The sequence below is a fragment of the Pseudomonas sp. Irchel 3H7 genome, from assembly GCF_900187605.1.
GTDB lineage: Bacteria > Pseudomonadota > Gammaproteobacteria > Pseudomonadales > Pseudomonadaceae > Aquipseudomonas.
In genome coordinates, this window is sequence record NZ_FYEA01000005.1 from 342224 (window position 1) to 398535 (window position 56312).

General features: G+C 60.1%; 54 protein-coding genes and 1 other RNA gene (2 of these 55 running past the window's edge). 24 read left to right on the forward strand and 31 right to left on the reverse strand.

Features of this window, described 5'->3' with window-relative positions; translation table 11 throughout:
- Positions 1 to 275, reverse strand: the beginning of a protein-coding gene (locus tag CKW38_RS11995) for an OprD family porin (protein WP_007913829.1). It extends 1069 nt beyond the left edge of the window; 275 of the gene's 1344 nt are visible here — the first part of the coding sequence; the start codon lies at positions 273 to 275; its stop codon lies beyond the left edge, outside the window.
- A gap of 364 nt (positions 276 to 639) precedes the next feature.
- Between CKW38_RS11995 and tauA the strand changes: the two genes are divergently transcribed.
- Complete coding sequence (gene tauA / locus CKW38_RS12000; RefSeq protein WP_007913826.1) at positions 640 to 1629, forward strand: taurine ABC transporter substrate-binding protein; 990 nt, start codon at positions 640 to 642, stop codon at positions 1627 to 1629.
- 129 nt (positions 1630 to 1758) lie between these two features.
- Here tauA and argA read toward each other — a convergent pair whose 3' ends face one another.
- Together argA and argE are read right to left on the reverse strand one after the other, a co-directional pair.
- A complete protein-coding gene (gene argA, locus CKW38_RS12005) occupies positions 1759 to 3057 on the reverse strand; it encodes an amino-acid N-acetyltransferase (protein WP_007913824.1) in 1299 nt (432 codons plus the stop codon).
- 263 nt (positions 3058 to 3320) lie between these two features.
- Positions 3321 to 4490 carry an acetylornithine deacetylase gene (gene argE / locus CKW38_RS12010; RefSeq protein WP_007913821.1) on the reverse strand — a complete coding sequence of 390 codons (1170 nt, stop codon included), beginning with the start codon at positions 4488 to 4490 and terminating at the stop codon, positions 3321 to 3323.
- Positions 4491 to 4645: 155 nt separating this feature from the next.
- On the opposite strand from argE, the gene CKW38_RS12015 reads away from it, so the two are divergent.
- On the forward strand, positions 4646 to 6016 hold the full coding sequence (locus CKW38_RS12015; protein ID WP_007913820.1) for an inorganic triphosphatase: 1371 nt from the start codon (positions 4646 to 4648) through the stop codon (positions 6014 to 6016).
- Positions 6017 to 6104: 88 nt separating this feature from the next.
- Here the strand turns inward: CKW38_RS12015 and CKW38_RS12020 are convergent, their stop codons facing one another.
- Entirely contained in the window at positions 6105 to 6575 is a 471-nt protein-coding gene (locus CKW38_RS12020; RefSeq protein WP_007913818.1) for an Lrp/AsnC family transcriptional regulator, read from the reverse strand.
- 126 nt (positions 6576 to 6701) lie between these two features.
- Between CKW38_RS12020 and CKW38_RS12025 the strand changes: the two genes are divergently transcribed.
- From CKW38_RS12025 to CKW38_RS12035, 3 genes are all read left to right on the forward strand, one after another.
- The gene (locus tag CKW38_RS12025; protein WP_095112835.1) at positions 6702 to 7040 is read left to right on the forward strand and encodes a hypothetical protein; all 339 of its coding nucleotides are present in this window, start codon (positions 6702 to 6704) and stop codon (positions 7038 to 7040) included.
- Between the two features lie 92 nt (positions 7041 to 7132).
- On the forward strand, positions 7133 to 8917 hold the full coding sequence (locus tag CKW38_RS12030; protein WP_095112836.1) for a GspE/PulE family protein: 1785 nt from the start codon (positions 7133 to 7135) through the stop codon (positions 8915 to 8917).
- A gap of 66 nt (positions 8918 to 8983) precedes the next feature.
- Positions 8984 to 9304, forward strand: coding sequence for a DUF2388 domain-containing protein (locus CKW38_RS12035; RefSeq protein ID WP_174245147.1), 321 nt, complete (start codon positions 8984 to 8986; stop codon positions 9302 to 9304).
- A 176-nt stretch (positions 9305 to 9480) separates the two neighbouring features.
- Here CKW38_RS12035 and gcvP read toward each other — a convergent pair whose 3' ends face one another.
- From gcvP to CKW38_RS12085, 10 genes are all read right to left on the reverse strand, one after another.
- Positions 9481 to 12354 carry an aminomethyl-transferring glycine dehydrogenase gene (gene gcvP / locus CKW38_RS12040; protein WP_095112837.1) on the reverse strand — a complete coding sequence of 958 codons (2874 nt, stop codon included), beginning with the start codon at positions 12352 to 12354 and terminating at the stop codon, positions 9481 to 9483.
- Between the two features lie 205 nt (positions 12355 to 12559).
- Positions 12560 to 12943, reverse strand: coding sequence for a glycine cleavage system protein GcvH (gcvH, locus tag CKW38_RS12045; protein WP_095112838.1), 384 nt, complete (start codon positions 12941 to 12943; stop codon positions 12560 to 12562).
- A 47-nt stretch (positions 12944 to 12990) separates the two neighbouring features.
- A complete protein-coding gene (gene gcvT, locus CKW38_RS12050) occupies positions 12991 to 14073 on the reverse strand; it encodes a glycine cleavage system aminomethyltransferase GcvT (protein WP_007911214.1) in 1083 nt (360 codons plus the stop codon).
- Between the two features lie 155 nt (positions 14074 to 14228).
- Positions 14229 to 15845: an iron ABC transporter permease gene (locus tag CKW38_RS12055; RefSeq protein WP_095112839.1), complete on the reverse strand. Its 1617-nt coding sequence runs from the start codon at positions 15843 to 15845 to the stop codon at positions 14229 to 14231.
- 243 nt (positions 15846 to 16088) lie between these two features.
- The gene (locus tag CKW38_RS12060; protein WP_016772637.1) at positions 16089 to 17093 is read right to left on the reverse strand and encodes an extracellular solute-binding protein; all 1005 of its coding nucleotides are present in this window, start codon (positions 17091 to 17093) and stop codon (positions 16089 to 16091) included.
- A 164-nt stretch (positions 17094 to 17257) separates the two neighbouring features.
- Positions 17258 to 18475: a 2-octaprenyl-3-methyl-6-methoxy-1,4-benzoquinol hydroxylase gene (locus CKW38_RS12065; protein ID WP_162835966.1), complete on the reverse strand. Its 1218-nt coding sequence runs from the start codon at positions 18473 to 18475 to the stop codon at positions 17258 to 17260.
- A gap of 9 nt (positions 18476 to 18484) precedes the next feature.
- Entirely contained in the window at positions 18485 to 18970 is a 486-nt protein-coding gene (locus tag CKW38_RS12070; RefSeq protein ID WP_007911204.1) for a DUF4442 domain-containing protein, read from the reverse strand.
- Positions 18963 to 20150, reverse strand: coding sequence for a 2-octaprenyl-6-methoxyphenyl hydroxylase (gene ubiH / locus CKW38_RS12075; protein ID WP_095112840.1), 1188 nt, complete (start codon positions 20148 to 20150; stop codon positions 18963 to 18965). Before ubiH ends, CKW38_RS12070 begins: the two co-directional genes overlap by 8 nt.
- The gene (gene pepP, locus CKW38_RS12080) at positions 20147 to 21481 is read right to left on the reverse strand and encodes a Xaa-Pro aminopeptidase (protein WP_095112841.1); all 1335 of its coding nucleotides are present in this window, start codon (positions 21479 to 21481) and stop codon (positions 20147 to 20149) included. The genes ubiH and pepP overlap by 4 nt, the downstream gene beginning before the upstream one ends.
- A 27-nt stretch (positions 21482 to 21508) precedes the next feature.
- Positions 21509 to 22069, reverse strand: a complete 561-nt coding sequence (locus CKW38_RS12085; RefSeq protein ID WP_007911199.1) for a YecA family protein — start codon at positions 22067 to 22069, stop codon at positions 21509 to 21511.
- A gap of 130 nt (positions 22070 to 22199) precedes the next feature.
- On the opposite strand from CKW38_RS12085, the gene CKW38_RS12090 reads away from it, so the two are divergent.
- From CKW38_RS12090 to CKW38_RS12105, 4 genes are all read left to right on the forward strand, one after another.
- The gene (locus tag CKW38_RS12090) at positions 22200 to 22409 is read left to right on the forward strand and encodes a TIGR02449 family protein (RefSeq protein ID WP_007911197.1); all 210 of its coding nucleotides are present in this window, start codon (positions 22200 to 22202) and stop codon (positions 22407 to 22409) included.
- Complete coding sequence (locus CKW38_RS12095; RefSeq protein ID WP_007911195.1) at positions 22406 to 22723, forward strand: cell division protein ZapA; 318 nt, start codon at positions 22406 to 22408, stop codon at positions 22721 to 22723. Before CKW38_RS12090 ends, CKW38_RS12095 begins: the two co-directional genes overlap by 4 nt.
- 30 nt (positions 22724 to 22753) lie before the next feature.
- Positions 22754 to 22932, forward strand: a non-coding RNA gene (gene ssrS, locus CKW38_RS12100) — 6S RNA.
- Positions 22933 to 23013: 81 nt separating this feature from the next.
- Positions 23014 to 23619 (forward strand): 5-formyltetrahydrofolate cyclo-ligase, encoded by a 606-nt coding sequence (locus tag CKW38_RS12105; RefSeq protein ID WP_095112863.1) that lies wholly within the window; start codon positions 23014 to 23016, stop codon positions 23617 to 23619.
- 36 nt (positions 23620 to 23655) lie between these two features.
- Here CKW38_RS12105 and CKW38_RS30180 read toward each other — a convergent pair whose 3' ends face one another.
- Positions 23656 to 23811: a hypothetical protein gene (locus tag CKW38_RS30180; RefSeq protein WP_007911192.1), complete on the reverse strand. Its 156-nt coding sequence runs from the start codon at positions 23809 to 23811 to the stop codon at positions 23656 to 23658.
- Between the two features lie 198 nt (positions 23812 to 24009).
- On the opposite strand from CKW38_RS30180, the gene CKW38_RS12115 reads away from it, so the two are divergent.
- A complete protein-coding gene (locus tag CKW38_RS12115; protein WP_095112842.1) occupies positions 24010 to 24462 on the forward strand; it encodes an EVE domain-containing protein in 453 nt (150 codons plus the stop codon).
- Between the two features lie 139 nt (positions 24463 to 24601).
- On the opposite strand, the gene CKW38_RS12120 is transcribed toward CKW38_RS12115, so the two are convergent.
- A complete protein-coding gene (locus CKW38_RS12120) occupies positions 24602 to 25009 on the reverse strand; it encodes a flagellar basal body-associated protein FliL (RefSeq protein ID WP_027610485.1) in 408 nt (135 codons plus the stop codon).
- Positions 25010 to 25159: 150 nt separating this feature from the next.
- Here CKW38_RS12120 and CKW38_RS12125 point away from each other — a divergent pair, with 150 nt between their 5' ends.
- Positions 25160 to 26137, forward strand: a complete 978-nt coding sequence (locus tag CKW38_RS12125) for an NADPH:quinone oxidoreductase family protein (protein ID WP_095112843.1) — start codon at positions 25160 to 25162, stop codon at positions 26135 to 26137.
- Between the two features lie 54 nt (positions 26138 to 26191).
- On the opposite strand, the gene CKW38_RS12130 is transcribed toward CKW38_RS12125, so the two are convergent.
- Both CKW38_RS12130 and CKW38_RS12135 read right to left on the reverse strand, forming a co-directional pair.
- On the reverse strand, positions 26192 to 26806 hold the full coding sequence (locus tag CKW38_RS12130) for an energy transducer TonB (protein ID WP_007911182.1): 615 nt from the start codon (positions 26804 to 26806) through the stop codon (positions 26192 to 26194).
- A 187-nt stretch (positions 26807 to 26993) separates the two neighbouring features.
- A complete protein-coding gene (locus tag CKW38_RS12135; RefSeq protein ID WP_095112844.1) occupies positions 26994 to 27611 on the reverse strand; it encodes a flagellar basal body-associated protein FliL in 618 nt (205 codons plus the stop codon).
- A 224-nt stretch (positions 27612 to 27835) separates the two neighbouring features.
- Here CKW38_RS12135 and glpT point away from each other — a divergent pair, with 224 nt between their 5' ends.
- Positions 27836 to 29185: a glycerol-3-phosphate transporter gene (glpT, locus tag CKW38_RS12140; RefSeq protein ID WP_007911178.1), complete on the forward strand. Its 1350-nt coding sequence runs from the start codon at positions 27836 to 27838 to the stop codon at positions 29183 to 29185.
- On the opposite strand, the gene CKW38_RS12145 is transcribed toward glpT, so the two are convergent.
- The 7 genes from CKW38_RS12145 to CKW38_RS12175 form a co-directional block, all read right to left on the reverse strand.
- Entirely contained in the window at positions 29161 to 29829 is a 669-nt protein-coding gene (locus tag CKW38_RS12145) for a gamma-glutamylcyclotransferase (RefSeq protein WP_095112845.1), read from the reverse strand. The two genes, glpT and CKW38_RS12145, sit on opposite strands and share 25 nt — an antisense overlap.
- Before the next feature lie 222 nt (positions 29830 to 30051).
- Positions 30052 to 31020, reverse strand: a complete 969-nt coding sequence (locus tag CKW38_RS12150) for a CDP-6-deoxy-delta-3,4-glucoseen reductase (protein WP_016985911.1) — start codon at positions 31018 to 31020, stop codon at positions 30052 to 30054.
- Positions 31020 to 32486 (reverse strand): 4-hydroxy-3-polyprenylbenzoate decarboxylase, encoded by a 1467-nt coding sequence (ubiD, locus tag CKW38_RS12155; protein ID WP_095112846.1) that lies wholly within the window; start codon positions 32484 to 32486, stop codon positions 31020 to 31022. The genes CKW38_RS12150 and ubiD overlap by 1 nt, the downstream gene beginning before the upstream one ends.
- A gap of 80 nt (positions 32487 to 32566) precedes the next feature.
- Positions 32567 to 34528: an acyltransferase family protein gene (locus CKW38_RS12160; RefSeq protein WP_007911171.1), complete on the reverse strand. Its 1962-nt coding sequence runs from the start codon at positions 34526 to 34528 to the stop codon at positions 32567 to 32569.
- A gap of 138 nt (positions 34529 to 34666) precedes the next feature.
- The gene (rho, locus tag CKW38_RS12165; RefSeq protein ID WP_003229334.1) at positions 34667 to 35926 is read right to left on the reverse strand and encodes a transcription termination factor Rho; all 1260 of its coding nucleotides are present in this window, start codon (positions 35924 to 35926) and stop codon (positions 34667 to 34669) included.
- Positions 35927 to 36176: 250 nt separating this feature from the next.
- Positions 36177 to 36506 (reverse strand): thioredoxin TrxA, encoded by a 330-nt coding sequence (gene trxA / locus CKW38_RS12170; protein ID WP_003206727.1) that lies wholly within the window; start codon positions 36504 to 36506, stop codon positions 36177 to 36179.
- Positions 36507 to 36626: 120 nt separating this feature from the next.
- The gene (locus tag CKW38_RS12175; protein WP_007911167.1) at positions 36627 to 37334 is read right to left on the reverse strand and encodes a FadR/GntR family transcriptional regulator; all 708 of its coding nucleotides are present in this window, start codon (positions 37332 to 37334) and stop codon (positions 36627 to 36629) included.
- A gap of 256 nt (positions 37335 to 37590) precedes the next feature.
- Here CKW38_RS12175 and CKW38_RS12180 point away from each other — a divergent pair, with 256 nt between their 5' ends.
- The 5 genes from CKW38_RS12180 (at position 37591) to ppx (ending at position 42160) form a co-directional block, all read left to right on the forward strand.
- Positions 37591 to 38376 (forward strand): transporter substrate-binding domain-containing protein, encoded by a 786-nt coding sequence (locus CKW38_RS12180; RefSeq protein WP_007911166.1) that lies wholly within the window; start codon positions 37591 to 37593, stop codon positions 38374 to 38376.
- Between the two features lie 21 nt (positions 38377 to 38397).
- Positions 38398 to 39066 (forward strand): amino acid ABC transporter permease, encoded by a 669-nt coding sequence (locus CKW38_RS12185; protein WP_007911165.1) that lies wholly within the window; start codon positions 38398 to 38400, stop codon positions 39064 to 39066.
- A complete protein-coding gene (locus CKW38_RS12190) occupies positions 39063 to 39713 on the forward strand; it encodes an amino acid ABC transporter permease (protein ID WP_007911158.1) in 651 nt (216 codons plus the stop codon). Before CKW38_RS12185 ends, CKW38_RS12190 begins: the two co-directional genes overlap by 4 nt.
- Positions 39700 to 40437, forward strand: a complete 738-nt coding sequence (locus CKW38_RS12195; RefSeq protein WP_007911148.1) for an amino acid ABC transporter ATP-binding protein — start codon at positions 39700 to 39702, stop codon at positions 40435 to 40437. Before CKW38_RS12190 ends, CKW38_RS12195 begins: the two co-directional genes overlap by 14 nt.
- A 220-nt stretch (positions 40438 to 40657) precedes the next feature.
- Positions 40658 to 42160 carry an exopolyphosphatase gene (gene ppx / locus CKW38_RS12200; RefSeq protein WP_007911145.1) on the forward strand — a complete coding sequence of 501 codons (1503 nt, stop codon included), beginning with the start codon at positions 40658 to 40660 and terminating at the stop codon, positions 42158 to 42160.
- A 254-nt stretch (positions 42161 to 42414) separates the two neighbouring features.
- On the opposite strand, the gene ppk1 is transcribed toward ppx, so the two are convergent.
- Together ppk1 and hemB are read right to left on the reverse strand one after the other, a co-directional pair.
- Positions 42415 to 44640 carry a polyphosphate kinase 1 gene (ppk1, locus tag CKW38_RS12205; protein WP_034152005.1) on the reverse strand — a complete coding sequence of 742 codons (2226 nt, stop codon included), beginning with the start codon at positions 44638 to 44640 and terminating at the stop codon, positions 42415 to 42417.
- Positions 44641 to 44658: 18 nt separating this feature from the next.
- Positions 44659 to 45672 (reverse strand): porphobilinogen synthase, encoded by a 1014-nt coding sequence (gene hemB, locus CKW38_RS12210; RefSeq protein ID WP_007950076.1) that lies wholly within the window; start codon positions 45670 to 45672, stop codon positions 44659 to 44661.
- 207 nt (positions 45673 to 45879) lie between these two features.
- On the opposite strand from hemB, the gene CKW38_RS12215 reads away from it, so the two are divergent.
- Entirely contained in the window at positions 45880 to 46530 is a 651-nt protein-coding gene (locus CKW38_RS12215; RefSeq protein ID WP_095112847.1) for a DedA family protein, read from the forward strand.
- A gap of 280 nt (positions 46531 to 46810) precedes the next feature.
- Positions 46811 to 47479, forward strand: a complete 669-nt coding sequence (gene elbB / locus CKW38_RS12220; RefSeq protein WP_007911139.1) for an isoprenoid biosynthesis glyoxalase ElbB — start codon at positions 46811 to 46813, stop codon at positions 47477 to 47479.
- Between the two features lie 153 nt (positions 47480 to 47632).
- Here elbB and CKW38_RS12225 read toward each other — a convergent pair whose 3' ends face one another.
- From CKW38_RS12225 to CKW38_RS12235, 3 genes are all read right to left on the reverse strand, one after another.
- On the reverse strand, positions 47633 to 48088 hold the full coding sequence (locus CKW38_RS12225; protein ID WP_007911138.1) for a YaiI/YqxD family protein: 456 nt from the start codon (positions 48086 to 48088) through the stop codon (positions 47633 to 47635).
- Between the two features lie 134 nt (positions 48089 to 48222).
- A complete protein-coding gene (locus tag CKW38_RS12230) occupies positions 48223 to 50121 on the reverse strand; it encodes an FTR1 family protein (protein WP_095112848.1) in 1899 nt (632 codons plus the stop codon).
- A 76-nt stretch (positions 50122 to 50197) separates the two neighbouring features.
- Positions 50198 to 51097 carry a LysR family transcriptional regulator gene (locus CKW38_RS12235; protein ID WP_007911136.1) on the reverse strand — a complete coding sequence of 300 codons (900 nt, stop codon included), beginning with the start codon at positions 51095 to 51097 and terminating at the stop codon, positions 50198 to 50200.
- A 128-nt stretch (positions 51098 to 51225) separates the two neighbouring features.
- Between CKW38_RS12235 and CKW38_RS12240 the strand changes: the two genes are divergently transcribed.
- The 5 genes from CKW38_RS12240 to CKW38_RS12260 all read left to right on the forward strand — a co-directional run bounded on the left by CKW38_RS12240 (position 51226) and on the right by CKW38_RS12260 (position 55989).
- Complete coding sequence (locus CKW38_RS12240) at positions 51226 to 52626, forward strand: COG3014 family protein (protein WP_095112849.1); 1401 nt, start codon at positions 51226 to 51228, stop codon at positions 52624 to 52626.
- Positions 52627 to 52833: 207 nt separating this feature from the next.
- Entirely contained in the window at positions 52834 to 54228 is a 1395-nt protein-coding gene (locus CKW38_RS12245; RefSeq protein WP_007911132.1) for a COG3014 family protein, read from the forward strand.
- A 15-nt stretch (positions 54229 to 54243) separates the two neighbouring features.
- Positions 54244 to 54618 (forward strand): YcfL family protein, encoded by a 375-nt coding sequence (locus CKW38_RS12250; protein WP_007911131.1) that lies wholly within the window; start codon positions 54244 to 54246, stop codon positions 54616 to 54618.
- A gap of 36 nt (positions 54619 to 54654) precedes the next feature.
- Positions 54655 to 55242, forward strand: a complete 588-nt coding sequence (gene lpoB / locus CKW38_RS12255) for a penicillin-binding protein activator LpoB (RefSeq protein ID WP_007911129.1) — start codon at positions 54655 to 54657, stop codon at positions 55240 to 55242.
- Positions 55243 to 55245: 3 nt separating this feature from the next.
- Positions 55246 to 55989, forward strand: a complete 744-nt coding sequence (locus CKW38_RS12260) for a hypothetical protein (RefSeq protein WP_007911127.1) — start codon at positions 55246 to 55248, stop codon at positions 55987 to 55989.
- A 115-nt stretch (positions 55990 to 56104) separates the two neighbouring features.
- On the opposite strand, the gene rhtB is transcribed toward CKW38_RS12260, so the two are convergent.
- Positions 56105 to 56312, reverse strand: partial view of a homoserine/homoserine lactone efflux protein gene (gene rhtB / locus CKW38_RS12265; RefSeq protein ID WP_038359113.1) — the final stretch only. 425 nt of this gene lie beyond the right edge of the window; only the last 208 of its 633 coding nucleotides appear in the window; the start codon falls outside the window, past its right edge; it ends in the stop codon at positions 56105 to 56107.

Genomic DNA, 56312 nt, shown 5'->3' on the forward strand with positions numbered 1-56312 from the left:
GTGCCGCCGCCCGAATCCAGACGTACGCCCAGCAGGCCGATGGCATCGATACCGAAACCTACGGTGCCTTGGGTATAACCGGAGATGAAACGCAGATCGAAGCCTTGGCCCCACTCTTCGTTCTTGTTGGCGCCAGCGCCATCACGGTTATCGGTGTTGATGTAGAAGTTACGCAGCCCCAAGGTAGCTTTGCTGTCTTCGATGAAACCGGCGGCGCCTGCCTGCTGCGCCATAACCCCTACGGCCACAGCCAGGGCCAAGGTGGACTTGTTCATGTAAAGCTCCTCTCGTTTCTAATTCTTGTGTTCCTGGCCCGGGGTCTGATGCCCTGGATCCTAAGATGCGCGATTAGCGCCAGACCGTGACCGACAAGTCAATCGTAACCTTGTGTGTCTACGACCAAGGTCTAATCGCAGTGATTTGGTCCGTGCAGAGTAAAGATTTCCTGATAAACCCAAAAAGAATTTATTCATTCTTTTTCATATCATTTCGGAATATGGCCAGTATCTTGCCACCTCCGCCGGGAAACAGCGTATCGGCGACTAAGCTCATTCCTAAATGGTATTTGTTAGCCTTTTTTTATATCGATTAGCTTTGGCGTAACCCCGAATCGTCAAACCCTATCGAAAAGGCGACGCCATGATGGCCAAACGCGCACTATCTAGTCAATTTGTTACAGTTTGTGTGTCAGCGCTGATTTCTTTTTCCGCGCATGCCGCCAACCTCACAGTGGGGTATCAAACCGGTATCGACCCGAGCAAAGTCCCCCAGGCCGACGGCGTCTACGAGAAAACCATTGGCGAGAAAATCGACTGGCGTCGCTTCAACAGCGGCCCGGAAGTTGTGACAGCCATTGCTTCGGGTGACGTGCAGATCGGCAACCTCGGTTCCAGCCCGTTGGCCGCGGCGGCTTCGCGCAATCTGCCGATTGTGGCGTTCATCGTTTCGGCGCAGATCAATGCCGCCGAAGCGCTAGTGGTGCGCAATGGCAGCGGTATCAACACCCCCCAGGACCTGGTCGGCAAAACCATCGCCACACCTTTCGTTTCGACCTCACACTACAGCCTGCTCGGCGCCCTCAAGCATTGGGGCCTGGACGCCTCGAAAGTCAAAGTGGTGAACCTGCAACCAGCAGAGATCGCAGCGGCGTGGAAGCGTGGCGATATCGATGGCGCATTTGTCTGGTCGCCGGCGCTGGGGGAAATCCGCAAGACCGGCAAGACCCTGACCGATGCCGCGCAGGTCGGCCAGTGGGGCGCGCCGACCTTCGAGGTCTGGGTCGCGCGCAAGGATTTTGCCGAGAAGCATCCTGAGGTTGTCGCAAAGTTCGCCAAGGTCACGCTCGACTCATTCGCCGATTACGCCGCACACAAAGACCGCTGGACGGCTGACTCGGTGCCGGTACAGAAAATCGCCAAACTGACCGGTGCCAATGCCGCTGATGTGCCGGAATTGCTGGCAGGTTCAGCGTTCCCGGACGCAAAGGCGCAGCAAACCACGGCGCTGCTGGATGGCGGCACGGCGAAAGCGATTGGCGAGACGGCGAAGTTTTTGAAGGAACAGGGCAAGGTTGAAACGGTGCTGCCGGATTATTCACCCTACGTCAGCGCCAAATTCATCACCGAGTAATTGATCGTTCCCGCGCTCTGCGTGGGAATGCAGCCCGGGACGCTCCGCGTCCCATCAAAAGCCGAACGCGGAGCGTCCGTTGAGGCATTCCCACGCAGAGCGTGGGAACGATCGAATGGACCAACTCGGTTAAAGGGTTTTTTCGAAGATCTTCGAATTACGCTGAAAGTTGTACAGCGAAGCCCGCGCCGCCGGCAGGCGCTCAACGCTGCTCGGCTCGAAACCACGCTCACGGAACCAGTGCGCGGTGCGCGTGGTGAGGACGAACAAGGTCTTCAAACCCTGCGCCCGTGCTCGGGTTTCGATGCGCTCCAGCAATTCATCACCGCGACCGCCATGGCGGTACTCCGGGTTCACTGCCAGGCACGCCAGTTCACCGGCATCCGAATCGGCAATCTGATACAGCGCCGCACAGGCGATGATCATGCCTTCACGCTCGACCACGCTGAACTGCTCGATCTCGCGCTCCAGCACTTCGCGCGAACGACGCACCAGAATCCCCTGCTCTTCCAGCGGACTGATCAAGTCGAGCAAGCCGCCGACGTCTTCAATCGCCGCCTCGCGGACCAGTTCGAATTGCTCCTGCGCGACCAGCGTGCCGCCACCGTCACGGGTGAACAGCTCGGTCAGCAGCGCGCCGTCTTCGGCGTAGCTGACGATATGGCTGCGCGCCACGCCGCCACGGCAAGCCTCGGCGGCAGCATCGAGCAGTTCTGCCTGATAGTTGCTGCCCAAACGCTGCAAGTGTGCCGGCACTTGCTGTGGACGCAGCTCGCGCACGAGTTTGCCGTTCTCGTCGATCAGACCGAGGTCAGCACCGAACAGCAGCAACTTGTCCGCGCCCAGGTCGATGGCGGCGCGGGTCGCGACGTCTTCGCAGGCGAGGTTGAAGATTTCACCGGTCGGCGAGTAGCCCAACGGCGACAGCAACACGATCGAGCGCTCATCGAGTAGACGGTTGATGCCTTTGCGGTCGACCCGGCGCACTTCGCCGGTGTGGTGATAGTCGACGCCTTCCAGCACGCCGATCGGCCGCGCGGTAACAAGGTTGCCGCTAGCCACGCGCAAACGCGAGCCCTGCATCGGCGACGAAGCCATGTCCATCGACAGCCGCGCTTCGATGGCGATGCGCAACTGGCCGACCGCGTCGATCACACATTCCAGGGTCGCGGCATCGGTGATGCGCATGCCGTGGTGGTAATGCGGGGTCAGGCCACGCGCGGCGAGGCGGGTTTCGATCTGTGGACGCGAACCGTGCACCAGCACCAGACGCACGCCAAGGCTATGCAGCAGAACAATGTCGTGGACGATGTTGCCGAAGTTCGGATGCTCCACGCCATCGCCGGGCAGCATGACGACGAAGGTGCAGTCGCGGTGGGCATTGATGTAAGGGGACGCGTGACGAAGCCAGTTAACGTATTCGGGCATGAACCTGGGCCTGTAATAAATAGCAGCCTAAAAAGGGGCGAAACGGAAAACGCACAGCGGGCTGATGGTTATCGTCGGAACAGGCTTGGCGACACGCGCGCTCTCCTCATGAATACGGGTTGGAATGCTGGCAATTTACAGCGATTGGTCAGACAAAACATAGATCCCTTGTAGGAGTGAGCCTGCTCGCGATAGCGGAGTTTCAGTCAATACCTCCGGGACTGTCTCACCGCTATCGCGAGCAGGCTCACTCCTACAAAGGGTCACTTGGGATCCTTTGACGTTGGTGCACCTGTCAGACAGTAATGTTCAATCAGTTGCCGTAATAGATGCACGGTAGGCTGCAAACGTGACATTTCAAGGTACTCGCCCGGCTGATGCGCACAGGCGATGTCGCCAGGGCCGAGCACAATGGTTTCGCAGCCAAGGCGCTGAAGATAAGGCGCTTCGGTGCCGAACGCCACTGCTTCGGCACTGTGACCGGTGAGCTTTTCAGCGATGCGCACCAGTTCGGCGTCTTCAGACTGCTCGAACGACGGCACTTCCGGGAACAGCGGTTTGTAATCAATCTTCACCTGATGCCGTTCGGCCACCGGGTTGAGCTTGCGCAGAATCTCCGCGCGCAGGACTTTCGGGTCCATGCCCGGCAATGGCCGCAGATCGAACTCCAGCGAACACTGGCCGCAGATGCGGTTGGGATTGTCGCCGCCATGAATGCAGCCGAAATTCATCGTCGGCTGCGGCACGCTGAACTGCGGATTGTTGAATTCGCGCTGCCACAACAGGCGCAAACCGCGCAGTTCGCCGATGGCATCGTGCATCGCTTCGAGTGCGCTGTGGCCCAAGCGTGGATCCGACGAATGGCCGCTCTGCCCAAGGATATCGATGCGTTCCATCATGATGCCTTTGTGCATGCGGATCGGTTTCAGCCCGGTCGGCTCACCGATTACCGCTGCGCGGCCCAACGGACGCCCGGCCTCGGCCAGCGCACGGGCGCCGGACATCGAGCTTTCTTCATCGCAGGTGGCGAGGATCAGCAACGGCTGCTTGAACGGCTGATCGAGCAGCGGCAGCACCGCTTCGATGATCAGCGCGAAGAAACCTTTCATGTCGCAACTGCCCAGCCCGACCCAACGGCCATCGACCTCGGTGAGCTTCAGCGGATCGGTCTGCCACAACGCATCGTCGTACGGCACCGTGTCGCTGTGCCCGGCCAGCACCAGCCCGCCGGGGCCGCTGCCGAAACTGGCGAGCAGGTTGAATTTGCCGGGGCTGACCTGCTGGATATCGCAGCTGAAACCCAGATCACCCAGCCAGCCGGCGAGCAAATCGATCACCGCGCGGTTGGATTGATCGAGGTTCGGTTGGGTACAGCTGACCGATGGCGCGGCGATCAGCGCAGCGAACTGGTCTTGCATGGACGGCAAAGGCATCGCTGACTCCAACTCCCGAATTGAAGTCCATCATAGAACCATCCGGCGTCAGGAATAAACCGCCGCAGGGCGTAGGACGAATCAGTCCTGTACACTGCACGGCCTTGGCAGCCACATATTCCCCGGCTGCGCTCCCGATCCTGGATTTTCCGGCCATGCAGAAAGAAACCGAAATCAAACTCCGCGTCAGCCGCGAAACCCTCGCCGCCCTGCGCGAGCACCCGTTACTGAAAAAACGCAACAAAAGTGGCTGGGAACGCCGTGAGTTGATGAACCAGTATTTCGACACCCCCGAGCGCGATCTGGCTCAGGCCAAAGTCGCCCTGCGCCTGCGCAAGGACGGTGACGAAGTGATTCAGACCCTCAAGACCCGTGGCCAAAGCGTTGCCGGTCTGTCCGAACGCAATGAATACGACTGGAAGTTGCCGAAAGCCAAGCTCGACGTGAAGAAACTCGACGGCGAATGCTGGCCCGAGTCGCTGGCCGAGCTGGACAAGAAAACCCTCAAGCCGATCTTCACCACCGACTTCGTTCGCGAACGCGCCGAAATAGCCTGGGGCCGTGGCAAGAGCAAAGTGGTCATCGAAGCCGCGCTGGATCTCGGCCACGTAGTGGTCGGCAAACAGAAAGAAGAAATCTGCGAGCTGGAACTGGAACTACGCGAAGGCGAGCCTGCCGCGCTGCTGGAACTGGCTGCCGAGCTGGCGGAAACCCTAGCGTTGATGCCGTGTGACATCAGCAAGGCTGAGCGTGGCTATCGCCTGTACGACGCCAACAGTTACTCGCTGAGCCTGCCGGCGCCGGAGCTGACCCCGGAAACCCAACTCGACGACGCCTTCGCTGCGCTGAGCTGGCACTTGCTCGGCAGCAGCCAGCGTCTGGCTGAACAGTACCGTTTCAACGGCCACTGGCGCCTGTTGCTCGACTGGGTCGAGAACCTCGCGGAAATGCGTGCCCTGCTCAGCAGCCTCGGCCAGGCCGCGCCGCGTCAGTCGACCCACGACTTGCGCGTTGCCCTGGATGCGTTGCTGGAAGACTGGCGCCCGCTGGTGCAGGCCGGTATCGAAGACGAAGACGTGCGCAAAGCCGCGCCGGAGCAGTTCCTCGAAGAACTGGAAGATCCGCGCTGGGGCCTGTTCTCGCTGAGCACGTCACGCTGGTTGCTGGCCCGCACCTGGACCGCCGACCGCAACGTTCGTGGTAACCGTCAGGGCGGCGCGCAGTTGCACAGCTGGTTGCCACGCCTGTTGGGCGAAGAGGCCACGGCCCTGCAATTGCAGCGTTATCAGCAGCAGCCGGAAGATCTGGCTGAACAACTGCCGCGTATCGAGCGCATTCAGGTCTGGCTGCACCACGCACGCAACGTGCTGGAGATCCCGGAAATGGATCGCCTGTACGGCGAGCTGAACAAGCTGGCGCAACTGGCCAACGAGCCGACGATCACTGACGAACTGCTCGACGCACGCAAGCAACAGGCGATTGCGGTTTACCAGAATCGCGCGTGGAAAATGCTCCTGCGCATGTAACACCGCTAAAAGATCGCAGCCTTCGGCAGCTCCTACAGGGTGTACACCCGCCCCATGGAGGAGCTGCCGCAGGCTGCGATCTTTTGCTTTATCGCAACACAGGCAAGCTGGTGGTGGACTTGATCTCCGATAACGCCACAATCGAATTCACTTCCTGTATCCCCGGCACCAGCGACAGCTTCTCGAAGAAGAACCGCTCATACGCCTCGATGTCCGCCGCAACAATGCGCAGTAAAAAATCCACCGCCCCCATCAATACATAACACTCCAGCACCTCCGGAAACCCGCGAATCGCTTCGGTGAACTCAGTGAAGTTCGAACGCCCGTGTGCGTTGAGTTTGATCTCGGCAAAGATCTGCGTATTCAGGCCAATTTTCTTGCGATCGAGCAAAGTCACCTGCCCGCGAATGATCCCCTCTTCTTTCATCCGCTGAATCCGCCGCCAGCACGGCGATTGCGACAGGCCGACCTGCTCGGCGATCTGCGCGCTCGAGAGCGATGCGTCCTCTTGCAGCAGGGCGAGAATCTTGCGGTCGTAACTGTCCAGCTCGCTGTGCATAGAAAAACCTCAATAACCGGATTATGCGAATTGATCTTTTCGATCAACCGTCATTAACGCCGATCATAGCCAAGAAATACCCCGCGCCGAATGTAAAAATTCCTCCAGAGATTTTGGAGACTTGTCATGCCGCACCTCGAAGCCGTCACCTCCCCGCCAACCCGCGCCGATGTCTGGAACGTCAGCAACGCCCATTGCCTGGCGCAGTATCAAATCCTTGCCGAGGCTGAACCGGATCTGCTGGTGCGGGTGTTGAATCTGTTCGCGTTGCAGTTCCTCACGCCCGAGCAGGTCAACGTGCAGCGCATGGACGATCTGCTGTCGATCGACCTGGTCATGGGCGGTCTCAGTTGGCATCGCGCGCAAGTGATCGCGGAAAAACTTCGTAACCTGATCAGCGTTTGCTCGGTGAATCTGCAAAACGCCGACAGCGCTTGGGATGCGCGGACGCAAGCGGCCGGCTGACAAATCCGGCAACGCCTTCGTCGGGTAGTGGCCCAACGGTCTACCGGGCCGCGACTATCCTTTTGCGCACTGTCGTTCAAAAGGAAGCCCGCATGTCCGTTCAATTCGCCACTCAGGACCGCTGGCTGGAGCTCAATGATGTGCTGCGTGAACTGGTCGCCCAGGGTTTTATCTGCCAGGACTCGGCGGAGCAGGCGCTGAATGCGCGCCGCCGTCACGCCGCGAATGGCCAGATGCACCCGCTGGAATTCATCGCCAGCCAGCAACTGGACGACCTCAGCCGTCCGGGCAAACACCTCGACCTGGAAAGCCTGACCCTCTGGCTGGCGCAACAGGCCGGCCAGCCTTATCTGCGTATCGATCCGCTGAAGATCAACGTCGCCGCCATTACACCGTTGATGTCTTACGCCTTCGCGCAACGACACAAGATCCTCGCCGTGGCGGTCGACCGTGATGCGGTAACCGTGGCCAGCGCTCAGCCTTACGTCACCGGTTGGGAAGCGGATCTGACTCACGTGTTGAAGCTGCCGATCAAACGAGTGGTGGCCAACCCGGCGGATATCCAGCGCTTCAGCGTCGAGTTCTTCCGCCTGGCGAAATCGGTCAGCGGCGCCAGCAATGCCGATCAGCAGAGCGGTAACCTCGGCAACTTCGAACAACTGCTCAACCTCGGCGCCAGCGATCAGGAGCCGGACGCCAACGACGCGCACATCGTCAACATTGTCGACTGGCTGTTCCAGTACGCCTTCCAGCAGCGCGCCAGCGATATCCACATCGAACCGCGGCGCGAGCAAGGAACGGTGCGGTTTCGCATCGACGGCGTGTTGCACAACGTCTATCAATTTCCGCCGCAGGTGACCATGGCGATCGTCAGTCGCCTGAAAAGCCTCGGGCGGATGAACGTCGCCGAAAAGCGCAAACCGCAGGACGGCCGGGTCAAGACCAAGACCCCGGATGGCGGCGAAGTCGAACTGCGGCTTTCGACCCTGCCTACAGCGTTCGGTGAAAAAATGGTCATGCGGATCTTCGATCCGGAAGTGCTGCTCAAGGATTTCGATCAGTTGGGTTTCAGCGCCGATGACCTGAGGCGCTGGCAGGACATGACCCGTCAGCCCAACGGCATCATTCTGGTTACCGGGCCGACTGGTTCGGGCAAGACCACCACGCTGTACACCACGCTGAAAAAACTGGCGACGCCGGAAGTGAACCTTTGCACCATCGAAGACCCGATCGAAATGGTCGAGCCGGCGTTCAACCAGATGCAGGTGCAGCACAACATCGACCTGAGCTTCGCCGCCGGCGTGCGTGCGCTGATGCGACAAGACCCGGACATCATCATGATTGGCGAGATCCGTGATCTGGAAACCGCTGAAATGGCGATTCAGGCGGCGCTCACCGGGCACCTGGTGCTGTCGACGCTGCACACCAACGACGCACCCAGCGCGATCAGTCGTTTGCTCGAACTCGGCGTGCCGCACTACCTGATCAAAGCCACCGTGCTCGGCGTCATGGCCCAGCGTTTGGTGCGCACCTTGTGTCCGCATTGCAAGGCGCCACTAACGCTGGAAGACGAGGATTGGCAAACCCTGACACGCCCGTGGCAAGCGCCGCTGCCGGGCAACGCGCAACGTGCGATCGGTTGTGTGGAATGCCGCGACACCGGCTATCGCGGCCGCGCCGGTGTCTACGAAATCATGCAACTGAGCGATAGCCTCAAGGCTTTTATCACCCCGGACACCGACCTCACGGCGATTCGCCGGCAGGCGTTCAAGGAAGGCATGCGCAGTTTGCGTTTGTCCGGTGCGCAAAAAGTCGCGGCAGGGCTGACGACGGTTGAGGAAGTGCTCCGGGTGACGCCGCAGAGCGAGCAGAAATAGCCCGTCACGGAACTGGATCGGGGGAATGGCAATCCAACGCCCTAGTTAACCCCCAGGAGTCACCTCATCATGCGTCTCAAACTTGCTGTTGCCACACTGGCCTTGCTGTCCCTTCCCGTTGGTTCGGCCATGGCGGACAGCTTTTGGCGTAACGTCATCTCGTCCGGCGCCACCACCGGTTCGACCTACCTGACCTTCAAGGATCACAAGCTGATCATCGCCGCGCAGGACGATGCCGGCAGCTTCGTTGCCAGCGACGGCGGTATTCGTGGGCCGTATCTGGAAGCAGCGATGCAGAAAGTCCGCGCCGACAATCCGGGCCTGCAGGCGTCGGACATGGAACTGGCGAACGCGATTCTGGCGAAAAACGCCGTGGCGTCCGAGTAACAAAAAATGCCGCTCAATCGAGCGGCATTTTTTTGCCCGGATTTCAGATTCACCACAATCCCTTGTAGGAGTGAGCCTGCTCGCGATAGCGGTGTATCAGGCAAATTTTCCGGTGACTGATCCACCGCTATCGCGAGCAGGCTCACTCCTACAGGGGAACTGAGTGGACCTAAGTATCAGCGGTAGTCGTCCACCGGGACGCAGGCGCAGAACAGATTGCGATCGCCGTAGACATTGTCGACCCGATTCACCGCCGGCCAATACTTGTGCGCCTTGGTATGCGCATCCGGGGTAATTCCTTGCTCGATGCTGTACGGCCGCTCCCACACCCCGGTGACATCCGCCAGGGTATGCGGCGCGCGTTTCAGCGGGTTGTCCTCGGTCGGCCAGTTGCCGTTCTGCACCTCAGTGATTTCCGCGCGAATACTCAACATTGCACCAATAAATCGGTCCAGCTCTGCTTTGGATTCACTCTCGGTCGGCTCGACCATCAAAGTCCCCGGTACCGGGAATGACATGGTCGGTGCATGGAAGCCGTAATCCATCAGACGCTTGGCTACGTCTTCCTCACTGATGCCGGTCTGCGTTTTCAACGGTCGCAGGTCGAGAATGCATTCATGAGCCACACGCCCGTTGCGTCCTGTGTACAACACCGGGAACGCGCCGGATAAATGCTGCGCCAGGTAATTCGCCGCCAGGATCGCCACTTCACTGGCATCGGCCAACTGCGGCCCCATCATGGCGATGTACATCCAGCTGATCGGCAAAATGCTCGCGCTGCCCCACGGTGCTGCGCTGACGGCGCCGTTCTGCGCCAACGGCCCATCGATTGGCACCACCGGATGATTGGCGACGAACGGCGCCAGGTGCGCACGAATACCGATCGGCCCCATGCCCGGCCCACCGCCGCCATGGGGAATGCAAAAAGTCTTGTGCAAATTCATGTGCGACACGTCGGCGCCGATGTCCGCCGGCCGCGCCAACCCGACCTGCGCATTGAGATTGGCGCCGTCCATGTACACCTGACCACCGTGTTTGTGGATAACTTCGCAGATCTCGCTGATGCCCTCCTCGTACACACCATGGGTCGACGGATAAGTCGCCATCAGGCACGACAACTTATCCCCAGCCTCGGCGGCTTTCGCTTTCAGATCCTGCAGATCGACGTTGCCCGCCTCGTCGCACTCGACGATCACCACACGCATCCCGGCCATTTGCGCCGAGGCCGGGTTGGTGCCATGGGCCGAGGACGGAATCAGGCAGATATCCCGCGCGCCCTGCTGACGGCTCTCGTGATATTTGCGGATCGCCAGCAACCCGGCGTACTCGCCTTGGGCGCCGGAGTTGGGTTGCATGCAAATAGCATCGAACCCGGTGATTGCGCAGAGCCAGCGCTCCAGTTCTTCGATCATCAACGTATAACCGACCGCCTGCTCACGCGGCACGAACGGATGCAGGTTAGCGAACTGCGGCCAGGTGATCGGGATCATTTCGCTGGTGGCGTTGAGTTTCATGGTGCAGGAGCCCAGCGGGATCATTGACTGGTTGAGCGCCAGATCCTTGTTTTCCAGTTGCTTGAGGTAGCGCAGCATCTCGGTTTCGCTGTGATGCGCGTTGAACACCGGATGACGCAGATACGGTGTTTGGCGTTGCAGGTTGTCGGGAATGCCTGAGGTCAGCGCCTCGGCGTCGAGATCGACGACGGTCAACCCATGATCAGCCCCGAGCAATACATCGAAAAGTCTGGCGACGGTGGCTTCATCGCAGGTTTCGTCGAGGCTCAGCCCTACCCGCCCACGGCCGAGAATTCTCAGGTTGATCTGCGCAGCCTGAGCACTCTCGATGATCGCCGTTTGCGCACCGCCGACGTCCAGCGTCAGCGTGTCGAAGAATTGCGCATTGATCCGGTTGATCCCTTTGCGCTCAAGTCCTGCGGCCAGAATGCAGGTCAGCCGATGGACGCGCTGGGCGATACGCTTCAAGCCTTCCGGCCCGTGATAGACCGCGTAAAAACTGGCGATGTTGGCCAGCAATACCTGCGCCGTACAGATGTTCGAATTGGCCTTCTCACGACGAATATGTTGCTCACGGGTTTGCAATGCCATGCGCAACGCGACGTTGCCCCGGGCATCTTTCGACACACCGATGATCCGCCCGGGAATCGCCCTTTTGTATTCCTCGCGGCTGGCAAAGAACGCCGCGTGCGGGCCGCCATAACCCATTGGCACGCCAAAACGCTGCGAGGAACCGAACACCACATCTGCGCCCAACTCTCCCGGGGGTGTCAGCAGTAGCAAGCTCAATAAATCAGTAGCGACACAAGCCAATGCCTGTTGCGCATGCAAGTGATCGATCAGCGGACGCAGGTCGCGAACCTCGCCATGAGTGTCCGGATATTGCAGAAGCGCGCCAAACACCTGATGCTGCTTCAAGTTATCCACAGCGTCGATGATCAGCTCGAAACCGAAGCCTTCGGCACGGGTCTGCACCACGGAAATGGTTTGCGGGTGGCAGTTCTCATCGACGAAAAACAGATTGCTCTTCGACTTCGCCACACGCTTGGCCAGTGCCATGGCTTCCGCCGCTGCCGTGGCTTCATCGAGCAGCGAGGCATTGGCCAATTCGAGGCCGGTGAGGTCGATGGTCAGCTGCTGAAAGTTCAGCAGCGCTTCGAGTCTGCCCTGCGCGATCTCGGGCTGATACGGCGTGTACGCGGTGTACCAACCGGGATTTTCCAGCACGTTGCGCAGGATGACGGTTGGCGTCAGGGTACCGTGGTAGCCCATACCGATCAGGCTGGTCCAGACCTGATTCTGCTCGGCGTAACTGCGCAGCTTGGCCAGCGCGGCTTGTTCATCCAGCGCCGCCGGCAGGTCGAGCGCGCGATTGAAGCGAATGCCTGGCGGCACCGTTTGCTCGATCAGTTCGATTCGACTACCGAGGCCGAGGCTGTCGAGCATCGCCTGCTGTTCGGCAGCATCGGGGCCGAGGTGACGGCGCAGAAAAGCGTCGGGGTCGCGTAACTGGCTCAGGGACGGCAACTGGGACATGACGGGCTCTCTCTTGGCTGGCGCTCGGCGTCAATGCAACACGGTCAAACCAGCATAGCAGTGCCCTTGAAGATCAAAAGATCGCAGCCTTCGGCAGCTCCTACAAGATGTACACCATCCTCCTGTAGGAGCTGCCGAAGGCTGCGATCTTTTGATCCTAAAAAAAAGCCCCGACAAGTCGGGGCTTTGGGGTGTTGCTTAACGCTTACTCGCCGATGGCAGCCTTGTACGCTGCAGCATCCAGCAGCTTGTCCAGCTCAGCCTTGTCGCTTGGCTTGAGCTTGAAGATCCACGCGCCATACGGGTCGGAGTTCAGCAGCTCGGGCGAGGCGCCCAGTTCTTCGTTGATCGCGATGACTTCACCGCTGACCGGCGAATAGATATCGGAAGCGGCTTTCACCGACTCGACCACACCGGATTGATCACCGGCAGCGAACACCTTGCCCACTTCGGTCAGTTCGACGAACACCACATCGCCCAGCGCTTCCTGCGCGTGATCGCTGATGCCCACAGTTACGGTGCCGTCGCCTTCCAGACGGGCCCATTCGTGACTTTCGGCAAAACGCAGTTCGGCAGGGATATCGCTCATCTTCGGTGTCCTCAAGAAATTGTCAGCGGGCTGCCCGCCGGAAAAGGTTAGATCAAAGTTTTGCCATGGCGTACGAAGGTCGGTTTGACCACTCGTACCGGGTACCACTTGCCACGGATTTCCACTTCGGCGCGGTCGGCGGTGGCCATCGGCACACGCGCCAGGGCAATCGATTTGCTTAGCGTAGGAGAGAAACTACCACTGGTGATCTCCCCTTCGCCAACATCAGCGATGCGAACCACTTGATGAGCGCGCAAAACACCGCGCTCTTCCAGCACCAGGCCGACCAGTTTGTGTGCAACACCGGCGGCTTTTTCCGCTTCCAGCGCGGCGCGGCCGATGAACTGGCGCGTAGTCGGTTCCCAGGCAATGCTCCAGGCCATGTTCGAGGCCAGCGGCGAAACGTCCTGATGAATGTCCTGACCGTAAAGGTTCATACCGGCTTCAACCCGCAGAGTGTCACGGGCACCGAGGCCGATCGGGGAAATGCCGGCACCGACCAGATCGTTGAAGAACCCCGGCGCCTGACTGGCCGGCAGACAGATTTCCAGACCATCCTCACCGGTATAACCGGTCCGGGCGATAAACCAGTCGCCATCGGTATAGCCTTCGAAGGGTTTGAGGTGCTGGATCAGCGTGGCGCGCGACTGGGTCACCAGTTCGGCAATCTTGTGCCGGGCCTGCGGACCTTGAATGGCGAGCATCGCCAGTTCGGCGCGTTCGTGCAGTTGCACGTCGTAATCGCCGCGCTGCGCGTTCATCCAGGCCAGATCCTGATCGCGAGTGGAGGCATTGAACACCAGGCGATAACAGTCATCGAGACGATAGACGATCATGTCATCGACGATGCCGCCGCGCTCGTTGAGCATGGTGCTGTACAACGCACGGCCGGGGCGGTGCAGGCGGTCGACATCATTGGCCAGCAGATGCTGAAGCCAGGCCTTGGCCTGACTGCCGGTGACATCGATCACGGTCATGTGGGATACATCGAACACCCCGCAATCGCGGCGCACTTCGTGGTGCTCCTCGACCTGCGAGCCGTAATGCAGTGGCATGTCCCAACCGCCAAAATCGACCATCTTCGCGCCTAAGGCGAGATGCAGGTCATACAGAGGCGTACGCTGTCCCATGGGTTTCTCCTTCCGGGCGTGGCGAAGGTGCGGACAGCCGCTGCACGGGTGAAAGCCTTGAAATAGAAGGCTCTCAGCCGATTCCAGCGAACAGGTCTGTCAGACTAACCGCACCGAATGCCGCGCATTGTAGCCGCATGATTCAGGACTGACGACTAAGTGTTTCTGTGCGCAGAACGGCGAATCAGTCCGATGACCGGCAATAAGCCGACCAGAACCAGCGTCAACGCCGGCAATGACGCCCGTGCCCATTCGCCTTCGCTGGTCATTTCAAAGATCCGCACCGCCAGCGTGTCCCAGCCAAACGGGCGCATCAGCAGGGTCGCGGGCATTTCCTTGAGCACATCGACGAACACCAGCAACGCGGCGCTCAGCGTGCCGGGCAGCAACAGTGGCAGATACACTTTGAAAAACAGTCGCGGCCCACTGACACCGAGGCTACGTGCTGCTTCGGGCAAAGATGGCCGTATACGCGCCAAGCTGTTTTCCAGCGGGCCGTACGCGACAGCGATGAAGCGCACCAGATAGGCCATCAGCAGAGCGGCCAGACTGCCGAGCAGCAGCGGTTTGGCAGCGCCGCCGAACCAGCCTGACAGTGGGATCACCAGCTCACGGTCCAGATAACTGAACGCCAGCATGATCGACACCGCCAGCACCGAACCCGGCAAGGCGTAACCGAGGTTGGCCAGACCAACCCCGGAGTTGATCGCTGGCGTCGGCGCCAGTCGCCGAGCGAACGCTAGCAGTAGGGCAACACTGACCGTAATCAGCGCCGCCATGCCGCCCAGATACAGGGTGTGCAGGATCAGCCCGGCGTAACGCTCATCCAGATCGAAACGTCCACGCTGCCAGAACCAGACGATCAGTTGCAGCATCGGGATGACAAAAGCGCAGGCGAAGACCAATCCGCACCAGCTCATCGCCGCGAGCGCCTTGAATCCACGCAGGTGGTACAGCGCCTTGACCCGTGGCCGCTCGTTGCTTGCCCGATTAGCCCCGCGCGCACGGCGTTCACCGTAGAGCACCAGCATCACCACCAGCAGCAACAGGCTGGCCAGTTGCGCCGCGCTCGACAGGCTGAAGAAGCCGTACCAGGTTTTGTAGATCGCCGTGGTGAAGGTGTCGAAGTTGAACACCGACACCGCGCCGAAATCCGCCAGGGTTTCCATCAGCGCCAGCGCCACACCCGCACCGATGGCTGGCCGCGCCATCGGCAATGCCACGCGCCAGAAGGCTTGCCACGGCGATTGCCCGAGCACCCGCGCCGCTTCCATCAAGCCCTTGCCCTGCGCGAGGAACGCGGTGCGCGCCAGCAGGTAAACATAGGGATAGAAGACCAGCACCAGCACGATGATCACCCCGCTGGTGGAGCGCACCCGTGGCAGGCGCAGACCGGTGCCGAACCATTCGCGCAGCAAGGTCTGCACAGGGCCGGCGAAGTCGAGCAGGCCGACGAAAACGAAGGCCAACACATAGGCGGGAATGGCGAAAGGCAGCATCAGTGCCCAGTCGAGCCAGCGCCGCCCGGGGAATTCGCAGAGGCTGGTGAGCCAGGCGAGGCTGACACCGAGCAGCGTCACACCGACACCGACGCCGACGACCAGCGTCAGGGTGTTGCCCAGCAGGCGTGGCATCTGGGTTTGCCACAAGTGCGACCAGATCTGCTGATCGATGGTTTGCCAGGAGATCAGCAGGACACTCAGGGGCAACAGCACCAGCGCGGCGATGGCGAAGACGATGGGGTACCAGCGGCGTTGGGCGGGGTGGGCCACTTTTGGGTCTCTGGGGGATTGGGTGTTCTTGGATTGAGTATTTCAGGTTGGGATTGCTGCCCTCACCCTAGCCCTCTCCCGGAGGGAGAGGGGACTGACCGCGTAGTTTATGAGAATTACGCCGACCTGAGATATCGAGTCGAACTCAAGTTTCGAAAACAACACAGATCGGCTCCCTCTCCCTCCGGGAGAGGGCTGGGGTGAGGGCAGCGATCTAAAGTGAACAGTGTTATCGGAAAAGCCTCAGTTCCAACCCGCCCGATCCATCATCCGGATCGCTTCAGCCTGACGCTTGCCCGCCACTTCCACCGGCAACGTATCGGCAATGAACTTGCCCCACGCCGCCACTTCTTCCGAAGGCGCCACCGCCGGGTTGGCCGGGAATTCCTGGTTCACATCAGCAAAAATCTTCTGCGCCTCAGGCGTGGTCATCCACTCAACCAAAGCCTTGGCGGCCTCCGGGTGCGGCGCGTGTTTGGTCAGGCCAATGCCCGACAGGTTCACGTGCACACCACGATCGGCCTGGTTCGGCCAGAACAGTTTCACCGGCAACTCCGGCTTCTGCTTGTGCAGGCGGCCGTAGTAGTACGTGTTGACGATGCCGACATCGCACTGACCGGCGTTGATCGCTTCGAGCACCGCAACATCATCGGAGAACACGTCGGTGGACAGGTTGTTGACCCAGCCCTTGAGGATTTTTTCGGTCTTCTCGGCGCCATGGACTTCGATCATGGTCGCGGTCAGCGACTGGTTGTAGACCTTCTTCGCCGTACGCAGACACAGGCGCCCTTCCCAGTTCTTGTCGGCCAGCGCTTCGTAAGTGGTCAGTTCGCCCGGTTTCACGCGTTCGGTGGAATAGGCGATGGTCCGCGCGCGCAGGCTCAGGCCAGTCCAGGCGTGAGTGGACGAGCGATATTGCAGGGGAATATTGGCGTCGATGGTTTTCGAGGTGAACGGCTGCAAGATGCCCATCTGCTCGGCCTGCCAGAGGTTACCAGCGTCGACGGTGAGCAGCAGGTCGGCGGTGGCGTTTTCACCTTCGGCCTTGATGCGCTGCATCAGCGGCGCTTCCTTGTCAGTAATGAACTTGATCTTCACCCCGGTCTTGGCGGTGTAGGCATCGAAGACCGGTTTGATCAGTTCATCGATGCGCGACGAGTAAACCACCACCTCATCAGCGGCCTGGGCCGTGGTGCTGCCGATCAGGGTCAAGGCCAGTGCGGTCAGAAGACGCTTGGGTGCCAACATGGGAGTGGTCTCTCGGTCGGGAAATGTGGGCCAAATGATAAGGACTCACATTTACCACCTCAATCGAACTCTTTTTGAAGGAGTTACCAGATGTTGCATGATTGACCGCCACCCCTGTAGGAGTGAGCCTGCTCGCGATGAGGCCATCAGCAGCAACGAAAAGATCAAGGCTTTGCGAGCGCCGGAAGATCACCCGTCAACCCGAGGGCCTCCCGCACAAATAACGCCTTCGCCTCCGGCATCTGCTCAACCAGCTTCAACCCGGCATTCCTTAACCAACGCACCGGCAACGGATCAGCCTGAAACAACCGCTCAAACCCTTCCATCGCCGCCATCAACGCCAGGTTATGCGGCATGCGCCGACGCTCGTAACGGCTCAACACCTTCACATCGGCCAAACGCTCACCGCGTTCCGCCGCCTGCAACAGCACTTCAGCGAGCACCGCCGCATCAAGGAAACCCAGATTCACACCCTGCCCCGCCAACGGGTGAATGGTGTGCGCCGCATCGCCGATCAACGCCAAGCCTTCAGCCACATAGCGTTTGGCGTGGCGCTGACGCAGCGGCACGCACAGTCGCGGGTCAGCACTGATTACCTCACCAAGACGCCCCTCAAAGGCGCGCTCCAGCTCACGGCAGAAATCCGCTTCATCCAGCGCCATCAAACGCTCGGCCTCGCTCGGCGTGGTCGACCAGACGATCGAACACCAATCCTGCTGCCCGTCACGTTCCAATGGCAAAAACGCCAACGGCCCGTGATCGGTAAAACGCTGCCACGCGGTCATCTGGTGTGGTTTGCTGCTGCGCACACTGGTGACGATGGCGTGGTGCAGATAATCCCACTCACGCGTCGCCACACCGGTCAGACGTCGCACTGCCGAATTGGCGCCGTCAGCGGCAATCACCAGCGGCGCGCGTAACTGTCGACCATCGGCCAGCGTCAGCAGCCAGTCATCGCCCGAGCGGCGCATCTGTTCCAGCCGCGCATTGGCCAGCATGCCCAGATCGCAATCGTGCAAACGGTCGAGCAAGGCATCCTGCACCACGCGGTTCTCGACGATATGACCGAGTACCTCGGCATGCACGCTGCTCGCCGAGAAATGAATCTGCCCGGTGCCGCTGCCGTCCCAGACGTGCATGTCGGTGTACGGGCTGCTGCGGCGTTTGGCGATGCCGTCCCACACGCCAAGGCGTTCGAGAATCCGCTGACTGGCGGCAGACAAGGCGCTCACGCGCGGTTCAAACGCCGCGTCGGCATCGAACGGTTTGACGCTCAACGGGCTGCCGTCGAGCAGCAGGACTTCCAGGCCGCTGTCCTGCAACGCCAGCGCCAAGGCACTGCCGACCATTCCGGCTCCGACAATCAGCAGATCTGCGCGCATTTCCATGCTTTAAGCCTGTCTCGCTTGCGGCTTGAGCCGCACGTAAAGGGTTTTACCGACCCGCGCCACCAGATTGCCGGCGCCGTCATGAATGTCGACCTGCAACTGCGGCAGGTACTTTTCGCCATTGGCGGTCTGCCGGCGAACCTCGGCGAGCAAGGTCTCGTCGATCGTGAACCGGGCGAACACCGGGCCTTTGCCCGGCGCAATGAAATCGATGTCGGCAGCCTTGTCCCAGACGATGTACTTCGATCCGAGGTTTTCCATGAGCATCAGCATGAAGAACGGATCGACCATCGAATACAGACTGCCGCCAAACTGCGTGCCGACGTAGTTGCGGTTGTACCAGCCCAGCCCCATCGACACCTGCACGTCGCGAAAATCATCGCTGATGTGCCGAACCCGAACACCGGCGCCTAGATACGGTGGGTAGAACGTCATGATCCAGCGCATCAACCGCGCCTTGCCGAACGAACGGATCAACCAGTTACGCATCCGGACGCGTTCCCAAACCCATGGCCTGACGCGCAAACCAGCGCTTGGCCGGCGGCAACAGATCGAGACCGAGCAAACCGATGTTGCGGCCCAGCGACACCAATGGCTGCGTGCTGCCAAACAGGCGCGTGACCTGATCGGAAAAACCGACGGTGAGGTCCTGATCGAGACGCTGCCGCTCGCGATAAGCCTGCAACGTGGCGAAGTCGCCCAGCGGCTTTTCACTGGACAACAACGCGGCGGCCAAGGCATCGGCATCACGCAGCGAGAGGTTGAAACCCTGCCCGGCTATCGGGTGCAGGCTATGCGCGGCATTACCGAGCACGGCCAGATGCGAACGCACCTGCTCTTCGGCTTCGACCAGCATCAGCGGATACAAATGCCGTGCGCCAACCTGCTTCAAAGTTCCGAGGCGATAACCGAACACACCCTGCAATTCGCTGAGGAAATCGCGCTCGCTCAAATCGGCCAAGCGCTGCGCGTCCATGCCCAGACGCGTCCAGACCAGTGCGCAGCGGTTGTCCGGCAGCGGCAGCAGCGCCATCGGCCCTTCGTCAGTGAAGCGCTCGAAGGCCATGCCGTTGTGCGCTTCGCTCGGGGTGATGTTGGCGATCAGCGCACTCTGGTTGTACGGACGCTTGCGCACGTTGATACCCAACTGCTCGCGCAGACCGGAGCGACCGCCATCGGCGAGCACCGCAAGGTCGCATTCCAGCGTGGTTTCATCGTTGAGGGTCAGGCGATAGCCATCGGGCAGCGGCTCCATGCGCGTGACTTCCGCCGGGCAGCGCCAACTGATCACGTCTTTATCGATGTGCTGCCACAGGCACTGGCCGAGCCAGGCGTTTTCCACCACGTAACCGAGCGCTGGCACGCCCTCTTCCATCGCCGACAAGCGCGCGGTAGAGAAACGGCCACGGTCGGACACGTGAATCTGTTTGATCGGCTCGGCGCGACGGGAGATTTCCTGCCACACGCCCAAGCGTTGATAAATCTGCCGGGAGCCGAAGGACAACGCCGACGAACGTGCGTCGTAGCTCGGCTGCCAGCTGTCGCCGGGAGCGAACGGCTCGATCAGCACGATCTTCCAGCCTCGCGCCTTGGCGCCGGCCTGTAAGGCCAACGCCAGACTGGCGCCGACCAGACCGCCACCGATGATTGCCAGATTGACTCGACTCATGCCGCGTGTGTCCTTGCTTGCGCCATCAGCGCTTCGATGTCGGCGACGGTTTTCGGCACGCCGCTGGTGAGGATTTCACAACCGGTTTTGGTCACCACCACGTCGTCCTCGATGCGCACGCCGATGCCGCGCCATTTCTTCGCAACGTTCTGATTGTCCGGAGCGATGTAGATGCCCGGTTCCACGGTCAGCGCCATGCCGACTTCCAGCACGCGCCATTCGCCGCCGACCTTGTACTCGCCGACGTCGTGTACATCCATGCCCAGCCAGTGACCGGCGCGGTGCATATAGAAAGCTTTGTAGGCTTCACTGGCGATCAATTCATCGACCTCGCCTTGCAGCAATCCGAGCTTCACCAGCCCCGTGGTAATCACTCGAACCGTGGCTTCGTGCGCCTGATTCCAGTGCTTGTTCGGGGCGATTTCAGCGAACGCGGCTTCCTGCGAGGCCAGTACCAATTCGTAGATCGCTTTCTGCTCGGGCGAAAACTTGCCGTTGACCGGCCAGGTGCGGGTGATGTCGCTGGCGTAGCAATCGATCTCGCAGCCAGCGTCGATCAACACCAGATCGCCGTCCTTGAGCACTGCGTCATTCTGCTGGTAATGCAGGATGCAGCTGTTGCGCCCGGCGGCGACGATGGAACCGTACGCGGGCATTTTCGCCCCGCCCTTGCGGAATTCGTAGTCGAGTTCGGCTTCGAGGCTGTACTCGTGGAGCCCGGCCCGACTGGCTTGCATCGCGCGGATGTGGGCTTGCGCCGAGATCCGTGCGGCTTCGCGCATCACCTTCACTTCCGCCGCCGATTTATACAGGCGCATGTCGTGCAGCAGATGATCCAGGGCAACGAATTCGTTCGGCGGCTGGGCGCCAAGATGCGCCTTGGAGCGGATGACGTTGATCCAGTCCATCAAGTGGCGATCGAATTCGGGGTTGCTGCCCATCGCCGAATACACCCGGTCACGGCCTTCGATCAGGCCCGGGAGGATGTCGTCGATGTCGGTGATCGGGAAAGCGTCGTCGGCGCCGAAGTCGCGGATCGCTCCCTCCTGGCCTGCGCGCAAGCCGTCCCACAATTCGCGTTCGGCGTTGCGCTCACGGCAGAACAGCAGGTATTCGCCGTGCTCGCGGCCGGGCATCAAAACGATGACGGCTTGCGGCTCGGGAAACCCGCTGAGGTACTGGAAGTCGCTATCCTGGCGGTAGACGTGCTCGACGTCGCGGTTGCGGATGGCCACCGCGGCGGCGGGCAAAATCGCAATGCTGTTGGGTTCCATCTGCGCCATCAGGGCCTTGCGGCGACGGCTGTATTCCGCTTTCGGGATATGGGTCATGGGCAGATGGCTTTCCCTGGCACGCGATTAATGCAGCGACGGCTTGGCGGCTGGCGGCACGTCGGCTTTCTTGGTTTCCGAGAACAGCAGCAGCGGCGCGACGCGCAGGTACTCCATGACTTCCATGTAGTCGGTCTCGCCGTCTTCGGATTCTTCGAGGGCGTCTTGCACCTGAGAAATGGCGGCCAGATCCTGCAGCACTTCGGTGGCTTCCGTGCTGAGCATGCTGCTGTCGCGGCAGTTCAGGCCGAAACCGCTGAGGAAGCCCTGGCACCATTCGCCCAGTGCAGCGGCGCGGTCGGCCAGTGGCGCATCATCGGTCGGCAGCAGCAGGACGACAGTGACGTCGTCGCCGGTCAGTTCACCTTTGACCATCTCTTGCAGGCCGATCAAGGCGTTACGGACGTTGTCCTGGATATCGCCTTCGAGCAGTTCGGCGGCGTCGATCAACCAGCCTTCGTTATCGAAGCCGGCACCGGCGCAGCTGCGTCCGAGCAGCACGCCGTGCAGTTCGGCAGGCGAGACGTTGTGGCCGCTGGAAGTCAGCAGGGTGGCAAAGGCTTGGTACGGGGAATTCGCAATGGTCATGGGCAGCTAGGCGCCAGACGGCGCTATGTCTAGAATGAAGGCCTTGTATCCTACATCGACAGACTCGCCAAGACTATTAAAGGCTGTCCGCCAGCTACCCCATCAGACAGACTCCGACCCAGTGGACACAATGGAAGACACCGACCTGCAAGCGCTGATGGCCAGACTCGAATTGCTGATTGGCCGAGTCGAGCAACTTAAGAGCCAAAACGCACTCTTACTAGCTCAGGAAAAGACCTGGCGCGAGGAACGCGCTCACCTCATTGAAAAAAACGAAATCGCCCGGCGTAAGGTCGAATCGATGATTTCGCGCCTCAAGGCCCTGGAGCAAGACTCATGAGTTCAAGCAATAGCGTCACCGTGCAGATCCTCGATAAAGAGTATTCGATCATCTGTCCGCAGGAAGAACGCAGCAATCTGGTCAGCGCCGCGCGCTACCTGGATGGCAAGATGCGCGAAATCCGCAGCAGCGGCAAAGTCATCGGCGCCGATCGCATTGCTGTGATGGCCGCGCTGAACATCACCCACGACCTCTTGCACAAAGAAGAGCGCCCGGACATCCAGGCCAGCGGTTCGACCCGTGAACAGGTGCGCGACTTGCTTGATCGTGTCGATCTGGTGCTCGCCGACGATCAGACCACCACCAAGGGCTGATTCGACTGGCCGCTTGCGGTATACTCGCGGCACTCCCTGGGGTGCTTGCCAGTTGACGATGTCCCTGAGCCGATTCGCACTACCCTGGAAGTTGCACGTTGGGCTGGTGTGCATGTCCGCTAGACGGAAAGCCTTAAAGTCTACTGCATCTTCCACCTTGAACTTTCGGGTTCAAGGGCTAAGTTGACAGCGGTTCATCCGGGGAGCCTGATTCGAATCCGATGTCGGTGAAAACCGACATCGGATTTTTTATGCGTACGTTTTTGCACCCATCCTGCCGAAGCCGAACCATGACCGAACCCGCGCTGCTGCCCCGCCCGCAACTCCGCCGCCTGCTGCGCAAGGCGCGCCGTGCGCTGAGCAAGAGCGAACAACGCCAGGCTGCCAAGGGCCTGTACCGGCAATTGGCGCAAGATCCGCACTTTCGCCGGGCCAGACACATCTCTTTGTATTTGCCCACCGACGGTGAAATCGATCCGCGCCTGCTGCTGCGTGAAGCGCAGCGTCGGGGCAAAGCGACCTACCTGCCGGTGCTCAGCGCCTGGCCGCGGACCAAGATGGTTTTCCAGCGCATTCGTCCCGGGGAAAAACTCAAACCCAATCGCTTCCGCATTCTCGAGCCGCGCGCCAATCTGGCGCAGCAACGCAAAGTCTGGGCGCTGGATCTGGTGTTGTTGCCGTTGGTAGGGTTTGACGATGTCGGCGGGCGCCTGGGCATGGGCGGCGGTTTCTATGATCGCAGTCTGGGGTATCTGGCTCGACGCAAAAGCTGGCGCAAGCCGACGTTGCTGGGGCTGGCCCATGAATGTCAGAAGGTCGAGAGGTTGGCGCAGGCGAGTTGGGATGTACCGTTACAGGGCACAGTCAGCGACAAGGCGTGGTATTTCGCAGGATAGGACGCCGCGCAGATCAGCGGCGTCGAAAAAGCCGTTTCAGCGCTTGAAGGCTGTCGACTGTTGAACCTGTTGCGCGACTTCGATCGGCGCATCGGCCTTATTGGCCCACAGGCTCTGCGCGTAACCGGTGGTCACGACGCCCAGGCCGAACAAAATTACCAAAGTCCATAGTAAATCCGGTTTGCGTTTCATCGATTGCCCCCCTCAAGGCACATCATCACGATGACAGCAGCGGTTTCCGTTTGCAGGCCGTGCAGCAGCGTCAAGCTTTAAAGGCCGGCATTTTGCGACAACGTGAACCTGCGCGCAAACGCTGACGTCAACCGACTGTCGGTTTGTCATAAAATTGCCCGACAACCTGCCCAATGACCGTTTCAGGAGCACAAAACCATGGCCTATTGGCTGATGAAGTCCGAGCCCGACGAACTCTCGATCAAAGGTCTGGAAAAACTCGGCAAAGCGCGCTGGGACGGGGTTCGCAACTATCAGGCGCGCAACTTCCTGCGTGCGATGGCGGTGGGCGATGAGTTCTTTTTTTACCATTCCAGTTGCCCGGAGCCGGGAATTGCCGGAATCGGCAAAATAATCGCAGCGGCGTACCCGGATCCCACCGCACTGGAGCCGGAAAGTCATTACTTCGACCCGAAGGCTACAGCGGAGAAAAATGCCTGGAGCGCGATTGACGTTGAACACGTCGAGACGTTTGCGCGGGTGTTGAAGCTGGATTATTTGAAGCAGCAGACCGCGTTGGCCGAGATGCCGTTGGTGCAGAAGGGTTCGCGGTTGTCGGTGATGCCGGTGACGCCAGAGCAGTGGGCGGCGGTGATCACCCTCAAACCCTGATTTATTTGGCGCCTGCCATAATGCAATCGCTGGCAAGCCAGCTCCCACAGGATTTGCGATGGAACACAATATTGTGATCGCCGCAGAACCTTGTGGGAGCTGGCTGCCAGCGATGAGGCCGGCCCGGACAACAGAAGATTTATTGAATGATCAGGTTGTTGAACAACAGATCTTCAACCACCGGCTTGCCGGTCTCGTCATTCATCACTTGCTGGGTCTGTTTCAGCGCTTCCTGACGCAGCTTCTCTTTACCTTCGATGCTGCCCATCGCCTCGGTGGTCTGCTGCGTAAACAACGCCACCAGTTGATTACGGATCAGCGGCTCGTTGGCCTTGACCAGTTTGGTCGCTTCTTCACCAGTCACGCGCAATGCCACATCGGCCTTGTAGACCTTGAGCTTCGGCGTGCCGTCCAGCCCGTAGTTGCCCACAAATGGCGGGCTCAGGGTGATGTAGTTGACCTTCGGCGCCTCGCCTTCTTTGGCTTCTTCGGCCAGCGCTGCCACAGGCAGAGACAGGGCCAGCAACAACATGATCCACGCTTTCACAATTCGCTCCTTATCCGGTTTGCGGCCTAGCATAACGACCCGCCGCGCAAGCACAAGCTTATGGCTGACTATCAGGGCCGGGCATGCTCGTTGACCCGTTGACTGACACACCTACACTTATCGGCCATCACTCCCAAAGGAATAGCCCTGATGAAAGCCGTGCTGTGCAAAGCCTTCGGCCCTGCCGAATCGCTGGTGCTGGAAGACGTCGCCAGTCCCGCCCTGAAGAAGAACGAAATCCTGCTGGACGTGCACGCCGCCGGGGTCAACTTCCCGGACACGCTGATCATCGAGGGCAAATACCAGTTCAAGCCGCCCTTCCCGTTCTCACCGGGCGGAGAAGCCGCAGGCGTGGTCCGCGAAGTCGGGGAAAAGGTCAGCCACCTCAAGGTTGGTGACCGGGTCATGGCGCTGACCGGTTGGGGCAGCTTCGCCGAACAGGTCGCGGTGCCAGGCTATAACGTGCTGCCGATCCCGCCGTCGATGGACTTCAATATCGCTGCCGCCTTCAGCATGACCTACGGCACCTCGATGCATGCGCTCAAGCAACGCGCCAACCTGCAACCGGGCGAAACCCTGCTGGTGCTCGGCGCTTCCGGCGGTGTCGGCCTGGCGGCTGTGGAAATCGGCAAAGCCATGGGCGCGCGGGTCATCGCCGCCGCCAGCAGTGCAGAAAAACTTGCGGTGGCCAAAGCGGCAGGCGCCGATGAGCTGATCAACTACAGCGAAACCAGCCTCAAGGACGAAATCAAACGCCTCACCGACGGCCAGGGCGCCGATGTGATTTACGACCCGGTCGGCGGCGACCTGTTCGACCAGGCCATCCGCGCCATCGCCTGGAATGGCCGCCTGCTGGTGGTCGGCTTCGCCAGCGGGCGCATTCCGGAGTTGCCAGTCAATCTCGCCCTGCTCAAAGGCGCGGCGGTACTCGGCGTGTTCTGGGGCTCCTTCGCCCAGCGCCAGCCGCAAGACAATGCGGCGAACTTCCAGCAATTGTTCGATTGGTTTGCCGAGGGCAAGTTGAAACCGCTGGTGTCGCAGGTCTATCCGCTGAGCAATGCCGCACAGGCGATCAATGACCTTGGCCAGCGCAAGGCTGTAGGCAAGGTTGTGGTGCAGGTTCGCTGAGTGACCTTTCGATAAAGGCCAGAATGTCCGGTTCGGTTGTACTGGCCTTTGCTATCAAAGCAACTCACGAATATCCGCCGGCAACAGGCTCATGAATTTGCGCGCAGGGCTCTCTCGACAAGCCCTGACGATCTTTTCAACCTGCCGATTCATCCTGGCAATCATCGCCAGACGCTGTGCCTCCGGTAGCTGAGTTTTATGGAAGACGTTCGATAGATAGGCGCGGGTTTGTGCGAACACCGTCGAATCGATCCATGAGTACTCTGCAATGTTGGCGAGGTTGTCGTTAACTGCACGGCATCGCAAGGCTTTCAGTTGCTGGTTGACGTGAATGGATTGATCCAGATCGAGCCGAAAGACTATCGGCGCGACGACTTCCTGCTTTTCGGGTTTGTCCTCCTCTACAGCCCAAGGCTTGAAACGCCACTGCACCAGCGCAACTCTGACCGCTTCAGCCAGATCGGGGTGGTCGCTTTTCAGAATGCTGATTTCGCTGACCGAGCCATCCGCCCTGACGATGAAACGAGCCTTAACCTCTCCCGTAATCCCGGCCCTGGACAATGCCAGTGGATAAATTGGTCGGGGGTTGTCTTCGGGAATCAACAGCGCTCCTGCCGCTTGCACGACACCGCCGACCAGCAACAAAAGCAACGCCACAATCCACCGCATGATCCGCCCCCTGAGCACCCGAATGCCGATCCCGGCAACAGCACAAAGGTTACGGAGCTATGACGTTTAACTGAATGGCGCAACTTCTGCTTTGGACGCAGGACGTTTCCCAAGACACGACGGTAAATCGGGCGAGCGCACCACGCGAATGCTCAAAGGTAACTTTTCTGACGGACCCTATACCGTTTCAGCCTGCAATATCGCCTGGCATCAGATGTTCCTGAACCTTCTCGCTACGCGACTTGATCAACTGCCCCTTGTCATCGAAACGCAAAACAATCAGCCAGTCATAAACATCCACCGGCCATTTCGGCTGACCGATCAGTGCCGGGCCGTCTCCGCCGAACGCCGCAATCAGTTTGTTGATGTGGCTGTGGTGCCAGGCGATCAGCACGGTTTTCGCCTGATTATTCTTGCGCAGCGAGCTGACCAGTTTGTCAACGTCGTTATTGGCGTAGGGCTGCTCGATCGGCAGTTGCAGGCGCTGGGACAGTGCAATCAGCGTCTGTCGCGGGCGGATGCTTTCCGGGCTGTCGGCGGTAGCGATCAGACGTTGGGGTGTGAGTGTCTGGTCGTCCAACTGCAACGAGGTGAAATAGTCCGCGTAAGCCGCGGCGCGCTGTTCGCCCCGGGCATTGAGTTCTCGGCCGACATCAGGCTTTTCTGCATGGCGGATGATCAATACGGTGACATTGCGCAGGCCTGGTGCTGCAGAACCTTGGGCGAAGCTCAGTGCCAACACTGAAACAGTCACCGCTGCGACCATCAACAGTCTGGGCAATAGCCTGCGAACTTTCGGGGTCATCGCTTATCTCGAGATATCAGTCGATCTGTAGATCGCGAGTCTAAGTCACAACTTCCCGAGCGCGACAAAAACGCCCTGTTCTTACAGCTGAGCGACAGGTTCGTAAAAGAACATGCGACTTCCAACATTTTCCGCTATTTGCTCGATGCGAACCGGTGCTATTTTCGGTAACGAAACTGTAACATTCGCATCCGCAGTCAAAACAAGAAATCTGGAGCTCTTGAATGTTTGCTTTCTTTCGTCCTGCCGCACATCAGGCTCCATTGCCTGAAGAAAAAATAGACAGCACCTACCGACGCCTGCGCTGGCAGATCTTCGCCGGTATTTTCTTTGGCTACGCGGGTTACTACCTGCTGCGCAAAAACTTTTCCCTGGCCATGCCGTACCTGATCGACGAAGGCTACAGCCGTGGCGATCTGGGTCTGGCCATGTCGGCGATTGCCATCGCTTATGGTTTGTCGAAGTTCCTCATGGGCCTGGTGTCCGACCGCTCCAACCCGCGCTACTTCCTGCCGTTCGGCCTGCTGGTCTCGGCCGGGGTAATGTTCATTTTCGGTTTCGCGCCTTGGGCAACGTCCAGCGTGACCATGATGTTCATTCTGCTGTTCATCAACGGCTGGGCCCAGGGCATGGGCTGGCCGCCAAGTGGCCGGACCATGGTGCACTGGTGGTCGCAGAAGGAGCGTGGCGGCGTGGTGTCCGTATGGAACGTGGCGCATAACGTCGGCGGCGGCCTGATCGGCCCGCTGTTCCTGCTCGGCATGGGCTTGTTCAACGACTGGCATGCAGCGTTCTACGTACCGGCAGCGGTAGCGCTGGGCGTCGCGGTGTTCGCGTTCATCACCATGCGTGACACCCCGCAATCGGTTGGCCTGCCGCCGATCGAGAAGTACAAGAACGATTACCCGGAAGGCTACGACGCCAGCCACGAAGACGAATTCAGCGCGAAAGAGATCTTCGTCAAATACGTGCTGCGCAACAAAATGCTCTGGTACATCGCCATGGCCAACGTCTTCGTCTATCTACTGCGCTACGGCGTACTGGACTGGGCACCGACGTACCTGAAGGAAGCCAAGGGTTTCACCGTGGATAAAACCTCGTGGGCCTATTTCTTCTACGAATGGGCGGGTATCCCGGGCACGCTGCTGTGCGGCTGGATGTCGGACAAGATCTTCCGTGGCAACCGTGGCTTGACCGGCATGGTGTTCATGGCACTGGTGACCGTGGCAACGCTGGTCTATTGGCTGAACCCGGCCGGCAACCCGACCGTCGACATGATCGCGCTGTTCTCGATCGGCTTCCTGATCTACGGCCCGGTGATGCTGATCGGCCTGCAAGCGCTGGAGCTGGCACCGAAGAAAGCCGCTGGCACCGCTGCGGGTTTCACTGGCCTGTTCGGTTATCTGGGTGGCTCGGTCGCGGCCAGTGCGGCGATGGGCTACACCGTGGACCATTTCGGCTGGGACGGTGGTTTTGTCCTGCTGGTGGGCGCTTGCCTGCTGTCGATGGCCTTCCTGGCCCCGACGCTGTGGCACAAGCAAGTCGCCAGTCAGAGCCGTGAAGCAGTCGCTTGATCGACCTGTGACTGACAGCGCTTGAGCCGCGCCTCCAGATTGCGATCTGGCATGGCGTGGCTGCGCAGGGCGTGCGCGGTCTGCTCGACATAATCGCGAGTAGTGCCGTAACGCCCGCTGGCGCTTTCGAACACCTGGCTCAGCACGTGATCCGGCAAGTTGCCGGCATAGCTGGGCAGGTGTCGCTCCAACACAAATCCCAAGGCCTGAACCTGACTGCCATCTTCAAGACGGCAGTTGAGCCAGTGTGGCCGATAGGACGGCACCGGCATCTCGCGTTTCCACAGCGCATAGAGTGCGGTATCGAGATTGTCTTCCGGCAAGCGGTAGGCAAAGCCACTGCACGAACCGCCACGATCCAGACCAAACACCAGACCAGGCATTTCCGGCGTACCGCGGTGCTCGTGCGACCACAGGTACAGGCCGCGATGGTAGCCATGCACACGTCCGCGCACCCGCTCCACCGCCGAACACTCCGGCCGCCAGATCAGCGAACCATAGGCGAACAGCCACACCGGCCCGCCCTTGTGGCGCGCCATGGTCGATTGCATGGAAGCGAGAAGTTGTTCGTGCGTCAGCTGCGGCCCAAGATCGAGCCGCGGAGGGTAATTCAAATTCAGAAAAGCGTTTTCAATGGCGCTCATGGCGAATAGCGTTCAGCTCCCCGCGGGTGAAGAATTACTTAATAGAACGCACCGCTGTAACAATAAGGCACATATGTTTTAAGGCAATTTGAGTGCCATGGCACAGTTCTTAATTGATTGCCTGATTGATATATAACCTAGCGGTATTTATGCAATTACATAAATACCGATCGGCTATATAGGGAGTTATAACGGATTCAGCACGAGGCTCAAGAGCGCGGCTCAAGAGCGCGGGGCGTAAGCGAACACATCGGCACGCATTTGATGGGCATCCATCCCGGCTTCGACCAAGGCGTCGAGGGTGCCGTAGACCATGGCCGGCGAGCCGCTGGCGTAGACGTGCAGCGGTTTCAGGTCAGGGAAGTCTTCACAGACTGCCTCGTGCAGCATGCCGCAGCGCCCTTCCCAGCCGCATTGATCACTGACGACTTTGTGCAGGAACAGGTTAGGCAACTTCAGCCATTCGTCCCAATGTTCGATCTCATAAAAATCTTCTGGGCGGCGCACGCCCCAGTACAGATGCACCGGGTGTTTGAAGCCGTTGGCGCGGCAATGCTCGATCAGCGCATGAATCTGGCCCATGCCGGTGCCGGCGGCGACCAGCACCAACGGCCCGTCGGGCAGCTCGGCCAGATGCGTATCGCCAAACGGCAGCTCGACACGCACCATGGCGTTGCGTTGCAGCTGTTCGATCAGGCTCAGTGCACTGGCTTCGCGCGCCAGCACGTGGATTTCCAGATCACGCCCGCCATGCGGTGCCGAGGCCATGGAGAACGCCGACTTCTCGCCGTTCTCGCGCTCGATCATCAAGTATTGCCCGGCGTGATAACGCGGTGGCTTGCCCGCCGGCGCACGCAGACGCACGCGCCAAGTGTCGCCGCCCACATCGCGGCATTCGATGACCTGACACGACAGGCTGCGCACCGGCAGTTCTCCCAGCGCGAGCACGCCATCCCACAGCAGGATGCAGTCTTCCAGCGGCTCGGCTATGCAAGTGTAGAACTCGCCGTGGTCGTGCACCTTGCCGTCCTGCGCAACGCGGCCTTCAACCAGCAGCGCCGCACACACATGACAATTGCCGTTGCGGCAGCTTTGCGGGCATTCGTAGCCCAGGCGCCGCGCACCATCGAGAATCCGCTCGCCGGGCTGTATCTCAAGCACTGCTCCGGAGGGCTGCAAGGTTACACGCATCAATCTATTCCTAACTGATTCCAGATGGCATCGATCCGTTGGGTGACGGCGTCGTCCTTGACGATCACGCGGCCCCACTCGCGAGTGGTTTCGCCCGGCCACTTGTGGGTGGCATCGAGGCCCATTTTCGAGCCCAGGCCGGAGATCGGCGAGGCGAAATCGAGGTAGTCGATCGGCGTGTTATCGATCATCACCGTGTCGCGCTTGGGATCCATGCGCGTGGTGATGGCCCAGATCACGTCGTTCCAGTCGCGGGCATTGATATCGTCGTCGGTGACGATAACGAACTTGGTGTACATGAACTGTCGCAAAAACGACCAGACACCGAGCATCACGCGCTTGGCATGCCCCGGATACGACTTCTTCATGGTCACGATGGCAATGCGGTAAGAGCAGCCTTCGGGCGGCAGGTAGAAGTCGGTGATCTCCGGGAACTGCTTTTGCAGGATCGGCACGAACACTTCGTTCAGCGCCACGCCGAGGATTGCCGGCTCATCCGGCGGACGGCCGGTGTAGGTGCTGTGGTAGATCGGTTTGATCCGGTGGGTGATGCGCTCGACGGTGAACACCGGGAAGCTGTCGACTTCGTTGTAGTAACCGGTGTGGTCGCCGTACGGGCCTTCATCGGCCATTTCGCCCGGATGGATCACGCCTTCGAGGATGATTTCGGCGGTGGCCGGCACTTGCAGGTCGTTGCCACGGCACTTGACCAGTTCGGTACGGTTACCGCGCAAGAGCCCTGCGAAAGCGTATTCGGAAAGACTGTCCGGCACCGGCGTCACGGCGCCGAGAATGGTCGCCGGATCCGCGCCAAGGGCCACCGACACCGGGAACGGCTGACCCGGATGCTTCTCGCACCACTCGCGGAAGTCGAGGGCGCCGCCACGGTGGCTGAGCCAGCGCATGATCACCTTGTTGCGGCCGATCACTTGCTGACGGTAGATACCGAGGTTCTGGCGGTCCTTGTTCGGGCCTTTGGTGACGGTCAGGCCCCAGGTGATCAGCGGGCCGACGTCGCCGGGCCAGCAGGTCTGCACCGGCAGCATCGCCAGATCGACATCGTCGCCTTCAATGACCACTTCCTGGCACACCGCGTCTTTGACGACTTTCGGTGCCATCGAGATGATCTTGCGGAAGATCGGCAGTTTCGACCACGCGTCTTTCAAGCCCTTCGGCGGTTCCGGCTCCTTGAGGAAGGCCAGCAGCTTGCCGATTTCGCGCAGCTCGCTGACCGACTCGGCGCCCATGCCCATCGCCACCCGCTCAGGGGTGCCGAACAGGTTGCCGAGCACCGGGATGTCGTAGCCGGTGGGTTTCTCGAACAGCAGCGCCGGGCCCTTGGCCCGTAGCGTGCGGTCGCACACCTCGGTCATCTCCAGCACCGGCGAGACGGGAATCTGGATGCGTTTCAACTCTCCGCGCTGCTCAAGCTGCTGCACGAAATCCCGAAGATCCTTGAATTTCATTGACGATGGCACCCTCAAAATAGGCGTACATCCTACCTGCTCTGACGGGCAAACAGCAGCCCGTCAGTGCCCGTGATCGCTCAATTCTGACTGGCACCCAGCAGGATCGGTGCAAACAACGGGCTCAATCGGGCACTGCCGACGTCGGAAAGGTGGTCGGCATCCTTGTACTGCGAGTGGCCGTCGACATCGATGGCGCAGAGCCCTTCCTTGCACATCAGCGGCGTCGGATCGATGACGTGCACACCGGAATCGGCGGCGCTCATCGAGCCGAACAGGTCAGTGAAAAACTGCTGGCGTGCCAGATGCTCACTGAGCGGACGACCAAGGCCTTCTGCTGAACGGCCGATCCGGGCCAGGCTGGTCAGGCGGTCGATATAGCTCTTGTGCTGCAGCGGCACTTCCTTGAACAGCCAGACTTGCACGCCGGCTTCGCGCAACTCGGCCACACGCGCCTTGATGGCGTTGGCCATACGCTGCTCTGACTGACGCGGGTTGTCCTTGCGATCAAGCAGGAATTGCCGATCCCCATCGCCGTCTTCGCGACCATATACGTACAGGCTCCAATTCGCCGCCAGCACCACGTCCTTGATCCCCAGACTCGTGACGCGGTCCATGTTGCGCTGGTTGAAGTCCTTGCACTGCGGGCGCAGGCTGTCATCGATGATCGGCGGGCAACCCGTCAGGCTGTACAACCACACTGGCTGCACCATGCGACTGGCATTGCCTTCGATGGCGGGCAACAACGCTGCGGCGTGACTGTCGCCCCAGAACATTTTTGTCGCCGCAATATTTTCCTCACCGCCCACCAGACAGGACTTGGTCAGCGCCTTGTCGGTGCTCAAGTGCATGCACTTCGACTGCCCTGCGTTCCATTCGCGTGATTGCGCATATTCCAGCGCCTTGCCGCTCAGGCGCTGCGGAATACCATCTGCCGAGCGGATTACCGAGCCGGTAATCGCCAGCACGGTAATCGACACCAAGCCACCGACCAACACCGAGTTACGGCTGGCAAACACGCGCTTTTCACGGAAGGGCAGTTCGATATAGCGCAGGCTCAGCCACGCCAACACCAACGCCAGGGCGATCCAGCCGATGGCTTCGAGCGGCTGGATACCATCGATGGAAATCGCGTTGGCATACACATAGACCGGCCAATGCCACAGGTAAAACGAGTAGGACAGCAAGCCGATCCAGACCAGAGCCCGGACACTCAATAACCGGCCAGCCCATGTCTCCCCCTGGGCGCCCGACCAGATCAACGCCGTCGTGCCCAATACCGGCAACAGCGCCGCCCAACCCGGGAACACTGTGGTTTTGTCGAAGGTAAACACCGCCACCAGCACCGCCGCCAGCCCGGCCAGGCCAACGGACTGCCGCAGCCATGGCCGCGCAACATGCTTGGGCACGGGCATTACCGCCAACATCGCACCGCAGAGCAATTCCCAGGCGCGGGTCGGCAGGGCGAAAAAGGCAAACTCCGGCCGGCGTTCGATATAGATGATGTTCAAGCCGAACGACACCAGCAGCACGGCAAACAGCATCCAGCGCCAATGACGGACGTAGCGCATCAGCAAGACCATCATCAACGGGAAGAAGATGTAGTACTGCTCTTCCACCGCCAGCGACCAGGTATGCAGCAACGGCTTGAGTTCCGACGCCGGCGCAAAGTAGCCGTCTTCACGCATGAACAGAATGTTGGAAATGAACAGCGACTGGTAACGAATCGTCCGCCCGAGTTCAGCCAGGTCTTTGGCTGTCAGCAACAGCCAGCCTAAAGCCAGCGTCACGATAACCACGACGGTCAATGCCGGCAGGATGCGCCGGGCGCGACGGCCCCAGAAGTCGAGAAAACTGAAACGCTGGGCGCTGATTTCGCGGAACAGGATCGAGGTGATCAGGAAGCCGGAAATGACGAAGAACACATCAACGCCGACAAAACCGCCGCTGAATGTAGTGAATCCGAAATGAAACAGTACGACGGGAATAACCGCCAGTGCCCGTAATCCGTCGATATCACGGCGATTGCCAAACGTGTGCATGAAAAAACCTTACCTGTTCTGGATACAAAATCCCTTGAAGGCGCGAAGTTATCAGCCGCGCAAACTTCAATCCAGATACAAATAATTCAAGGCAAAAAAAAGCGCCCTTTCGGACGCTTTTTTCAAACGGCTTGCGTATTACTTGCGCTTCATCGACAAGAAGAACTCGTCGTTGGTCTTGGTCGTCTTCAGCTTGTCGACCAGGAACTCGATGGCAGCCACTTCGTCCATCGGGTGCAGCAGCTTGCGCAGGATCCACATACGCTGCAGTTCGTCGTCGGCAGTCAGCAACTCTTCGCGGCGGGTGCCGGAGCGGTTGATGTTGATGGCCGGGAACACACGCTTCTCGGCGATCTTGCGATCCAGAGGCAGTTCCATGTTGCCGGTACCCTTGAACTCTTCGTAGATCACTTCGTCCATCTTCGAGCCGGTTTCAACCAGCGCGGTGGCGATAATGGTCAGCGAGCCGCCTTCTTCGATGTTACGCGCAGCACCGAAGAAGCGTTTCGGCTTCTCGAGGGCGTGGGCATCGACACCACCGGTCAAAACCTTGCCGGAGCTCGGGATCACGGTGTTGTAGGCACGGGCCAGACGGGTGATGGAGTCGAGCAGGATCACCACGTCTTTCTTGTGCTCGACCAGGCGCTTGGCCTTCTCGATCACCATTTCAGCGACCTGCACGTGACGGGTCGGCGGCTCATCGAAGGTCGAGGCAACCACTTCGCCGCGCACGGTGCGCTGCATTTCGGTTACTTCTTCCGGACGCTCGTCGATCAGCAGCACGATCAGGTGAACTTCAGGGTTGTTACGGGCGATGTTCGCTGCGATGTTTTGCAGCATGATCGTTTTACCGGCTTTCGGCGGTGCAACGATCAGACCACGCTGGCCTTTGCCGATCGGGGCGCACAGGTCGATTACACGACCGGTCAAGTCTTCGGTGGAACCGTTACCGGCTTCCATCTTCATGCGCACGGTCGGGAACAGCGGGGTCAGGTTCTCGAAGAGAATCTTGTTTTTCGCGTTCTCGGGACGATCGAAGTTGATCGTGTCGACCTTGAGCAGGGCGAAATACCGCTCGCCTTCCTTCGGAGGGCGGATCTTGCCAACGATGGTGTCACCGGTGCGCAAGTTGAAACGGCGGATCTGGCTTGGCGAGACGTAGATATCGTCCGGGCCGGCCAGGTAGGAAGCGTCAGCGGAGCGCAGGAAGCCGAAGCCGTCCTGGAGAATCTCCAGCACGCCATCACCGGAGATTTCCTCGCCGCTTTTCGCGTGCTTTTTCAGCAGGGAGAAAATCACGTCCTGCTTGCGCGAACGGGCCATATTTTCTATGCCCATCTGTTCGGCCAATTCGAGCAGTTCGGTAATCGGCTTTTGCTTGAGTTCAGTCAGATTCATATAGGAATGACGTAATCATTTATGGAGGGGGGGAAATTAAGCTTTTGGCTTAATGAGGCCGCGCCGCGGAGAAGGCGACAGGATCGCGAACTAATTCGAAAAGGAGTGCGTCGGCGACGGCTAGCAGGGGGCAATGGAGAAACCAGTGCGGGGCCGAATGTACCACCTGAGTTTCGGAGCGTCTAGCCCTGAATACGCAAAAAGCCCCGCTATTTTGCGGGGCTTTTTTTCAGGCACTTTACAGCGACGCTTAGATGTTGGCGTCGAGGAAAGCCGCCAGTTGCGACTTCGACAGGGCGCCGACTTTGGTCGCTTCAACGTTGCCGTTCTTGAACAGCATCAGCGTCGGGATACCACGCACGCCGTGCTTGGCCGGGGTTTCCTGGTTTTCGTCGATGTTCAGTTTGGCAACGGTCAGCTTGCCTTTGTAAGTCTCGGCAATCTCGTCCAGAACCGGAGCGATCATTTTGCAAGGACCGCACCATTCAGCCCAGTAATCGACCAGGACAGCGCCTTCGGCCTTGAGTACGTCGGCTTCGAAGCTAGCGTCGCTAACGTGTTTGATAAGATCGCTGCTCATGGAATTCTCCAGGTTGTAAGCAAAAAAACGTGGCCCATCATAGCCGCCCTTCCCCTGTTCAGGAAGCCGCAGTTGATTGAGTCTTGCTATGGCACTCGATGAGTTTGGGTATAGCTCAAGTCACGCCGTGGCGGGGGCAATGAAGGAAATTCCGGTGCGCAGGGCCGCGTTGCGCACATGTTCCTGCATGGCTTTTTGCGCAGCGCCGGACGCCCGACGTGCGAGGGCGCGCAGGATCTTGCGGTGCTCCTGCCAGGTTTCCATCGCACGTTCGGCGCGGATGAACGGTAGTTTCTGGCTCTCCAGGAACATCTCGGCGCTGGCGGTGAGGATGCTCAACATCGCCTGATTGCCGCTGGCCAGCAGGATGCGGCGGTGGAATTCGAAGTCGAGTTTCGCCGCAGCCTCAAAGTCGCCAGCCTTCAATTGCTCGCGCATGGCCGCGACATTGTCTTCCAGCGCATCCAGATCGAAAGTACTCAACGTCACCGCTGCCAGCCCGGCGGCAAACCCTTCGAGCGCATAGCGCAATTGAAAGATATCCAGCGGCGACGCTTGCGCCGCAAATGACCACCCCGGCGCGCTATCGCCGCGCGACAATTCCACTGGCGACTGCACGAACACGCCTTTGCCCGGCTGAATACTGACCACACCCAACGCACTCAGCGAGGACAACGCCTCACGCAACGACGCCCGGCTGACGCCCAGTTGCAGCGCCAGGTCCCGCTGCGAAGGCAAAGCATCACCCGCACCGAAACCCTGTTCGGTGATCAGTTTGCGGATCGCTTGCAGCGCCACTTCGGGTACCGCACGGGAAATCGAATTCATGGTTTTTCGGACGCGCCAGGCCAATGTGCGGCTAGTTGTAAAGCTATTCGGCGAGTCCGGCAAGTCGTGCCCCAGCGGGGTTCGGTGAACCACGCCGGTGCGCCATGGCAGTGCGAAAAACAACCTGACTGTTCAGACCAGTAAGACCGAACAAACCCGCTAAAACCATGGCCTGCCGGGGCGAAAACCGCGTATTGGCACGGCCCGTGCTCTGTCCGAACGCAGAAATCACTTCTCGCCGATCCGGAGATTGTCCATGACCAAGCGTTACAGCGCCCTCCTCGCCGCCCTGTTTTCCTCTCTGTTGCTCAGCCAGGCTCCCGCCCACGCCGACGGTCTCGACGACGTGGTCAAACGCGGCACGCTGAAAGTCGCCGTACCGCAGGACTTCCCGCCGTTCGGCTCGGTCGGCCCGGACATGAAGCCGCGCGGCCTGGACATCGACACCGCAAAACTGCTGGCCGACCAGCTCAAGGTCAAACTCGAACTGACCCCGGTCAACAGCACCAACCGCATCCCGTTCCTGACCACCGGCAAGGTCGACCTGGTGATCTCCAGCCTGGGCAAGAACCCGGAGCGTGAGAAAGTCATCGACTTCTCCCGCGCCTACGCCCCCTTCTACCTCGCCGTGTTCGGCCCGCCAGACGCGGCGATCGCCAGCCTCGACGACCTCAAGGGCAAAACCATCAGCGTTACCCGTGGCGCCATCGAAGACATCGAGTTGACCAAAGTCGCTCCGGAAGGCGTCACCATCAAGCGCTTCGAAGACAACAACTCGACCATCGCCGCCTACCTCGCCGGGCAAGTCGACCTGATCGCCAGCGGCAACGTGGTGATGGTCGCGATCAGTGAAAAGAACCCGAAGCGTGTGCCGGCGCTGAAAGTGAAGCTCAAGGATTCGCCGGTCTACGTCGGCGTGAACAAGAACGAAGCGGCGCTGCTGGCCAAGGTCAACGACATCCTGACCACCGCCAAGGCTGACGGCGCCCTGGAAAAGAACTCGCAGACCTGGCTGAAAGAGCCGCTGCCGGCCGATCTCTGATCGACTGCGCGGGAGACCTTCATGGCTTATCAGTTCGATTTCATGCCGGTGGTGGAAAACACCGACCTGTTGCTGCGCGGGGCGCTGTTCACCCTTGAGCTGACGGCCATCGGTGCGTTGCTCGGGGTCGGCGTCGGGATTGTCGGGGCGCTGGTGCGGGCGTGGAACATCCGCCCGTTCTCGGCGATCTTCGGCGTCTACGTCGAGTTGATCCGCAACACGCCGTTTCTGGTGCAGTTGTTCTTTATCTTCTTCGGCCTGCCGTCGCTGGGCGTGCAGATTTCCGAGTGGCAAGCGGCGGTGCTGGCGATGGTGATCAACCTCGGAGCCTATTCGACGGAAATTATCCGCGCCGGCATTCAGGCGATTCCGCGCGGGCAACTGGAAGCCGCTGCGGCGCTGGCGATGACGCGCTTCGAGGCATTCCGCCACGTGGTCCTGCTGCCGGCGCTGGGCAAGGTCTGGCCGGCGCTGAGTAGCCAGATCATCATCGTCATGCTCGGCTCGGCGGTGTGTTCGCAGATCGCCACCGAAGAGCTGAGCTTTGCCGCTAACTTCATTCAGTCGCGCAACTTCCGCGCCTTTGAAACCTATGCGCTGACCACGCTGATCTACCTGTGCATGGCGCTGCTGATTCGCCAACTGCTGAACTGGATCGGCCGGCGCTACATCAGCAGGAGCCGCGCATGAGCGATTTCACTTTCTGGGACATCCTGCGCAACCTGCTCGTCGGCCTGCAATGGACGCTGGCGTTGTCGCTGGTGGCGTTTATTGGCGGCGGGATCGTCGGGTTGCTGATCCTGATCATGCGCATCTCGAAAAACTCTGTGTCGAGCAGCATTGCCCGCACCTGGATCGAACTGTTCCAGGGCACGCCGCTGTTGATGCAGCTGTTTCTGGTGTTCTTCGGTGTCGCCTTGGCGGGGATCGAAATCTCGCCGTGGATGGCCGCGGCGATTGCCCTGACCTTGTTCACCAGCGCCTATCTGGCAGAGATCTGGCGCGGCTGCGTCGAGTCGATCTCCAATGGCCAGTGGGAAGCCTCGGCGAGTCTGGCGCTCAATCCGCTGGAGCAACTGCGCTACGTGATCCTGCCGCAAGCGCTACGCATTGCCGTGGCGCCGACCGTGGGTTTCTCGGTGCAAGTGGTCAAAGGCACTGCCGTGACCTCGATTATCGGCTTCACCGAATTGACCAAGACCGGCGGCATGCTCGCCAACGCCACATTCGAACCGTTCATGGTCTACGGCCTCGTCGCCCTCGGTTACTTCCTGCTCTGCTACCCGTTGTCCCTCAGTGCGCGCTACCTGGAAAGGAGACTGCATGCCTCTGCTTAGAATTTCCGCCCTGCATAAATACTACGGCGATCACCACGTACTCAAAGGTATCGACCTCAGCGTCGAGGAAGGCCAGGTGGTGGCGATCATCGGCCGCAGCGGCTCGGGCAAATCCACCCTGCTGCGCACCCTCAATGGCCTGGAGTCGATCAACGACGGCGTGATCGAAGTCGACGGCGAATACCTCGACGCTGCCCGCGCCGATTTGCGCAGCTTGCGGCAGAAGGTCGGCATGGTCTTTCAGCAGTTCAACCTGTTCCCGCACCTGACCGTGGGCGAAAACGTCATGCTCGCGCCCCAAGTGGTGCAGAAAGTGCCGAAGGCCAAGGCTGCGGAACTGGCGCGCGAGATGCTCGAACGGGTTGGTCTCGGGGAAAAATTCGATGCCTTCCCGGATCGCTTGTCCGGCGGCCAGCAACAGCGCGTGGCGATTGCCCGGGCGTTGGCGATGTCGCCGAAAGTGTTGCTCTGTGATGAGATCACCTCGGCGCTCGATCCGGAACTGGTCAACGAAGTCCTCAGCGTCGTGCGGCAATTAGCCAAGGAAGGCATGACGCTGATCATGGTCACCCACGAAATGCGCTTTGCCCGCGAGGTCGGCGACAAACTGGTGTTCATGCACCACGGCAAGGTGCATGAGGTGGGGGATCCGAAGGTGCTGTTTGCCAATCCGCAGACGGCGGAGCTGGCGAACTTTATTGGCACAGTTGAAGCAACAGCCTGAATCCGCCTCATCCTGATCGTTCCCACGCTCCGCGTGGGAATGCAGCCAAGGACGCAGAGCGTCCCAAAAGCGGACGCAGAGCGTCCAGTGAGGCATTCCCACGCAGAGCGTGGGAACGATCAGGTTCGGGGTGCGCGCTCCGGCGGTTTGAACCGTGTGCGTTGGCGCCAGCGTTTGATCGTGGCACGATGTCGGGGTTATCGACCGAGACCCCCTGACCATGCCGCAATCCCAAGCCAAGAATCTGTCCCTGATCGCCGCAATCGACCTGGGCTCGAACAGCTTTCACATGGTCGTGGCCAAGGCCCAGAACGGCGAAATCCGCATTCTCGAGCGCCTTGGCGAGAAGGTTCAACTGGCTGCCGGTATCGACGATGAGCGCAAACTCAACGAAGAATCGATGCAACGCGGCCTCGATTGCCTCAAGCGCTTTGCCCAACTGATCAACGGTATGCCGCTCGGCGCCGTGCGCATCGTCGGCACCAACGCCCTGCGTGAAGCGCGCAACCGCCTCGAATTCATCCACCGCGCCGAAGAAATCCTCGGTCACCCGGTGGAAGTGATTTCCGGTCGTGAAGAAGCGCGACTGATTTATCTGGGCGTATCGCACACCCTCGCCGACACCCCGGGCAAACGTCTGGTCGCCGACATCGGCGGCGGCAGTACCGAGTTCATCATCGGCCAGCGTTTCGAGCCGCTGCTGCGCGAAAGTCTGCAGATGGGCTGCGTCAGCTTCACCCAGCGCTACTTCAAGGACGGCAAGATCACCCCGGCCCGCTACGCCCAGGCATACACGGCGGCGCGGCTGGAGATCATGAGCATCGAACATGCCCTGCATCGCCTGACCTGGGATGAAGCCATCGGTTCCTCGGGCACCATCCGCGCCATCGGTCTGGCCCTGAAGGCCGGCGGTCACGGCACCGGCGAAGTGAACGCCGAAGGCTTGGCCTGGCTCAAGCGTCGTCTGTTCAAGCTCGGTGACGTCGACAAGATCGATTTTGAAGGCATCAAGCCGGATCGCCGGACCATTTTCCCGGCGGGTCTGGCGATTCTCGAAGCGATTTTCGACGCCCTCGAACTGCAACGCATGGATCACTGCGACGGCGCCCTGCGTGAAGGCGTGCTCTATGACCTGCTCGGTCGCCATCATCACGAAGACGTGCGCGAACGCACCCTGACCTCGCTGATGGAGCGCTATCACGTCGATCTGGAACAGGCCGCACGAGTTGAACGCAAAGCCTTGCACGCGTTTGATCAGGTGGCGGCGGACTGGGAGCTGGATGACGGCATCTGGCGCGAACTCCTTGGCTGGGCGGCGAAAGTTCACGAAGTCGGCCTCGACATCGCGCACTATCACTACCACAAGCACGGCGCCTACCTGATCGAGCACTCGGACCTCGCCGGGTTCTCCCGCGAAGACCAACAGATGCTCGCGCTATTGGTGCGCGGCCACCGCCGCAACATTCCCAAGGACAAGTTTGCCGATTTCGGTGACGACGGCGACAAGCTGATCCGTCTGTGCGTGCTGCTGCGCTTTGCGATCCTGTTCCACCACATTCGTGGCACCCAGACCATGCCGCAGGTGGTATTGCACGCCAAGGGCAACACCTTGGATGTGGAATTCCCGGAGAACTGGCTGGATGAGAATCAGCTGACTCAGGCGGATTTCGGGCTTGAGGCGGATTGGCTGACGCGGGTGGGGATTGTGCTCACGGTCCACTGAGCCTCGATTGGGCATAAAAAAAGCGATCCTTCTGGATCGCCTTTTTTATTGGGTGTTCGGCTGGGATTTAGTGGTGTACGTGAGATCGATGCCCCTCACCCCAGCCCTCTCCCGAGGGAGAGGGAGCCGATTTGTGGACTTTTCAAAACCCGAGTTCGACTCGATTTCTCAGGTCGGCGTATAGCGTGAGACACCTCGATCAGTCCCCTCTCCCTTCGGGAGAGGGCTAGGGTGAGGGGCTCTTGCTCTTGGCTTTAGCTGCTCACCGGCAATATCGGGCTACCCAACCGTTCCAGCAACGTCGCCTGCGCACTCCTCGGGTTCTGGTTGCCGGTCGGCGTGTTGCGGATGTAACGGCCATCCGACTGCAAGCTCCAGCTATGAGTGTTATCAGTCAGGTACAGCTCCAGCTCTTTCTTCACCCGGGTCAGCAGCTTTTTGCCTTCGACAGGGAAGCAAGTCTCGACGCGTTTGTCGAGGTTGCGCTCCATCCAGTCGGCACTGGAGAGGAACATCTGCTCATCACCGCCATTGAGGAAGTAGAACACTCGCGTGTGCTCAAGGAAGCGGCCGATGATCGAGCGCACATGAATGTTGTGCGAAACCCCGGCAATCCCCGGACGCAGGCAGCACATGCCGCGCACCACCAGATCGATGCGCACACCGGACTGGCTGGCCTTGTACAGCGCGCGGATGATCTTCGGATCGGTCAGCGAGTTGAACTTGGCGATGATGTGCGCCGGTTTGCCGTCGAGCGCAAATTGCGTCTCGCGGGTGATCATGTCGAGCATGCCCTTCTTCAGGGTGAACGGCGCATGCAGCAGCTTCTTCATGCGCAGGGTTTTACCCATGCCGATCAACTGGCTGAACAGTTTGCCAACGTCTTCGCACAAGGCATCGTCGGAGGTCAGCAGGCTGTAGTCGGTGTACAGCTTGGCGTTACCGGCGTGGTAGTTACCGGTGCCGAGATGCGCGTAACGGACGATTTCGCCGGCCTCACGCCGCAGGATCAGCATCATCTTGGCGTGGGTCTTGAAGCCGACCACGCCGTAGATCACCACCGCACCGGCCGCTTGCAGACGGCTGGCCAGTTGCAGGTTGGACTCTTCGTCGAACCGCGCACGCAGCTCGATGACCGCCGTCACTTCCTTGCCGTTACGCGCGGCATCCACCAGCGCATCGACGATTTCGGAGTTGGCGCCGGAACGGTACAGGGTCTGACGCACAGCGAGAACGTGCGGGTCTTTGGCGGCTTGACGCAGCAGGTCGACCACCGGGGTGAACGACTCGAATGGGTGCAGCAAGAGGATGTCCTGCTTGCTGACCACGCTGAAGATGTTTTCACTGTTCTGCAGCAGTTTCGGGATCTGCGGGGTGAACGGCGTGTATTGCAGCTCCGGATGGCTGTCGAGCCCGGTGATGCTGAACAGCCGCGTCAGGTTGACCGGGCCGTTGACCTGATACAGCTCGCTCTCGCTCAGGTTGAACTGCTTGAGCAGGTAGTCCGAAAGATGTTTCGGGCAAGTGTCGGCGACTTCCAGACGCACCGCATCACCGTAACGACGCGAGAACAACTCGCCACGCAGGGCGCGGGCCAGGTCTTCGACATCTTCGGAGTCGAGCGCCAGGTCGGCGTTTCGGGTCAGACGGAACTGGTAGCAGCCTTTTACCTTCATGCCTTGGAACAGGTCATCGGCGTGAGCGTGGATCATCGACGACAGGAACACATAGTTGTCGCCGGGGCCGCCGACTTCTTCCGGCACCTTGATGATCCGTGGCAGCAAGCGCGGCGCCGGGATGATTGCCAGACCGGAGTCGCGACCGAAGGCGTCGATGCCTTCCAGCTCGACGATGAAGTTCAGGCTCTTGTTCACCAGCAACGGGAACGGGTGCGTCGGGTCGAGCCCGATCGGGGTGATGATCGGTGCGATCTCGTCGCGGAAATAGCGGCGCACCCAGGTTTTGATCTTGACCGTCCAGTGGCGGCGACGGATGAAGCGCACCTGATGCTTTTCCAGCTCCGGCAACAGAATGTCGTTGAGGATCGCGTACTGACGATCAACATGACCGTGGACCAGCTCGCTGATCCGCGCCAGCGCCTGATGCGGTTGCAAGCCATCAGCTCCGGCCTGCTCCCGGGCGAAAGTGATCTGTTTCTTCAGACCGGCGACGCGGATTTCAAAGAATTCATCGAGGTTGCTGGAGAAGATCAGCAGGAACTTCAAGCGTTCCAGCAACGGATAGGACTCATCCAGCGCCTGTTCCAGCACGCGGATATTGAATTGCAGTTGCGAAAGCTCACGGTGGATGTACAGGCTGCTGTCATCCAGGCCCGGTATGGCAATCACTGGCGCCGCCGCAACAGGTTCGGTGACTGGCGCGGGTGGCGCAGGCTCCAGCTCCGGCGGGGTTTCGGTGATTTGCTCGACCACCGGTTGAGCTTCTTTTACTGCAACTTCCGTGAGTCCTTCGGTATTCATTGAATGTTCCTGGGAGGGCTATTTCTGCTCTCGTAACAATTGAGCGGCGCGGACAGCAAAGTAAGTCAGGATGCCATCAGCGCCGGCACGTTTAAAGGCGGTCAGTGATTCGACAATCACCGCCTCGCTCAACCAGCCATTCTGGATTGCCGCCATGTGCATGGCGTATTCGCCGCTAACCTGGTAGACGAAGGTCGGCACTTTGAAGGCATCTTTTACCCGGAAAAGAATGTCCAGGTAGGGCATGCCCGGTTTGACCATGACCATGTCCGCGCCTTCAGACAAGTCCGCACCGACTTCGTGCAGCGCTTCGTCGCTGTTGGCCGGGTCCATCTGATAAGAGGCTTTGTTCGCCTTGCCGAGGTTCGAGGCTGAACCCACGGCATCGCGGAACGGGCCGTAATAGGCGCTGGCGTACTTGGCCGAATACGCCATGATCCGCACATTGACGTGGCCGGCGATTTCCAGCGCTTCGCGGATCGCCTGAATGCGACCGTCCATCATGTCCGAAGGCGCGACTACCTGAGCGCCGGCTTCGGCATGGGACAAGGCCTGGCGGACCAGTGCGTCGACAGTAATGTCGTTCTGCACGTAGCCTTCTTCGTCGAGGATGCCGTCCTGACCGTGGGTGGTGAACGGATCGAGCGCGACGTCGGTGATCACCCCCAGTTCCGGAAAACGCTCACGCAGGGCGCGGGTGGCGCGCTGGGCGATGCCTTCGGGGTTCCAGGCTTCGGCGGCGTCGAGGGATTTGAGTTCAGGAGGGGTGACCGGGAACAGCGCCAGCGCCGGAATCCCCAGCTCGACCCACTTCGCCGCCTCTTCCAGCAGCAAGTCGATAGTCAGCCGCTCTACCCCAGGCATCGAAGCCACGGCTTCGCGGCGGTTTTCACCGTCGAGCACGAACACCGGCAGGATCAGGTCATCGACCGTCAGCACATTTTCCCGCACCAGCCGACGCGAAAAATCATCACGACGGTTGCGACGCAGGCGAGTGGCAGGGAACAGACGATTGGCGGGGGTAAAGCTCACGGCAGACTCCTGAGCCCGCGCAAACGGGCGAGCGTGACAGTTATAGACGGCCATTATGACGAACAGATGACAGTTGTGTGAGACCTGTGACGTGTAGCCGCATTCCATTCTCAGTGTAGGAATTGTTCACGTCGAGACACATTTGGACACTTTCATGAATGTGTCCGAAGGGTTAGGCTGCGCGTTCATTTCGCCAGCACCCAGACAATGCTCCAACAATTTCTGCATGACTTTGGCTATTTTGCCTTGTTCCTCGGCACGTTCTTCGAAGGCGAAACCATCCTGGTGCTCGCGGGCTTCCTCGCGTTCCGTGGATACATGGACATCAACCTGGTGGTGGTCGTGGCGTTCTGCGGCAGCTATGCCGGCGATCAGCTGTGGTACTTCCTCGGCCGCAAACACGGGCGCAAATTGCTCGCGCGCAAACCGCGCTGGCAGCTGATGGGCGACCGCGCGCTGGAGCACATTCGCAAGCATCCTGACATTTGGGTGTTGAGCTTCCGTTTCGTTTACGGTCTGCGCACGGTGATGCCGGTGGCGATCGGCCTGTCGGGTTATCCGCCGGGACGTTATCTGCTGCTCAACGGCATCGGTGCGGCGATCTGGGCGACCGCGCTGGCCGCCGCCGCTTACCACTTCGGTGCAGTGCTGGAAGGCATGCTCGGCAGCATCAAGAAGTACGAGCTGTGGGTGCTGGGTGCGTTGCTGGTGCTGGGTGTCGGTCTGTGGCTGCGCCGCCGCTTCAAGAATGCGCGGCTGGCCAAACAGATCTACGCCGACGAGCAAGCCGCGAAAGCGGCACTGCTGAGTCAAGCCGAAGTGGCCAAACCTGCCGAACCGAAGACGCCAGCCGAGTAACTCGCTGGCGACTGGCGTACAGCCCTGCGCACAGCGCGGGCTGGCCGCCTCTTTCAATCATTTGCCCCCTCTGCGCTAGCGGACTGCCGTTCGCCAGCGGCGTTCTCACGCGAAAAATCTCCCGCTCGTTTTCGCAGCAGGCAACCGCAAATAATGAACACCCCGCCGTTGTTGCGATCCATGTAGAAAGCGCTCCATGCAGGTGCCGCCAGCTCTTGAGCCTATGGCAACGCGCGACAATTTAGTGGACATTTAGCGCCATGAATCTGGAGAGAAACCCATGAGCAAAAAAGTTGCAGTGATCCTGTCCGGCAGTGGCGTGTACGACGGCGCCGAAATCCATGAAAGCGTCATCACCCTGCTGCGCCTCGACCAACGTGGCGCGCAGGTACAGTGCTTCGCCCCGAACATCGCGCAATTGCATGTGATAAATCACCTGACCGGCGAAGAAATGCCCGAGTCGCGCAACGTCCTGGTGGAATCGGCGCGCATTGCCCGCGGCAACATCAAGGACATCCGCGACGCCGATGTCGACGACTTCGATGCGCTGATCGTGCCGGGCGGGTTTGGTGCGGCGAAGAACCTTTCGAACTTTGCCGTTGAAGGCGCGGGCTGCACCGTGCAGCCGCAAGTGCTGGCCTTGGCCGAAGCATTCGCCGAAGCAGGCAAACCGGTGGGCCTGATGTGCATTTCCCCGGCATTGGCGGCGAAGATCTATGGCCCGGGCGTGACCTGCACCATCGGCAACGACGCCGACACCGCCACGGCGATGAACAAGATGGGTGCCACTCATGAAGACTGCGCGGTGACGGAAATCATCGAAGACAAGGCGCGCAAACTGGTGACGACCCCGGCTTACATGCTGGCGCAGAACATCAGTGAGGCGGCTTCGGGGATCAACAAGCTCGTGGATCGCGTCCTCGAACTGACCCACGAAAACGACGCCTGATTCCCCGTATGATCGTTCCCACGCTCTGCGTGGGAATGCCGCCATTGGCGCTCCGCGCCTGCTCACTTTGGCGTTACATTTGCGGTAAGACCGGAACGCAGAGCGTCCCAAGATGCATTCCCACGCGGAGCGTGGGAATGATCGTCATAAGGCTCAGGGTTTGCGCGTCAGTCGGGTCAGGATCCGGTCCAGCGCATTGGCAAACGCCTGTTTCTCGCGATCGCCAAACGGCGCCGGTCCGCCGCTCATCTGGCCTTGTTCGCGCAGATCAGTGAACAGATTGCGCACGGCCAAGCGCTCGCCCATGTTCTGCGCATCGAACTCCTTGCCGCGTGGATCCAGCGCCGCCACGCCCTTCTTCACCAAACGATCGGCCAATGGAATATCGCTGCAAATCACCAGCTCCCCCGGTACCGCGTGCTCGACCAGATAATCGTCTGCCGCATCCGGGCCGCTCGGCACCACGATCAGTTTGACGATGGCCAGCCCCGGCTTGATCTGCGGCTGCCCGGCCACCAGCACCACTTCGAACTGGCGCTTGAGGGCGAACTTCACCACCAGATCCTTCGCCGCCCGTGGGCAGGCGTCGGCATCGATCCATACACGCATTTTCTTTACCTCTAAAAGCAAAAGATCGCAGCCTTCGGCAACGCCTACAGAGTGCGCGTCGCGCCGCAATATTGCGACATGCTACGCCCATGTAGGAGCTGCCGAAGGCTGCGATCTTTTAAGGGAGCACTCAATCAAACAGCCGAAACCCGCCGCTTCTCCGCCACCCAACTACGCCCATACAACACCACAATCGCCAGAATCGCCACCGCTTGCGCCGTCAGCGAATAGGCATCGGCATGAATCCCCAGCCAGTCGAATTCAAAGAACGCCACCGGCCGCGTGCCAAAGATTCCGGCTTCCTGCAACGCCTTCACGCCATGCCCGGCAAACACCACCGACAACGCGCAGAGCAACGCGGCGTTGATGCTGAAGAACAGCGTCAACGGCAGTTTCGCCGAACCGCGCAGGATTACCCACGCCAGCCCCACCAGCAGCACCAATGCCGTCGCGCCACCGGCGAGGACCGCGTCATGCCCGGCCGGGCCGGCCTGCAGCCACAGGGTTTCGTAGAACAGGATCACTTCGAACAGCTCGCGATACACCGAGAAGAACGCCAGAATCGCGAAGCCGAAACGCCCGCCACCACCGACCAGACTGCTCTTGATGTAATCCTGCCAGGCCGCTGCATGCCGGCGGTCATGCATCCACACACCGAGCCACAAGACCATGACACTGGCAAACAGCGCCGTGGCGCCTTCGAGCAGTTCACGCTGCGAGCCGCTGACGTCGATCACATACGCCGCCAACGCCCAGGTGCCGAGGCCGGCCAGCAGCGCCAGGCCCCAACCGACGTTGACACTGCGCACCGCTGACTGCTGGCCGGTGTTGCGCAGGAACGCAAGAATCGCCGCCAGCACCAGAATCGCTTCCAGACCTTCGCGCAGCAGAATCAGCAGGCCGGAAATGTAGCTCAGCGACCAGCTCAGGCCGTCGCTGCCGAGCAACCCGGCGGATTCCTTGAGCTTGGCCTTTGCGGCCTCCAGACGCTGCTCGGCCTGCTCGACCGGCAAACCGTCCTGCAACGATTGCCGGTAAGCCATCAGCGATTTTTCTGTGTCCTTGCGCACATTGGCGTCGACGTTATCCAGCGAGCTCTCGACCAGTTCGAAGCCTTCCAGATAGGCCGCGACCGACAGGTCGTATGCCTGATCGTGTTCGCCGGCGCGATACGCGGCAAGGCTCTTGTCCAGCGTTGCGGCGGTGTAGTCGAGCAACTGCGCCGGGCCGCGCTTGACCTGCGGCGGCTGCGCACGTTGTGCACGGAACGTCGCTGCGGCTTGCGCGCCGTCGGCGGCCTGTACCTCAGCCGGGGTCTGGCGCGCCAGATCGGCGATGTTGTAAGTCTTCTCGGCTTTGGCCGCCGCCGGATCGGCGCTGAAGCCGGCGATGTAAGTCGCCAGATCCCAACGCTGGCGATCATCAAGCTGATCGGCAAACGCCGGCATGTCGGTGCCTTCGACGCCTTGGCCAAGGGTGTTGTAGATCGCGTACAAGCTCAGGTGATCCAACCGCGCCGCATCACGCAGATTGGCCGGTGCCGGGGTCATGCCGAGCCCCGCCGGGCCGTCACCGGCGCCACTGTCGCCGTGGCACACCGAGCAATTCTGCGCATAGAGCGGCGCACCACGGGTGGGATCGGGGGTGATGATCGGTGCTTGGCTGACTTCATACGCCACCGCCAGTTGCGCGCCCAGTTGCCGCGCCTGTCGGGCCACTTCGGCGCCGTCCTGTTTCGCGGTGATCGCCGCGTGCAAGGCTTCAACGCCCTGCTCCAGCGCAGCCTTTTCAGGCTTGGCCGGCATGCCGGCGATCAAGCCTTGCAGCGCCCGCGTGAACTCCAGTTGCTCGCGGTATTCGGAATCATCGACAACCTTGCCCGCCGCTACCGTCGGCGGGTAGTCGGCGCTGATGTAATCGAGCAAATGCAGCGCTTGCGGTGCGCCTTCCACGGTATCAGCCAGCAGATTGAAGCTGCTCAGGGCAAACAACGGGAACACCAGCCAGGCCAGGAAACGGGACGCGGCAGTCATGAAGAATTCTCAAATGGAAATGCGAAGTTACATATTGTTCACTTCGAACGCGTTTCCCTCAAGCTTTGTCGGCAATTTAGCCTAACGCCGGACTGCCGCTACGGTAGTGTTCGGCCATGAACTCAACGAACACTTTGACCTTGAGCGCCACATGCCGGGCATGGGGATACAGCGCGTAATAGTGCCGTTGACCCAGGCTGCAGTTGGGTAGCATCTGCACCAACCGTCCGCTCAACAAGTCATCCTGCACCGTCGCACGGGTGAACGCGGCAATGCCCACACCGGCCAACGCAGCGGCGTGCAGCGAGCTGATCGAATCGGCCTTGAAGCGCCCATGCGCACGGATCTGCGTGGCAACTCCGCGCGCATCGGTCAGCGTCCAGTCACTGCCACCGGCAAACGCCAGCAACTGATGCCCGGCCAGTTCCCGCACCTGCCGTACCAATCCGTGCCGTGCGATATAGGCCGGTGACGCGACCAGCAGCATCGGCGAAACCGTGAGCAACCGCGCCACCAGAGACGAATCTTCAAGCGGCCCGCAGATGCGCAACGCGACATCGAGGCCTTCGGCGATCAGATCGACAAAACGGTCATCGCAGGACAGATCAACTTCAATCTCGGGATAACGCTGTTGAAACCCTGGCAGCCACTTCGCCAGTTCCAGCGTACCGATGACCACGGGCGCACTGATGCGCAAGACACCACTGGGTTTCTCCTGGGCCTGACCGACCGCCACAGCGGCCTGATCAAGGCGATCGAGAATATCCACGCAGGCGAGGTAATACTGCTGCCCCGCCGTGGTCAGGCTGAAACGCCGGGTGTTGCGATTGATCAGACGCGTGCCCAGCTCGGCTTCCAGTTGCTGCAACTGCCGGGAGATGGTCGAGTGCGTAGTCTCGAGCCGTTCCGCCGCAGCACTGAAACCGCGACACTCGACGATGCAACGGAACGCACGCATGGCCAGCAGTTGATTCATTGAAGTACCGCAACTCAATTGATCGGTGAGCGGGCAAGCCTAGCGCAATCCATACCACCCCGGCAGCTGCAAAGCGCCCCTATAATGCGCCATCATTTCGCCCTCTCCGTTCAAGGAAGAACCCGCTCATGCGCCACTGTTTGTTGCCATCCCTGCTGATCGCCACCCTTGTGCAACTCAGTGGTTGCGCCGCTTACCGTGATTACGACCTGGAACTGCAACAGACCACGCAACAGCTCAAGGCCGGCAATATCGGCGGTTCACTGGCCTTGATCGAGGCACACAACCCGGGCGAAGAAAAGGATTTGCTCTATTACTTCGAGAAGGGTGCGGTGCTAAGCGCTGGCGGTGAATTCCCGCAGAGCCAGATTGCCTGGCGTAGCGCCGAGCAAATGGTCATACAGCGCCAGGACACCATTGAAACCACTGGCGACAAATTGCTCGCCGCCATGGGCAATCAGTGGGGCAGCATCATCAATGACAAGCTGCGCCGCTACGATGGCTACGACTACGAAAAAGTCATGCTGACCACGCAAATGGCCCTCAACCAACTGGCCCTGAATGACTTTGACGGTGCCCGCGCCGACATCAAGAAAACCCACGAGCGTGAAGCACTGATCGCCCGGCAGCGAGAACTGGAATACGAGCGTGTCGAAGAGGCGGCCAAGGCCAGCGGCGCCCGCGTCCATTACAAGGACCTGCAAGGCTACCCAGTGGTCATGCTGGAATCATCCGCCGTCATCGCCTTGAAGAACGGCTATCAGAGCGCGTTCAGTCACTATCTCGCCGGTTTTACCTACGAAGCGCTCGGCGAGAAAGATCTGGCAGCGCCCGGCTATCGTCAGGCGATCGAACTGCGCCCGGACATGGGGTTTTTCCAGCAGGCATTGCGCGACCTCGACAACCCTGGACTGAAGGCAGACGAAAGCGACGTACTGATCATCGTGCAGAGCGGCCTGGCACCGGCCCGCAGTTCCGTGCGCGTGCCCTATCCGGTGAAGTTGGCGGACGGGCAAGTCATCGTCGCCAATGTATCGTTTCCCGTGATGGTGCCAGACACATCCACACCTTCATTCAATCAAGTGAGCATCGACGGTCGTCAGAAAAAGCTGATCGCCGTCAACAGCATTACCGACATGTCCTTGCGCACCCTGCGTGACGACATGCCGGGCATTATCCAGCGTACGACCTATCGGGCCTTTCTGGCGGCTGACGTTCAAGCCACGGACAACCGACGCGACCCGAGCAAAGCCTCCTATGTCACTCATTGGGACGGTTTCGAGCAGGCCGACACCCGCACCTGGCGCACCTTGCCCAACCTCACCCAAGTCGTGCGTCTGCGCCTGAAAAAGGGTGATCACCTGATCAGCCTGCCCAACGCGCCCGGCGCTGCTCCAATGAAAATCCGCATCGACCAGAATCGCCAGGTTATCGGCCTGCGCGCCTTGGGTGAGCACGTGTTTGCCAATGGCAGCGCCTTCCAGTCCAGCGGGGCACCGGCAAGCAGCGTGGTATCCAACCTGAAATAAGTAATGGCATCTAACTAACCAGTGCAATTAAAAAGCTATTACATAGCCACTACCACCCGCTTATAATGCCGCGCCCTCGCTATTGCGAAACGGCATTAAAGCTCCTCAGGTTATGAGGAATTGGCAGGAGGCCAGTGCCACTGTCGATGGGTCACACCAGCCCGACCAGCATCCGCGGCTGTATTACTCCAGGGAAGAAGTACCCCCATGGCATTCCGCGCCCCCACTCTGATCGCGCTCAGCGCCGTCACTCTGCTGTCCGGCTGTTCGGCGTTTCGCAATTACGACTCTGAATTGGCACAGACCAATCAGCAACTGGCCACCGGCAACGTCGACGCCGCGCTGACTCTGCTGGAAAAGAACAACACCGGCCCTGATAAAGACCTGCTCTATTACTTCGAGAAAGGTGAGTTGCTGCGCGCCAAGGGCGACCTCTCCGGCAGCCAGAATGCCTGGACCAGCGCCGACCAGGTGGTTGGCAAGTGGGAAGACTCGGTCAAGCTCGATACCGACAAGTACCTGGCCCAGTTCGGCAGTTTCCTGGTCAACGACAAAGTGCGTCGCTACGAAGGCTATGACTACGAAAAAGTCATGTTGACCACGCAGATGGCCCTGAACCTGCTGGCAGTCAACGATTTCGACGGCGCACGTACTGCGATCAAGAAAACTCACGAACGTGAAGCAGTGATCGCCGAGCTGCGTGACAAGGAATACCTCAAGAGCGAGGAAGAAGCCGAAAAAGAAGGCATCAAGACGCAGTACAAGGACCTGCAAGGCTACCCGGTCGCCAGTCTCGACGCGCCGGAAGTGGTTGGCCTGAAAAACAGCTACCAGAGTGCGTTCAGCCATTACCTGTCCGGTTTCGTCTATGAAGCCCTGGGCGAGAAAGGCCTGGCTGCACCGGGCTACCGCAAGGCTGCCGAACTGCGCCCGAACACGCCGCTGCTGGAGCAGGCGCTGGTCAATCTCGACAAGCCGAGCAAGTCCGACGACAGCGACATTCTGATCGTTGTGCAAAGCGGTCTGGCCCCAGCCCGCGACTCGATCCGCGTTCCGCTGCCATTGCCGATCTCCAACAATGTGGTGATCACGCCGCTGTCGTTCCCGATCATCAAACCGGACACCTCCACGGCGACTTTCGCGCAAATCGGCGTCGACGGTCAGCAGGTCGATCTGACCGCGCTCAACAGCACCACCGCCATGTCCCGCCGCGCTCTGCGTGACGACATGCCGGGGATCATTCTGCGCACCACCGTGCGGGCGATCACCAAAGGCGTGGCGCAGAAGAAGATCAACGAAACCAACCCCCTGGCCGGTCTGGCCGTCGGTATCTCTTCAGCTGTGCTCGAAGGTGCCGATACCCGTACGTGGCGTACCCTGCCGGACAACACCCAAGTGGTGCGTCTGCGACTGAAAAAGGGTGAGCATCAGGTTACCCTGCCGAGCGCCGTGGGCGGTTCGGTGGTCAAGGTGACTGTCGATCAGCGTTACCAAGTGATCAGCCTGCGCGCTGTGGGCAACCAGGTGTTCGCCGGCGGTCTCGCCGCTCACGTGATCCCGAGCGCCGGCGCAACCAACGTCGCCAGCCTCAAACAACCTTAAGAACGGAGTCTTTGCATGCGCTTCAAACTCATCGCCGTCGCCGCCCTCGCCTTACTGGCGAGCGGTTGCGCCACCCCGCCACCGCCAGAGCCGGGCAGCGCCGCGAGCAAAGTCGTGGCCATGGGTCCGCAGAAACACATCGTCGTCGGCGCCATGCGCGTCGCTCGCGAAAACGGCTTCATGACGGTCAATGTGCAGTTGAGCAACACCCTCAACAGCAACAAGATCTTCTACTACCGCTTCGCCTGGCTCGGCGCGGAAGGTTTCCCGATCGCCGAAGAAGAAGTGTGGAAAAGCCAAATGATGTACGGCGCCCAGACCAGCTTCATTCAGGGGATTGCCCCGACCCCGAAAGCCGTGGACTTCCGTCTGGAAATCAAGACGCCGTAAGCCTGACACCCTATTTCTGATTTAGAGAGCATTCCCATGTTTGTACGCTTTTCCTGCATTGCCGTTATCGCCCTGCTGGCCTCCGGTTGCGCCAACACTTCGCCGACCCTGGGCAGCAAGAACATCAGCTACGGCGACACCAAAGCGGTTGAAACCGTGACCAACGAATTCGGTTCGACCGACCTGCAAATGATCGCCGAGTCGATGACCCGCTCGCTGGCTCAGTCCGGCATTCTGCAGGGCCGTCCGGTGGTTCAGGTCTACGACGTGAAGAACAAGACCAGCGAGTACATCGACACTCGCGAAATCACCACCAGCATCAAGACTCAACTGATGAAAACCGGCGTAGCGCGCTTTGCCAGTGACAACAACGCGATGCAGAGCCAGGTTGACCAGCTCAAGCTGCAAAACCAGAGCGGCCTGTACAAGAAGAGCACCGTGGCCAAGACTGGCAACATGGTTGCCGCCAAGTACCGCATCGAAGGTTCGATCAGCTCGATCGTCAAGCGCAGCAGCGACTACAAGGACGTCTTCTACAAATTCAGCCTGCAACTGATCGACGTTGAAAGCGGTCTGGCCGAGTGGATGGACGAAAAAGAGATCCGCAAAACCACGGAGCGTTAATTGATGCGCGCATGGATTGGCATGATGGCCCTGGCTTGCGCGTTCAGCGTGCAAGCGGCCCCGAAAGTCGCGGTGACGGATCTGGCGTATCAGGAACGTGTGGAGCAATACATCCACATCGTTTCGGCCCAGAGCAATCACCGCGAGGGCTACTACAGCTCCAGTGGCTCTTCGAGCTACAACGAGATTGAAGCAACGACCAGCTACATCGAACAGACCGAGCTGCGTAAATTCACCGGCGACATCAAGGGTGAAATCCTGCGCACCGGTATGTTCCAGTTGGTGCAAGGCACGCCGTACACCGCGTCGTCCAAGGGTGATGTCTTTGATGTGATCAAGCGCATCAAGGCCGGTAACTTCAAGGGCGCCGACTACGTGCTGTTCGGCACCGTGTCCGATATCGACTTCACTCAGGACATCAACGAGCTGGCGAACACCGACAGCTATTCGGCGGTGCTGGGCCTGACGCTGGTGGCGGACTTCAGCCTGATCAATACCAAGACCTTCGAGATCACCTCGGCCTTCACGGCGATGGGTGAAGCGCAGGACACCAAACTGGTGAACCATCGCGACATCAAGATCTCGCTGAACCGCCCACGGGTGGTGCGTGACGTGTCGAAGGCGCTGGGTGAGGACGTAGCCGGGCAACTGAGCATGCAGCTCGGTGGCGGCGGTTACGAGCAGCCGCGTGAAGCGCCGCAGCGCAACAACCTGCCGCGTGATACTGCACCAGTGATCTTGCGCTGATGACTGGCCGCTGATCATTCCCATGCTCCGCGTGGGAATGCATCCCGGGACGCTCTGCGTCCCGGCCACAAAAAAAGGCGACCTGCAAAGGTCGCCTTTTTTGTGCCCACGATGTTTACGCCGCCGCTTTGCGCAACGTTGCCATAAACGCCGCCGCACCAATGAACAGCCCGGCAAACGTGCGGTTCATGCGTTTCTGCTGCTGCGGTGTGCGCAACAGACGCAGGACCTTCGACGCCAGACCGGTGTAGCCCGCCATCACGATCAGGTCGACGCAGATCATGGTCACGCCAATCACCAGATACTGAATCAGCAACGGCGCA

What these genes read in the sequence shown, in the direction of transcription:
- tauA (WP_007913826.1), top strand. Translation starts at nt 640, where the DNA reads ATGATGGCCAAACGCGCACTATCTAGTCAATTTGTTACAGTTTGTGTG.
- argA (WP_007913824.1), bottom strand. Translation starts at nt 3,057, where the DNA reads ATGCCCGAATACGTTAACTGGCTTCGTCACGCGTCCCCTTACATCAAT.
- argE (WP_007913821.1), bottom strand. Translation starts at nt 4,490, where the DNA reads ATGCCTTTGCCGTCCATGCAAGACCAGTTCGCTGCGCTGATCGCCGCG.
- CKW38_RS12015 (WP_007913820.1), top strand. Translation starts at nt 4,646, where the DNA reads ATGCAGAAAGAAACCGAAATCAAACTCCGCGTCAGCCGCGAAACCCTC.
- CKW38_RS12020 (WP_007913818.1), bottom strand. Translation starts at nt 6,575, where the DNA reads ATGCACAGCGAGCTGGACAGTTACGACCGCAAGATTCTCGCCCTGCTG.
- CKW38_RS12025 (WP_095112835.1), top strand. Translation starts at nt 6,702, where the DNA reads ATGCCGCACCTCGAAGCCGTCACCTCCCCGCCAACCCGCGCCGATGTC.
- CKW38_RS12030 (WP_095112836.1), top strand. Translation starts at nt 7,133, where the DNA reads ATGTCCGTTCAATTCGCCACTCAGGACCGCTGGCTGGAGCTCAATGAT.
- gcvP (WP_095112837.1), bottom strand. Translation starts at nt 12,354, where the DNA reads ATGTCCCAGTTGCCGTCCCTGAGCCAGTTACGCGACCCCGACGCTTTT.
- gcvH (WP_095112838.1), bottom strand. Translation starts at nt 12,943, where the DNA reads ATGAGCGATATCCCTGCCGAACTGCGTTTTGCCGAAAGTCACGAATGG.
- gcvT (WP_007911214.1), bottom strand. Translation starts at nt 14,073, where the DNA reads ATGGGACAGCGTACGCCTCTGTATGACCTGCATCTCGCCTTAGGCGCG.
- CKW38_RS12060 (WP_016772637.1), bottom strand. Translation starts at nt 17,093, where the DNA reads ATGTTGGCACCCAAGCGTCTTCTGACCGCACTGGCCTTGACCCTGATC.
- CKW38_RS12065 (WP_162835966.1), bottom strand. Translation starts at nt 18,475, where the DNA reads ATGCGCGCAGATCTGCTGATTGTCGGAGCCGGAATGGTCGGCAGTGCC.
- CKW38_RS12070 (WP_007911204.1), bottom strand. Translation starts at nt 18,970, where the DNA reads ATGCGTAACTGGTTGATCCGTTCGTTCGGCAAGGCGCGGTTGATGCGC.
- ubiH (WP_095112840.1), bottom strand. Translation starts at nt 20,150, where the DNA reads ATGAGTCGAGTCAATCTGGCAATCATCGGTGGCGGTCTGGTCGGCGCC.
- pepP (WP_095112841.1), bottom strand. Translation starts at nt 21,481, where the DNA reads ATGACCCATATCCCGAAAGCGGAATACAGCCGTCGCCGCAAGGCCCTG.
- CKW38_RS12085 (WP_007911199.1), bottom strand. Translation starts at nt 22,069, where the DNA reads ATGACCATTGCGAATTCCCCGTACCAAGCCTTTGCCACCCTGCTGACT.
- CKW38_RS12090 (WP_007911197.1), top strand. Translation starts at nt 22,200, where the DNA reads ATGGAAGACACCGACCTGCAAGCGCTGATGGCCAGACTCGAATTGCTG.
- CKW38_RS12095 (WP_007911195.1), top strand. Translation starts at nt 22,406, where the DNA reads ATGAGTTCAAGCAATAGCGTCACCGTGCAGATCCTCGATAAAGAGTAT.
- CKW38_RS12105 (WP_095112863.1), top strand. Translation starts at nt 23,014, where the DNA reads ATGACCGAACCCGCGCTGCTGCCCCGCCCGCAACTCCGCCGCCTGCTG.
- CKW38_RS30180 (WP_007911192.1), bottom strand. Translation starts at nt 23,811, where the DNA reads ATGAAACGCAAACCGGATTTACTATGGACTTTGGTAATTTTGTTCGGC.
- CKW38_RS12115 (WP_095112842.1), top strand. Translation starts at nt 24,010, where the DNA reads ATGGCCTATTGGCTGATGAAGTCCGAGCCCGACGAACTCTCGATCAAA.
- CKW38_RS12125 (WP_095112843.1), top strand. Translation starts at nt 25,160, where the DNA reads ATGAAAGCCGTGCTGTGCAAAGCCTTCGGCCCTGCCGAATCGCTGGTG.
- CKW38_RS12130 (WP_007911182.1), bottom strand. Translation starts at nt 26,806, where the DNA reads ATGCGGTGGATTGTGGCGTTGCTTTTGTTGCTGGTCGGCGGTGTCGTG.
- CKW38_RS12135 (WP_095112844.1), bottom strand. Translation starts at nt 27,611, where the DNA reads ATGACCCCGAAAGTTCGCAGGCTATTGCCCAGACTGTTGATGGTCGCA.
- glpT (WP_007911178.1), top strand. Translation starts at nt 27,836, where the DNA reads ATGTTTGCTTTCTTTCGTCCTGCCGCACATCAGGCTCCATTGCCTGAA.
- CKW38_RS12145 (WP_095112845.1), bottom strand. Translation starts at nt 29,829, where the DNA reads ATGAGCGCCATTGAAAACGCTTTTCTGAATTTGAATTACCCTCCGCGG.
- CKW38_RS12150 (WP_016985911.1), bottom strand. Translation starts at nt 31,020, where the DNA reads ATGCGTGTAACCTTGCAGCCCTCCGGAGCAGTGCTTGAGATACAGCCC.
- ubiD (WP_095112846.1), bottom strand. Translation starts at nt 32,486, where the DNA reads ATGAAATTCAAGGATCTTCGGGATTTCGTGCAGCAGCTTGAGCAGCGC.
- CKW38_RS12160 (WP_007911171.1), bottom strand. Translation starts at nt 34,528, where the DNA reads ATGCACACGTTTGGCAATCGCCGTGATATCGACGGATTACGGGCACTG.
- rho (WP_003229334.1), bottom strand. Translation starts at nt 35,926, where the DNA reads ATGAATCTGACTGAACTCAAGCAAAAGCCGATTACCGAACTGCTCGAA.
- trxA (WP_003206727.1), bottom strand. Translation starts at nt 36,506, where the DNA reads ATGAGCAGCGATCTTATCAAACACGTTAGCGACGCTAGCTTCGAAGCC.
- CKW38_RS12175 (WP_007911167.1), bottom strand. Translation starts at nt 37,334, where the DNA reads ATGAATTCGATTTCCCGTGCGGTACCCGAAGTGGCGCTGCAAGCGATC.
- CKW38_RS12180 (WP_007911166.1), top strand. Translation starts at nt 37,591, where the DNA reads ATGACCAAGCGTTACAGCGCCCTCCTCGCCGCCCTGTTTTCCTCTCTG.
- CKW38_RS12185 (WP_007911165.1), top strand. Translation starts at nt 38,398, where the DNA reads ATGGCTTATCAGTTCGATTTCATGCCGGTGGTGGAAAACACCGACCTG.
- CKW38_RS12190 (WP_007911158.1), top strand. Translation starts at nt 39,063, where the DNA reads ATGAGCGATTTCACTTTCTGGGACATCCTGCGCAACCTGCTCGTCGGC.
- CKW38_RS12195 (WP_007911148.1), top strand. Translation starts at nt 39,700, where the DNA reads ATGCCTCTGCTTAGAATTTCCGCCCTGCATAAATACTACGGCGATCAC.
- ppx (WP_007911145.1), top strand. Translation starts at nt 40,658, where the DNA reads ATGCCGCAATCCCAAGCCAAGAATCTGTCCCTGATCGCCGCAATCGAC.
- ppk1 (WP_034152005.1), bottom strand. Translation starts at nt 44,640, where the DNA reads ATGAATACCGAAGGACTCACGGAAGTTGCAGTAAAAGAAGCTCAACCG.
- CKW38_RS12215 (WP_095112847.1), top strand. Translation starts at nt 45,880, where the DNA reads ATGCTCCAACAATTTCTGCATGACTTTGGCTATTTTGCCTTGTTCCTC.
- elbB (WP_007911139.1), top strand. Translation starts at nt 46,811, where the DNA reads ATGAGCAAAAAAGTTGCAGTGATCCTGTCCGGCAGTGGCGTGTACGAC.
- CKW38_RS12225 (WP_007911138.1), bottom strand. Translation starts at nt 48,088, where the DNA reads ATGCGTGTATGGATCGATGCCGACGCCTGCCCACGGGCGGCGAAGGAT.
- CKW38_RS12230 (WP_095112848.1), bottom strand. Translation starts at nt 50,121, where the DNA reads ATGACTGCCGCGTCCCGTTTCCTGGCCTGGCTGGTGTTCCCGTTGTTT.
- CKW38_RS12235 (WP_007911136.1), bottom strand. Translation starts at nt 51,097, where the DNA reads ATGAATCAACTGCTGGCCATGCGTGCGTTCCGTTGCATCGTCGAGTGT.
- CKW38_RS12240 (WP_095112849.1), top strand. Translation starts at nt 51,226, where the DNA reads ATGCGCCACTGTTTGTTGCCATCCCTGCTGATCGCCACCCTTGTGCAA.
- CKW38_RS12245 (WP_007911132.1), top strand. Translation starts at nt 52,834, where the DNA reads ATGGCATTCCGCGCCCCCACTCTGATCGCGCTCAGCGCCGTCACTCTG.
- CKW38_RS12250 (WP_007911131.1), top strand. Translation starts at nt 54,244, where the DNA reads ATGCGCTTCAAACTCATCGCCGTCGCCGCCCTCGCCTTACTGGCGAGC.
- lpoB (WP_007911129.1), top strand. Translation starts at nt 54,655, where the DNA reads ATGTTTGTACGCTTTTCCTGCATTGCCGTTATCGCCCTGCTGGCCTCC.
- CKW38_RS12260 (WP_007911127.1), top strand. Translation starts at nt 55,246, where the DNA reads ATGCGCGCATGGATTGGCATGATGGCCCTGGCTTGCGCGTTCAGCGTG.